We start from the raw sequence: 57671 nt of genomic DNA on the forward strand, positions 1-57671 counted from the left end.
TTTTATTATCACCATATATTCCAATTCATAAAAGAATTATAAGAAATGAATATTAAAAAATTATACATTTTAGGTTTGATTTTTATTGCACAATTTACTTTCTCTCAGGAAGGAGTTGCGGTATATTCAGATTATTTATCCGACAATTATTATTTGATTCACCCATCAATGGCGGGAGCTTCAAGTTGTACCAAAATAAGATTAACAGCACGTAAACAATGGTTTGAACAGCAGGACGCACCGCAATTGCAAACATTGAGTATAAATGGTCGTTTAGATGAAAAATCAGGTGTTGGGATGATAATTTTTAATGATGTTAACGGATATCATTCTCAAAAAGGATTGAAATTAACTTACGCACACCACTTGATGTTTTCAAGAGATGAGTCCGATTTAAATCAATTGTCATTTGGTATAAGCGGTGTTCTTATTCAAAGTCAATTGGATGAAACACAATTTAGAAATTCTGGAAACTATGATCCAATTGTTGATGGTACTATAGTTCAAAAAGAGTCTTACATGAATTTTGACATTGGAGCATCTTATAATTATTTAGAATTTTTCTCTCATTTAACCATTAAAAATGCTGTTGAAACAAGAAGAAATATTTACACTGAATTTGAAAGTGACAACCTTAGAAAAGTAATTTTAAGTGCTGGATATACTTTTGGGGATGCTGATGTTGTTCTTTGGGAACCTTCAATTATGTTTCAATCAGTTGAAAAAACGAAAGAAAGTTCAATGGATTTTAACTTAAAAGCGTACAAAAATTTTGAGGATGGTAAAATATGGGGGGCACTTTCTTACAGAAGAAGCTTCGATGGTGCTCAATACTCTAGAAATAATGGACTTGCGGAACAAAAGTTACAATTCTTTTCACCAATTTTAGGTGTTAACTATAAGAATTTCATGTTTGCTTATACCTATTCTCAAGTTATTGGTGACATTAAATTTGACAACCCAGGCTACCATCAAATTACAATTGGTTTAAATTTATTCTGTGAGCCAGAAAGATACCACTGTAATTGTCCTGCAAATAATTAAAATAATTTTAAACATACAGTCCCGATTCCTCGGGACTATTTTTTTAAACTATGTTGATAAAAGCTGTAAACGGGAAATCTCCTTCTATACCTGAAGACTGTTATGTTGCTGAAAATGCTACAATTGTTGGCGATGTTACTTTTGGAAAATCTTGCAGTGTTTGGTTTAATGCCGTTATTCGAGGTGATGTCAATTTCATTACAATAGGTAATAAAGTTAATATACAAGATGGGGCAGTAGTCCACTGTACCTATCAAAAGCATCCTACAATTATCGGTAACAATGTTTCAATAGGGCATAATGCCATTGTTCACGGCTGTACAATTCATGATAATGTGCTAATAGGAATGGGTGCCATTGTGATGGATAATTGTATTATTGAAAGTAATTCAATTGTTGCTGCAGGTGCTGTAATTACTCAAAATACCGTTGTTCCTTCAGGAACTATCTGGGCTGGGGTTCCAGCTAAGATGGTAAAAGATATTGATCAATCGGATTTTGCAGGTGAAATTGAAAGAATATCCAATAATTATATAATGTATTCTAGTTGGTTTAAAGAAGACAATTAAAAGTCTCTTTTTGAAACGGGATATTTATTTTCCAGAATATCGTTAAGTACTTTCTGATCAATATTAGAATAAAATTCACATTTTCCTTTTTCTAAATTACTAATCCCAGTTTGATTTTGTAGAACGGTTTGAGTTTGTTTAGCAACCGCTTCCCCTGAATCTATTATTTGAATTGACTTTGGTAAAATTTCCTTAATTTTTGGAATTAAATAGGGGTAATGGCTACATCCTAAAACCAAATAATCTATGTTTTTTTCGATCATTGGATTTAAATAGGATTGTAATAGTTCTTCCATTTTAGGAGAATTGATTTCACCATTTTCGATTAATTCAACTAATCCAAAACCTATTTGCTCAACAATATTTACATCTTGGTAAAGCGAAACTGCTTTGTTAAATAGCTCGCTGCTTAAGGTTCCTTTTGTAGCTAAAATACCAATAGTTTGTGTTTTAGAATGGGTTGCAGCCGGCTTAATCGCTGGTTCAATTCCTATAAATGGGACATCGTAGGTCGCTCTTAGTTCTTTTATTGCATTTGTGGTAGCCGTATTACAAGCCACAACAATTATTTTGCAATTATTTTCTAATAATAATTCAGTATTTTTTTTACTGAGTGCAATAATCTCTTCTTTGGATTTAACTCCGTAGGGTGCATTTTTGCTATCGGCTAGGTAAATAGTGTTTTCATTCGGCATTAACTGATGGATAGCTTTCCAAATGGAAGTGCCTCCAATTCCTGAGTCAAACAAACCGATGGGATTATTATTAATCATAGAAGCAAATGTAAAAAAAAACTGCTCACATTAGGAGCAGTTTTATATTTTTTATTTTGAATGTAATTAGAAGCCTAGTTCTTTCTTAACGTCAGCAGTTAAGTTTGGACCGTCAGCTAATAATAAACTTTCAGAGTTCAAAATGTATTGAAAACCTTTCGCTTTTCCTACTTTTTGAATTGCAGCTTTAATTTTTTCTTGAATAGGTTTCATCAATTCAGCTTCTTTAGACTGTAATTCTTTTTGAGCAGTTTGACCGTATTCTTGGATTCTTTTTTCCATATCTTGAACTTCTTTTTGACGCTCGATATTCATTTTTTCAGATACAGTAGAAACTTCTCCTTCGTATTTTTTAATTTTTGCTTGGTATTCTTCACCCATTGTTTTGTAAACTGCTTGGTATTCAACACCTAGTTTTTCCAACTGTTTTTGAGCCTCCATAATAGCTGGCATTTTAGACATTATTTCATTTACTTCTACATGAGCAGTTTTCGATTGTGCAAAAATTGTGTTAGCACCTAGGAAAAAAATGGTAGCTATTAGTAAACATTTTAATTGTTTCATCATTTTAAGTATTAATTATTAATTTATTGGTTTTTCTTTTATTTAACTTCTTTTGCTTTTTTAGCGGCTTCTTTCTCTTCTAGAAGTTTCTTATTTCGTTCTTCTTGTTCTTTTCTTCTATCTTCAATTGCCTTTGCTCTAGCTTGAATTGCTGCTTCATTTAGTGCTTTTTGAGCGGCAGCTTTTTCTTCTAATTCTTTCTTCTTATCTTCAATTGCTTTAGCTCTAGCTTGAGCTGCAGCTTCATTTGCTAATTTTATTTTTGCAGCTTTCTCTTCAAGTTCTTTCTTTTTAGCTTCAGCTAAAGCTTCATTTTGTGCTTTTAGGGCTGCTGCTTTTTCTTCTTGTTCTTTCTTTTTTTCTTCAATTGCTTTGGCTCTAGCCTGAACGGCAGCTTCATTTTGTGCTTTTAGGGCTGCTGCTTTTTCTTCTTGTTCTTTCTTTTTTTCTTCAATTGCTTTGGCCCTAGCTTGAGCGGCAGCTTCATTTTGTGCTTTTAGGGCAGCTGCTTTTTCTTCTATTTCTTTCTTTTTAGCTTCATCTGCAAGTTTTCTTTTTTCTGCAGCTTCAGCTTTTTTATCGGCAATTGCTTTTTCTCTTGCTAATTTTTTATCTTCAAGAATTTTTTGCCTTTCTAGCATTTCAGGATTCTCTTTTATGAAATCCTCTCGTGCGTCTTTTTCTTCTTGAAGTTTAAGTTGCTTTTTTGTTAATTGCTCTTTTTGTTCAGCTCTAATTAAAGTTCTTAATACTTGATCGCTAATGTCATATCTTTTAGCTGCAAAAAGCATTGTTAAATCTGATGATTTGTCAAAAATAAAATCGTATTTTTTTGAATCAGCAAGATCTTGAACTATTGTAAAAATTTGATCTTGAATAGGCTTTACTAAAATTGATTTTTGATTTAATAAATCTCCATTTGGGCCAAATCTTTTTTGATTGTAATCTAACAATTCTTTTTCCTGAAAATTAATTTCCTCTTGTTTTTCAGCAATCAATTCTTTAGTTAACAAAACTTGCTCGGTTTTTAACGCCTCTTTTAGTTTTGTTATTTCATTATTTCTAACCTCAATTTCTTGTTTCCACTTTTGCGCTTTTAACTCTAATTGGTTTTTTGCTTCAGTATAGCTAGGAACATTTTGTAAAATGTACTCCATATCTATATAACCAATTTTCACTCCTTTGGTTTGACCAAAAGTAAAGGCAGAAAATAGAATTGTCAAAAATAGTAAAAATTGTTTTCTCATAACTTAATTTTATTAGAAAATTAATACTTTCATTAAAATTGTTGACCAATAATAAAGTGAGTTTCCCAGCCATTTGGTTGAGTTAAACCTTGTATTGGAAGTGCATCAAAACCGTACCCAAAATCAATACCCAATAAACCAAAAGCTGGCATAAATACTCTTAGTCCAAATCCTGCCGAACGCTGAAGAATAAATGGATTATAATTTCTAAATGAATCATAAGCAGCACCTCCTTCAGCAAATGTTAATGCATAAATTGATGCAGATGATTTTAAGGTTAGCGGATATCTTAATTCTAATGAAAATTTGTTATATACCGTTGCTCCATTTTGTGCGCCACGGCTATCAGAAGGAGTTAATGACTGGTTTGGGTAACCTCTTAAACCAATAATTTCTCGACCATCTAATGCAAAGTTTGCCAAACCATCACCTCCAACAAAAAATCTCTCAAATGGAATCATTCCTCGATCTTGATTATATGAACCTAGGAATCCAAATTCGCCTAATGAACGAAGTACTAATTTATCGTAGATTTTTGTAAACCAGTCGGCTTTAAATTTTATTTTGTAGTATTCTAACCATTCAAATTTTTTCTGGTCTACTTTCCCTTGATCTGTATCTGCATTAACATAGCTATCCGCTTTTACCTGATAATTAGTTCCATTTATTTCTTGTGTAGCAATATAATCTCCAGGTGCTACCCATGTGTTATTTACATCAAAATATCCAGCACCAGAATTGGTTAATTTGTATTCAGCTAGCTTGCCAAGATTTGCATAGTCTATTTTACTAAACATTGAGAATGGAGGAGTAAATTTTGCAGAAACACTAAATTCAGATCCATATGTTGGGAATATTGGATTAACCCCTTTGTTATTTCTGCTTAATCCAATAGTGTAAGCAAAATTTCTTGAGGCACCATTTCCAAATGTAAATAATCCTGTATTATAATTATTTAAATCATAATATTGAAAACTAATTGAATTTGAAAGCACGAAAGAATCATCAGGTACAGTAAGTCTTTTTGCTAATCCAATTGAAGCGGTTAAAATGTTGAAACTTTTACTTCTATCTACTTGACCAGTTGCAAAGTCATTCAAAAACTGCTTACTATAGGATAATGAAGTGCTAAATTGTACTGGTTTTTTTCCACCTAACCAAGGCTCAGAAAACGACATACTGTAGGTTTGAAAAAAGGTACTACCCTGTAACCTTAGAGATACTTTTTGACCATCCCCCATAGGTAAAGGTCTGTAAGCCTCTTTATTAAAGACATTTCGTAAAGAGAAATTATTAAATGACAACCCTAAAGTTCCAATAAAACCTCCACCGCCATAACCACCTTGAAGTTCAATTTGGCTAGAACCTTTCTCAACTAAATTATATTCTATATCAACGGTACCAGCTGAGGAATCTACATTTTTAAATTTTGGATCAATCGCTTCAGGATCAAAAAAGCCCAATTGACCAATTTCTCTGATGGTTCTAACTAGATCGTCTTTACTGTATTTTTCACCTGGTTTAGTTCTAAGTTCACGATAAATAACTTCATCATGAGTTTTGTCATTACCGACAACAGTTATTTTATTAAAATAGGCGATTGGGCCTTCAACAACTCTAACTTCAAAATCGATGGTGTCATTTGCTGTTTTAACCTCTACAGCATTGATATTTGAAAACAAATATCCATTATTTTGGTATAAATTAGTGATGTCTTCTCCGTCAGGTTTTGTTTTATCTGAAATTCTTTTTTCAAGAAGAACCCCATTATAAATATCGCCTTTTTTTATCCCAAGAATACTTCTTAATCCTTGATCTGAATAAACGGTATTTCCTAAAAATTTTATATTTCCAAAGTAATATCTATTACCTTCTTCAACATTTATATTTATGGCAAGTTTATTTTTCTCCTTATCAAAATAAACACTGTCAGAAACTATTCTTGCATCGCGAAATCCTTTTTCTTTGTATTTATCTATGATTTTTGCAAGATCGGCTTTGTATTTATCTTTTATAAATTTTGAAGCTTTAAAAATTCTTAGAGGATTTTTAACTTTGGTATCGGACATTGCACTACGAAGTTTTTTATCCGAAAACTTAGAATTTCCATTGAATGTAATATCCCCAATTTTTACTTTTTCACCTTTATCAATCCCAATTACAAGTTTCACACGATTATTTTCTGTAGTATCGTTAACTACATTAATATTGACTTTAGCGTTGTAAAATCCGTCTTTTTTATATTTATTTTCAATATAATTTTTTGTGGTAGTTATTAGGTTTTCATTGACTACTTTTCCAGGAGTTAAGCTATTTTCTTTTATTAAATCTTCAATTTTGTTTTTCTTAACACCATTAAATTTAACCTTAGTTAATTTTGGAAGCTCATTAATATTTAATTCTAGAAATATACTATCAGCTTTAATTTGGGTAACAAAAAAGTCAATTTCACTAAAAAGCCCCAGTTTTCCTAATTTCTTTATTGCGTTACTAATTTCTTCACCAGGTACAGTAATGTTTTGGCCTTTTTCAAGCCCTGCAAACGTTACTACTGTTTGTTTATTAAAGCTGATTTTTCCAGTAACAGCAACATCGGCAAGTATGTATTTTTTTCCTTGGTCAAAAGGGATTCTATCTTGAGCTGCTATTTGAGTAATACTTCCGAAAAATATAATCGTAAGCAATAATTGTATGCTTTTATTTAACACTAATAATTTATTTAATTTGTTCACTTGTTTTTCCGAACCTACGTTCTCTTTTTTGATAGCTAATAATTGCTTCATACAAATCAACTTCTCTAAAGTCTGGCCATAGCACATCAGTAAAATATAATTCTGAATAGGCTATTTGCCAAAGCAAAAAATTGCTAATTCGATGTTCGCCACTTGTTCTAATTAATAAATCTACTTCTGGCAAATCACGTGTGTAAAGATGCTGATTTATTATTGATTCATCTATCTTGTCTATTGAAATTATATTATTTTTAACTTTATTACTAATATTTTTAACAGCATTTATGAGTTCTTCTCTTGATCCATAGCTTAAAGCTAATGTTAAAACCATTCTCGAATTAGTTTTCGTGGTTTCAATCACTTCTTGTAATTTTTTTTGAGCTGATTTAGGTAATAAATCTAAATTTCCAATGGAATTTAACCTAATATTATTTTCCTGAAGTGTTTTTAATTCGTTTTTCAATGAATTAATTAACAATTCCATTAATAAGTCTACCTCTAATTTAGGTCTATTCCAATTTTCAGTTGAAAAGGCATATAATGTTAAATTTTCTATCCCCAATTTAGCCGAGGTTTCAACTACAGTTCGCACAGATTTAGTCCCATTTTCATGTCCAAACGCTCTAAGCAAGCCTTTTTGTTTAGCCCAACGACCATTGCCATCCATAATTATAGCTAGATGTTTTGGTAAATTATCTTTATTTATAGATTCAGCTAAACTCATTTATGTACACAATAACATGGTCGATTTCCAAATGTATACGTTAAAGTTATACCTGAAAACACATACCAATCATTACTATTTATATCTCCAAATTTCAATGGCGCTAATATTTTATTTTTTGGATTGCTCCCGTCAAGGTTATCTGTCATAGTATATCTTGCTCCTACTTCAACACCTAAAATAATACTCTCAAAAACATTTGCTTTCACTCCCAATACCATTGGAATAGCTAATTGCCCGTTTTTATAATCTGTTTTTTGTTCTCCTGCAATATAAAACAATTCATCATAACCAAAATAGCTTATTCCACTATAAATATAGGGTGTTATTTTTGGCTCAAAGTCATGCAAATTAAAGTCAAAAAAATTAAATTCAAGCCCTAAAGATACTTCTTTTATATTATTTTCAAAATATAAACCCCTTGGAGTTCTACTTGGTGAATTTGATTTTAAATCGTAAGAAGTAATTTTAGCTTGACTGTAAGAAAATCTCCAAGAATGTCTCGGACTTTTATTCCATTTATATAGCACGCCAAACGCGAATTCATCAGGCGCTATATAGGTTGTTGGTCCAACATCTCCAATATAATTACTACCTCCAAGAAATACTCCTATTTCATGAATTTGAGCATTTACATTTGTAAATCCCAACAGTAAAAATAATAAGATATAATTTCTATTCATCCTTTTTAAAAATAGCTTGCAAATATAACAATTATAGGTTCAAAATCGCCCATGATTTCTGAAATAAAAGGCAATTTTTCATATTGTAATTATAAAAAACGAAAATAGATCGGTTGTAGTATACCGAATTCAAAAAATAGTGGTTAATTTCTTTTGTCTTCTCCCCAAAGTAGTTTGTTGCGAAGTGTTTTTAAAAAGGTCTCTTCATGGATTTCGACCATTTTAATCTTAAATGGTGTTTTTCGAATCGTTAATTCCGATTCGTTTTTAACCGATGCAATCCTTGAATCTAAGGAAACTAAATATTGTTCCTCTCGACCGGTAACTTTTAATCGGATAATTGTATCGTCAGGAATTACTAGAGGTCGGGCGTTTAAATTATGAGGAGCAATAGGAGTAATTACTAAACTTGAAACGTTTGGAGTTAATATTGGTCCACCGCAACTTAAAGAATAGCCAGTGGAACCTGTAGGTGTTGAAATTATTAGCCCATCAGCCCAATACGAATTTAAAAACTCATCGTTTAGATATGTTTCAATCGTTATCATCGAAGTGGTATCTTTTCGGCTTACTGAAATTTCATTCATTGCAAAATTAATATCAGCAATTTCAGCAATTTCAGGAGTTCCCGATAAACTGATTAGGTTTCTTTCTGAAATAGTATATTTTTTCTCAATAATTAATTGTAAAAATTCAGCAATTTCATCTTTTTGAACCATCGCTAAAAAACCTAATCTTCCTGCGTTGATCCCTAAAATTGGAATTCCAGAATCACGAACTAAAGTAGCCGCTCTTAAAATAGTTCCGTCTCCACCAATGCTAATCATAATGTCAAAACTACCGTCTAATTCAGCATGAGATTGAAACGTTTTATATTCTTTTTTTACAATTTGTTTTTCATATAATAGCTTCAAAAATGCTTCTTCAATAATCATTTCGACTTGATTCTCATTGAAAAAAACAAAAATGTCTCGGATAATTGGTTCCGTACTATTTTGATAATATTGTCCGTAAATTGCTACTTTCATTTTATGATAATTAACAGAAAACTAATTACTAAATGTTTAAATATTTATCCAAATAGGCCGATCGATCTTTCAAATCATTCAGAAAAATATCTTCTTTATGTTCCGAAATAATATCGAATTCGTACCTTCTAAAAGACTGTAAAATTTCATTCATGCCTCCCAAAACAATTTTTATAGTAACTTGAACTTTGTCAGAAGTAGTATTTGAAACATACAAACCTAAGATCTTCCCACCATTACTTTCCACAATTTGAACTACTTGACTCATTGTAAAATCCAAAATAGATTTCTCTACAATAATCACTCCGCCAAAATCTTTTACGAATGGAGTGTCGTAGAAATTACGAATTACTTCCGTGATTTCATAATATCCAACATAGTTGTTTTCTTCATCTAATACAGGAATTACGGTAGTATTGTTTCTTGAAAAAACCTCTAAAACATCAATCCAAAACAAATTTGTTCGCACATAAAATCCTTTTAAAGAATAACTATAATCGGATATTTTTTTACTTGAATCATAAGTTTCAACTTCTTCAGATGAAATACAACCGATATAAACGCCCTCTTCAACCACTGGAAAATGGGAAAAGCGAGACTCTTCAAAAAAATCCATAATTGATTCAATAGAATCGGAGCTTTTTATTGCCTTAAAATCGTTGTTTATATAATCTGTAATTGCTAACATTTAAAATTGTTGTTTAACCGACTGCAAAATAATCAAAATTTAGCATAAATCAACGTGTTTTACTTTGTATTTTTGTCAAGAATTATTAAGCAAAAAGTCAATGACAAAATTAAGCGTAAATATTAATAAAATTGCCACTTTAAGAAATGCACGTGGCGGAAATGTACCCGATTTACTTAAAGTTGCTACAGATATTCAAAAATTTGGAGCGCAAGGAATTACCATTCACCCAAGGCCAGACGAGCGTCACATTCGGTATCAAGATGCGCGAGATTTGAAAAACATCGTTTACACTGAATACAATATTGAGGGAAATCCAGAATCTCAATTTGTGAATTTAGTTTTAGATGTAAAGCCTACGCAAGTAACTTTAGTTCCCGATGCTGTCGATGCAATTACCTCAAATGCAGGTTGGAATACCATAAAGCATCAAGATTTTTTAACTGAAATGGTTCAAGAATTCAAACGAAACGGCATTCGAACTTCCATATTTGTAGATCCTACTTTAGAAATGATTGAAGGTGCAGCAAAAATTGGTACCGACAGAATCGAATTGTATACCGAAAGTTTTGCCTACCAGTTTGGATTGGGAAATAAATCGGGAATTGACCCCTATGTTTCGGCGGCCAAATTAGCCAACGAATTGAATTTAGGAATCAATGCTGGGCACGATTTAAGCTTGGAAAACATACAATATTTTAATCAAAACATACCAAATTTACTCGAAGTTTCCATCGGTCATGCCTTAATTTGCGAAGCTTTATATCTCGGATTAGACAATGTGGTAAACATGTATTTGCAAAAATTAAAATAATAATTGGGGCGTGACCACAAGGGTCGGGCTGTACGTTGCAATCTTTGTTTCGCTGAGCTACACAAAGGATTTCCACTTCCATCCCTCACGCAACCCCGAACATAAATCATAATTATGCTTTATTCAAAAATTGAAGGTCAAGGAAAACCACTTTTAATTCTCCACGGATTTATGGGGATGTCAGACAATTGGAAAACACTAGGTTCTCAATATGCCCAAGATGGATTTCAAGTTCATATTCTAGATCTTCGAAATCACGGGCGTAGTTTTCATTCTGATATTTTCAATTATGAAGTAATGGTTCAAGATGTGGTTGATTATTGTGATGAAAATAATTTAACCAATATTGATTGCATCGGACATTCAATGGGTGGTAAGGTCGCCATGCTTCTGGCAACACAATTTCCTAATTTGGTTGACAAACTTATTGTTGCTGACATCGGTCCAAAGTTTTATCCCCAGCACCATCAAACCATTTTGGAAGGTCTAAATGCAGTTGATTTTTCATTGAAGCCAAGTAGGAGTGAAGTAGAAGAAACCATTTCAAAATACATTCCCGATATTGGCACACGCCAATTTTTATTAAAAAGTTTGTATTGGGTTGAACCTGGCCAATTGGCATTCCGATTTAATTTAGCAGTTTTCAATATTCAAATTGAGCAAATTGGCACCGCTCTTTATGAAAATGCACTTTTTGAAAATCCTACCTTATTCATTCGCGGAGGAAATTCCAACTATATCCTTGATTCTGATATTGATGAAATTTATAATCATTTTCCAAAGGCTGTAATCAATACTATTTCAAATGCAGGACATTGGCTTCATGCTGAAAAACCTCAAGTTTTTTTTGAACTAACCAAAAATTTCTTGAAAATGTAATTTTAGTTCAATTATTTATTAAATTTATATTCATAAAAAAATAGATATTATGAAGCTATTTATGAAAATTGTTTTTAGTTCAATATTGGTAATGTTCCTTTCAAATGTAATGAATGGAGTTCATGTTGATAATTTTACCACTTCAATTATTGTTGCAATAGTACTGGGATTGCTAAATATATTTGTAAAACCAATTCTTGTTCTATTTACTCTTCCAGTAACGGTATTTACTTTGGGATTATTTCTCCTTGTTATTAATGCATTATTAATTCTTTTATGTGCAAAAATCGTTGGTGGTTTTAGAGTAGATTCCTTCTTTGATGCATTAATTTTCAGTATAGTATTATCGCTATTACAATCAGTTATGTACGGTTTGATAAAAGATGAAAAAAAATAAAATACATGAAAAAGGGATTCAAATATCGTAAGGTATTATTTTTAGGACTATCTATATTTTTATTAATTTCATTTGTAAGTTTTACCTCTAAATCGGCAACTTTACAAGATAATAATCCATTTACTTATTTGCCAACTTCTACTACCAAGCAAGTAATTAAACACAGATATTATGCGCTTTCTTACAATGAAAAATACGAACAAGCAGAATGGGTTTCCTATTTCTTAAGAAGTCAAAATGAAGGTATTGGACATTATAAAAGACCAAGATTTATAAATGATCCAAAAGTTACTACCGAATCGGCGGATACAGACAATTATAAAAAATCAGGTTATGACAGAGGGCATTTATGTGCAGCTGCCGATATGAGATTTTCAAAAACAGCTTATGACGAAACTTTCTATACCTCAAATATTTCACCGCAAAAGCATAATTTTAATGGTGGGATTTGGAAACTATTAGAAGAAAAATCAAGATATTGGGCAACCAAATATAATGGAATTTATGTGGTAACTGGAGGAATATTACACAAAGGATTGCCAACAATTGGTTCTGAAAAAGTAGCAATTCCAAATTATTTTTATAAAATTCTTTATTGTAATTTTAAAGGGAAAGATAAAATGGTAGCTTTTTTAATGCCGAGTGTTAAAAGCAAAGATCCATTATATAAGTTTGTTGTTTCGGTTGATTCAGTTGAGAAAATGACCGGAATTGACTTTTTTCCACAATTAAATGATGCAATTGAAAAAGAGCTAGAAAGTAAAAGTGATTATAAAGCTTGGGCATTTTAATATTACCACTCATTCACTTTATTGGCATCCATTTTTAAGAAAATAAATAGTAAAATGGTAAAGCCCCAAAGTCCTGAACCTCCATAGGAAAAGAACGGAAGTGGCACCCCGATAGTTGGAAAAATCCCAGCTACCATCGCTATATTTACAAAGAAGTGAATGAATAATATTCCAGCTACACATTGTCCATAAATTCTACTGAATTTTGTTTTTTGTCTTTCAGCGAGATAAATTATCCTTAATAATAAACCAGCAAATAATCCAATAACAATTAAGGACCCGATGAATCCCCATTCTTCGCCTACTGTTGTAAAAATATAATCGGTGTGTTGCTCAGGAACAAATCCACCTTTGGTTTGGGTTCCTTCAAGAAATCCTTTTCCAAACCAACCACCAGATCCAATAGCAATTTCCGACTGATTGGTATTGTATCCAATACCTCTCATGTCTACTTCTTTACCTAATAAAATATTAAAACGGTCGCGGTGGTGTTGTTTAAAAACGTTGTCAAAAACATAATCCACTGAAAAAACATAGCCAGAAATTAATACAAATAATATAGAACTTGCTATAATATTTCTGTTTCCAATTCTACTTTTTAAATAATAAAAAACAATAACAATTAAAGCCATAATTGCTACTGCCCAAGGTTCAAATAATAAGGAGAAAACAAATAATACAATTGCTGCAAAACCAGCCCATAAATACCATGAAGGCAATCCTTCTCTGTAAAGTACTAATAAGAAAACTGTAAAAATTAAAGCACTTCCTGGATCAGGTTGTGGTAAAATCAATAGTATTGGTAAAAAAATGATTAAGAGAGTTTTAATTTGTTTATCTATATCTTTTAAATTCACTTGAACATCACTTAAATATTTGGCTAAAGCCAATGCCGTAGCTGCTTTTGCAAACTCGGAGGGTTGTATTGTAAAACTTCCAATTGCATACCAACAACGTTGACCTGCAATAGTTTTTCCCGCTACAAATAATCCCGCTAATAAAACCAATGCAACACCAAAAATGACACTAGAATACTTTTCATAAAATTTTCCTTCTATTGCCAATATCATAAAAACCATTGGAATTGTGAAAAAAATGAATAGCATTTGCTTACCGTAAATTTGAGTAAAATCAAATATAGATGCATCCTCAACTGACGACGATAATGATGAGGAATAGATGTTTAACCAACCTAATATTACTAAAATAATATAGATAGCTACACTAATCCAATCTATGTTACTCGTTACGCTTTGGTTTTTCATTTCGATTAATTCTCAGGATTTTCTTCCATTTTTGGTATCAATAAAGAGTCTACTTTAGTTTTAAAATACTTATTATATTCACTTTGTAAACTTACTTCAAACATTCTTTTTTCCAAATCTGTTCTCGAAATCTTCCCTTTCAGATATTTTTCAATCATTAATACGGCAATTGGCCCAGCATTTCTAGCTCCATAATATCCGTTTTCTACAAGTACAGCTATTGCAATTTTAGGGCGATCCTTTGGTGCGAATGCAACAAATATCGAGTGATCTTGAAGTTTAGTTCTCTTACCGTTAATTTTTGCGAAATTTTCAGCTGTTCCTGTTTTTCCACAAATATCTATTCCTTCAACTTGAAGAGCATTTCCAGTTCCTCCTGGATAATTGAATACCCCAAATAAACCTTCAACAACGGGTTCAAAATATTTTCTATCAATTGTAGTTTGATGTTTTACTCTAAATTTTGGGTCAATTTGTTCACCTTTAATTTTTTTAATAATGTGAGGGGTGTAATAATAACCTCTATTGGCAACAGCCGCCATCATATTGGCTAATTGAATCGGAGTCATTAATACTTCACCCTGACCAATTGCATTAGAAACAATCGTTTTACTATCCCAATGCCAACCTGGATACATTCTATTATAGGTTTTACCTGTTGGAACTTTCCCCTTTTTACCAGTCGGTAAATCGTAGCCCATAAATTGGCCTAATCCAAAGCTTTTTACATGATTACTCCAAATATTTACTGCCGATTCTGGTCTCAAATATTTATTAATAATTTTCATGTATACATTTCCGAAATAAGAATTACAAGACAAAGCGATTCCATTATGCAATTGATGAGGTCCTGATCCGTGACATTTCATAAATCTTCCACGTGCATAACTAAATCCATGGTTACACATGAAAGTAGTTTGCTCATTAATTACTTTTTCCTGCAAACCTATCAATCCTGTCAAAATTTTAAATGGAGAACCGGGAGGATATTCAGCTAATAATCCACGGTCGTATAGCGGTTTTGAAATAGAATCGTTATATAATTTGGTGTAATTTTTTGAACGCTGACGACCTACAAGAATTGCAGGATCGTACGATGGAGCTGTAACTAAAGCTAATATTTCACCTGATGAAGGTTCAATTGCTACAATTCCACCACGTTTATTTATCATTAATTGTTCACCATATTTTTGCAATTCTGCTGAAATAGATAGATTTATATCCTCACCTTGAACGGCAATTGTATCGTATTTCCCTTCTTTGTAGGAACCTATTTCTCTATTAAATTTGTCCTTTTGAATGTATTTTACACCCTTTATTCCACGCAGAATTTTTTCGTAACTTTCTTCTACCCCTTGTTTTCCAATTAAATCCCCGCTATTGTAATATGGGTTTTTGGCAATTTCACGTTCGCTAACTTGCGTAATAAATCCGAAAACGTTAGCTCCGGCAGTTATCTGATAATCCCTTAAGGAACGCTTTTGAATATAGAAACCTTCAAATTTTCTAATTTTTTCCTGAAAAGCAGCATATTCTAATTTATTTAATTGCGGTAAAAAAACAGATGGAAGTCGTGGGCTATAGATTTTTGCTTTTGCCATTCTTTCATCAAAGAATTCTTTTGTGATGTTTAATAATAGACAAAATTCAGCAGTATCAATTTTTTTAAGTTCACGAGGAATCACCATGATATCATAAGAGGGCTGATTGGCAACTAATAATTTGCCATATCTGTCATAAATATAACCTCTTTCAGGATAGTCATATTTTATTTTAATTGCGTTATTTTCCGATTGTAATTTAAAAGTATCATTAACTACTTGAAGATAAAAAATTCTAATTAATAGCAATGAAGTTGCAATAATAATAATTAGAGGAAGTAGTGCTTTTCTCATCGTTTACTTGGCTTAAATATATATATTAAAATTATGCATACAAGTAATGTAAATAATGTTCCAATGATTGTTCTAAATAGGATATCAAAAAGGGAACTCAACTGAAACACCTCCAAAATAAAAAGGGTAAAATGATGAATTACTACCGAAAGCAATAAGAAAGAAAATCTTTCAGGAGATAATGAATCATTAATTTTTATGGTTTGGTATTCGTAACTTAATCCAAATGAAAATTTGAAAATATAGGGTCTAGCGTAGGCTAAAATCAAACATGAAGCTGCATGAACTCCGCCTGAGTTACTAAATATATCCATTATTATTCCTAATAAAAAACTCGTAACAATCAATAATTGTTTATTTCCGTTAACTGGGAATAATATGATAAATAAAATATAGGGAAACGGATTTATATAGCCGAACAAATCAATATTATTGAATATAATTATCTGTGCAGCAAGCAACAAGAAAAAACGGACGAAGCTCATAATTACTGTGCTATTCACTTTTTGTCTGTTTTTCTAGGTTGATAATTTCTTCGCGGTCTTTACTCTTAATGATATAAACATGACCTAAATTCGTCATATCGTTAAATAATTTTACATTAAGTGTATAGTAATTGGTTTGATCGTCAATGTATATTTTATCGATTGTTCCAATATTAATATTTTCAGGAAAAATTACCGATTGGCCACCAGTAACAATAGTATCCCCTTTTCTAATTGCAGCCAATCTCGGTACGTCAATTAATTGAACAAAACCGGTATTTTTCCCATCCCAAATTAGAGATCCGAAATGATTAGTTTTTTTAATTTTAGCATTTATTTGTGATTTTCTATTTAAAATGCTCACCACAGTAGCGTACTTTTCTGATGTGTTATCTACAATTCCGATAATCCCTAAACTGTTAATTACACCCATGTCTGGTTTAATTCCAACTTTTTCTCCACCTTTAATAGTGATATAATTTTCATATACATTATAAGAATTGTGAATTACTTTAGATACAATCAAATTCACTTTGTCTACACCTTTAATGCTGTCAATACTAGGAACTAAAGTTGAATCTTTTATGTTGAATAATTGGCTTTTCAAACGAGCATTCTCATTTGCAAGAATTTCATTTTGTTTTTGTAAAGTTAAATATTCACTAAATCCATTAATACTTTCGTAAACACCACCGCTTAAAAAATTAGCAGACGAAATCACCTTGCTTCTATGAAAAGAGTGGGATTGAATAGTCAAGACTAATGAGATCAGTAAAAGCAGCAAAAACAGCAATCGATGGCTGTTTTTAAAAATAAAATTGAATATTTGCTGCATCTATTATGCCTATTATTTTATTAAAATACTTCTAAATCTTGGAATTTCTTTTAATGCCATTCCTGTTCCACGAACTACTGCTCTTAATGGATCTTCAGCAATGTAAACTGGTAAATCTGTTTTTTGAGAAATTCTCTTATCCAAACCTCTTAACATCGATCCACCACCGGCTAAATATATACCAGTGTTGTAAATATCGGCAGCTAACTCAGGAGGAGTTTGAGATAAAGTTTCCATTACAGCATCTTCAATTCTCTGAATAGATTTGTCTAATGCTTTTGCAATTTCTCTGTAAGAAACCACTACTTGTTTTGGTTTTCCAGTTAATAAATCACGACCTTGAACAGAATAATCGTCTGGTGGAGTTTCTAAATCTTCAATTGCCGCTCCAATTTCTATTTTAATTTTTTCAGCGGTACTTTCACCAACAAATAAGTTGTGTTGGGTACGCATGTAATAAATAATATCATTGGTAAAAACATCTCCTGCAATTTTTACTGATTTATCGCATACTATTCCGCCAAGTGCTATAACTGCAATTTCGGTTGTACCACCCCCAATATCTACAATCATGTTTCCTTTAGGTTGCATAATATCAATTCCAATACCAATTGCCGCAGCCATAGGTTCGTGAATTAAGTAAACTTCTTTTCCATTTACTCTTTCACAAGATTCTTTTACAGCACGCATTTCCACTTCTGTAATTCCAGATGGAATACAAACAACCATGCGAAGAGCAGGCGTGAACATTCTTTTTTTCAATGCAGGAATACTTTTGATAAACATGCTGATCATTTTCTCAGATGCATCAAAATCTGCAATAACCCCATCCTTTAACGGTCGAATAGTTTTAATGTTTTCATGGGTTTTACCTTGCATCAAATTTGCCTCTTTACCAACGGCAATAATTTTACCCGTAATTCTATCACGAGCAACAATAGATGGCGAATCAATTACAACTTTTCCATTGTGAATGATTAATGTGTTTGCGGTACCAAGGTCGATTGCGATATCCTCGGTCATGAAATCAAAAAATCCCATAAGTCAGTTAAGGGTTAGTTAAGTTTAAAATAAATTATTTACAAAGTTAAACAAATTAATGTTTAAAATGACGTGTTCCTGTAAATACCATTGCAATTTTATTTTCATTGCAATAATCGATACTTAAATCATCTTTTATTGAACCTCCAGGCTGAATTACTGCTTTGATTCCAGCTTGATTTGCAATTTCTACACAATCAGGAAATGGAAAGAAAGCATCACTTGCCATTACCGCTCCGTGTAAATCAAATCCAAAAGTAGCTGCTTTTTCAATTGCTTGTTTTAAAGCGTCCACTCTTGAGGTTTGTCCAGTTCCAGATGAAATTAAAGTTCCATTTTTTGCAAAAACAATCGTATTTGATTTTGTGTTTTTACAAATTTTTGATGCAAAAATCAAATCATCAATTTCTTGTGATGTTGGTTCAGTAATTGTTACTGTTTTTAAATCTGATTTTGAATCGGTGATGTTATTTTTATCTTGTACTAGAAGTCCGTTCAAACAAGTTCTAACTTGTGTTTTTGGCAATTCAACATCGTTTTGTACTAAAATTATTCTGTTTTTCTTTTGTTCTAAAATAGTGATTGCTTCTTCGTCATAACTTGGGGCGATTACAACTTCACAAAATAACGAATTAATTTCATTTGCAGTAGCGACATCAATTTTTCCATTGGCAATTAATACTCCCCCAAAAGCAGATGTTGGATCGCAAGCCAAAGCAGTTAAATAAGCGTCTTTCATCGACTTTCTTGTTGCTAAACCACAAGCATTATTGTGTTTTAATATAGCAAATGTCGGATCTTCATTTTTAAATTCTAATATTAAATTTACAGCAGCATCAACATCTAATAAATTATTATACGATAATTCTTTACCGTGTAATTTAGTGAACATCGCATCAAAATCGCCGAAGAAGTACCCTTTTTGATGAGGGTTTTCACCGTATCTTAAAATTTGTCCGTTGGCAATACTTTGTTTGTAATACGTTTCGTCAGTATTGAAATAATTAAAAATGGCAGTATCATAATTCGAAGAAACATGGAATGCTTTAGTAGCAAATAATTTTCTATCTTCTAATGTTGTTGCGCCATCTTGAGTTGTAATTGTATCTAAAAGTGAGCTGTATTCATTTACAGAAGCCACGATTACGGTGTCTTTGAAATTTTTTGCAGCAGCACGAATTAACGAAATCCCACCAATATCAATTTTTTCAATACTGTCTGCTTCTGAAGCTCCTGAAGCAACTGTTTTTTCAAATGGATATAAATCTACAATCACTAAATCAATTTGAGGAATTTCAAATTCTTGCATTTGTTGAACATCACTTTCGTTGTCTTGGCGATTTAAAATACCACCAAATATTTTTGGGTGTAATGTTTTCACTCGGCCACCTAAAATTGAAGGATATGATGTGACATCTTCAACAGGAACAACAGGAATTCCAAGGTTTTTAATAAAATCTTCAGTTCCTCCAGTGGAGTAAAACGTAACATTTTGTTCGTGTAATTTTCTAACAATTGGTTCTAATCCGTCTTTTGAAAAAACTGAAATTAAAGCTGATTGGATTTTTTTTGTAGTGTTCATTGTTGTAGTTAGATTTAAAAGTGCAAAAATAGTTATTTTATTAGGTTTTTCATAAAATAATAGTGAATTTTACACTACTAAATTAAAGCCATGATTGTTTATTTTCGATTGTTAAAAGAGAGTTTCAGTTTTGCAATGAATGCACTGCGAAACAATAAATTGCGAACTTTACTTTCATTATTAGGAGTTACAATTGGAATTTTTTCCATTATTGCAGTTCTCGCTGCTGTAGACTCATTGGATAGAAAAATCAAAAAAGATTTAAGTACTTTGGATAAAAACACCATTTACTTGATGCGTTTTTCATTCGGACCTTCAGAAATTCCACAATGGAAAAGAGAGCAGTTTCCAAATGTAAAGTACGATGAATACGAGTATTTAAAATCTTCGATGAATAATACTAAGGAAATGTGTTATCAAATGTTTACCGCAAGTCAATCCTTAAAATATGAGGCAAATATTGTAAGTGATGTTAATGTTTTTCCAGTTTCTCATGAAATAATTGACATTCAAGGTTTAGAATTTCAAGAGGGCCGATTTTATAATGAAGCAGAAGCCAATTCGGGAGCTGCGCTAATTGTATTGGGAAATGAAGTCGCTAAAGGTCTTTTTGAAGGCACTGATCCTATTGGGAAAAATATTAGAATGTACGGACAAAAATTTACAGTTGTAGGTGTATTGAAAAAACAAGGGGAAGGAATTTTTGGAGAAAGTGACGACACTTCGGTATATATTCCTGTAAATTTTCTTAGAAGATTATACGGTGATAACAACGATTCAATGACTCCAGTTATCGTAATTAAACCTGAAAAAGGGATCGATATGGAAGCTTATAAAGCGGAATTAACTCAGAAATTAAGAAATTATCGTGGAATGAAAACGGGTGAAATAGATAACTTTTTCATCAACGTGCTGTCCGGTTTTACTGATTTATTGGACGGCATTATTTCTAAAATGAATATTGTAGGTTGGATTATCAGTTGTTTCTCTTTATTAGTTGGTGGTTTTGGAATTGCCAATATTATGTTTGTTTCTGTAAAAGAACGAACCAATTTAATTGGAATTCAGAAATCATTAGGAGCAAAAAACCGTTTTATTTTATTTCAATTTTTATTTGAAGCCGTTATTCTTTCAGTTATTGGTGGTTTAATCGGATTAATTTTAGTTTGGATTATTTCTATTATTTTGACCAATGCCTTGGATTTTGAATTTGTTTTAGGAGTTGGTAATATAATTTTAGGAACAGGATTAGCGGCTGTAATCGGTTTGATTTCAGGAATTTTACCAGCCATTTCAGCTTCTAAATTAGATCCTGTTGAAGCCATTCGAACAGGGATGTAAATAGCGAATATAAAAAAACTCAAAGATAACTTTGAGTTTTTTTATGTCTATATGATAATAAATTATCTTACTTCTTGATTTAAAATCAAATCTATATATAAATTAATTTTATCTTTTAATTCTTTTCTTGGAACTATAAAATCTAAGAAACCATGTTCCAATAAGAATTCTGCAGTTTGAAATCCTTCAGGCAAATCTTTACCTGTTGTATCTCTCACTACTCTAGGTCCAGCAAATCCAATTAAAGCACCTGGCTCAGAAATATTAATGTCACCTAGCATGGCATAAGAAGCAGTTGTTCCTCCAGTAGTTGGATCGGTGCACAATGAAATATAAGGTATTCCAGCTTCAGCTAATTGCGCTAATTTTGCAGATGTTTTTGCCAATTGCATCAAAGAATAAGCTGCTTCCATCATTCTAGCTCCTCCAGATTTTGAAATCATTACAAAAGGAATTTTATTTTTGATAGAATAATCTATTCCACGTGCAATTTTTTCTCCAACAACAGCTCCCATAGAACCTCCAATAAAAGCAAAATCCATACAGCAAACCACTAAGTTATTTCCTTTAGATTTTCCAACACCTGTTCGAACTGCATCTTTTAATTTGGTTTTTTCCATTGCGTCTTTTAGTCGCTCAGAATATTTTTTAGTATCCACAAAATTCAAAGGATCTTTCGATGTCATTTTAGCATCTAATTCCTTAAATTCATTATTGTCGAATAATATCTCGAAATATTCTTTACTTCCAATTCTAACATGAAATCCGTCTTCAGGGCTTACCCAAAGGTTTCTTGCTAATTCTTCAGCATCAATAATTTTTCCTGTTGGAGATTTATACCACAATCCTTTAGGAACATCTTTCTTGTCCTCTGTTGGTGTAGTAATTCCTTTTTCTGTTCTTTTAAACCAAGACATAATTTATATTTTTGTTAATGGTTAATGATTGATGGTTGTTAGTAATCGGATCGAACCGACAACTATCAACTATAAAGTATTCACGTTATTCAAATCTGCGAAAGCTTGTTCTAATCTCGCGTTGAATGTCATTTCCCCTTCACGAACCCATTTTCTAGGATCGTAATATTTTTTATTTGGTTGATCTGCCCCTTCTGGATTTCCGATTTGTGTTTTTAAGTAATCAATATTATTAACTACATAATCACGAATTCCTTCAGTGTAAGCAAATTGTAAATCGGTATCAATATTCATTTTCACAACGCCATAACCTATAGCCTCTCTGATTTCTTCTAATGTAGATCCTGAACCTCCATGAAATACAAAATCTACTGGATTATTTCCTGTATTGAATTTTTCCTGAACGTAATCTTGAGAATTTTTCAAGATTTTAGGAGTTAATTTTACATTTCCTGGTTTGTAAACACCGTGAACATTACCAAAAGAAGCTGCAATTGTAAAACGCGGACTCACTTTCAATAATTCTTCGTAAGCATACGCCACTTCTGACGGTTGTGTATATAATTTTGAACTATCAACATCAGAATTGTCAACTCCATCTTCTTCTCCACCTGTAATTCCAAGTTCAATTTCTAATGTCATCCCCATTTTGCTCATTCTAGCTAAATAAGTTTTGCAAATTTCAATATTTTCTTCAATTGGTTCTTCAGATAAATCGATCATATGAGAACTATAAAGTGGTTTTCCAGTTTCAGCAAAATGAACTTCACTTGCGTCCAACAAACCATCAATCCAAGGCAATAATTTTTTTGCACAGTGATCAGTATGAAGAATTACGGTAGCTCCGTATGCTTCTGCTAAGGTATGTACGTGTTTCGCTCCAGCAATTCCACCTAAAATAGCAGCTTTTTCATTTGCGTTAGACAACCCTTTTCCAGCATTAAAAATACATCCACCATTTGAAAATTGAATAATTACAGGTGCTTTTAATTTTGCTGCAGTTTCTAAAACTCCATTTACCGTACTTGAACCAGTTACATTTATTGCAGGAAGTGCAAATCCTTTTTCTTTTGCATAGCTAAAAATTGCTTGGACTGAATCGCCAGTTGCAACTCCAGCTTTGATGTTGTGTGACATTTATGTGTTGTTTTATTATTTATTAGCTGGCAAAATTAATAATTTATAAAATTAGAATGGATAATTAATTCCAATATTTATTACAGATTTTTCTAAATTATAATCTTTAAACCATTTTCTACCTTCTACTTCTGCAGGATTATAGGTTTTAAATCCTAAATCCATTCGCACAATAAAAAAATTAAAATCATATCGGAAACCGATTCCTGAACCAATAGCACTGTTTTTTAATGAATTTAAATTCCTAAATACATATTTTTCATCTTCAACATTGTCAAGTACATTCCAAATATTACCTGCATCCACAAATAGAGCTCCATTTAATTGTCCAAAAATGTTGAAACGAAGTTCCGCGCTTAGCGCTAATTTTAAATTGGCTTCATTAAAATCATTGATTCCTCCACTCGCCCCAGGACCTAAACCATAAGATTGCCATGCTCTATTATCGTTGGTTCCTCCAGCAAAATAACTTCGTGAAAAAGGAATGTTAGTTGAATTCCCATAAGGAATTGCAACTCCAGCAAATGATCTAATTGCCAAAATTCTCTTTCTATGCAAATCCCATAATTTTATAAATTCACCTTCTACTTTAAAATATTGAGAGTATTCTACTTCAAAAAATTTAGTTGTACTTTCTTGATTATTTAATTGCTTTGAGGCTCTTGCAAGTAATGACAATAAGTTTCCAGCAGATTCAATTTTTCCTCTAAAAATCATAAAATCGTTATCGTTTTGATCTTTTTTTGTATTCTCGGAATAATTATAACTTGTTGAAACTATCAAATCATTTTCTGTCAATCGCCTTCTTCTTTCTTCAATACTTCGAATAGTTTTGAAATCCTCAGGAGTTGGAATAACAGTTGGGTTTTGACCTAAAACATCGTTAGTAAAGCCATTTGTACCGCCTTCAATTATCAACTCTTGATTGCTATTAAAATAATTTGGGTTTACTCCATAACTTGCATTTTGAGCGATTGAATTTAGAACGAAATACGATGATTTATAGATATTAAAATAGTTACTTGTATTTACATTTTTTACAAATTGAATGTTCAACAACTCTAATCTAGCTTTTACACTTTCTCTTGGATTCCAATTATAATTTAGCGAACTTGTAAAGTTTTGTTTATCTAAACCTATATTTTCTTGTTTAATATACCCAACGGCGAGACTGGTAAATGGCAACATCGTTTTAGGAATTATTCTGTCTGTTTTAATTGGAAAAAAAACACTTGGCAGATGTAGTTTGATATCAAAACCATACTCTGAAACATTGAAAAAACTATTATTTATTTTTGCTACTTCTTTTGAGGAACCTATATTTCCTCTTGCAGATATTTCTAATGTTTCGGCACCTCGAAAAATATTTCTAATTGAAACCGCTGTACTTGCTGTTATCCCGATATCTTGAATTGTTGAATGGGTAAAGTCAAAATCGTAACCAAAACTTAATTTTGGTCTCGGCGATAAATAGATATTTGCAATTAATGAGTTTGCATCTTTTGGATCAACTAAGTATTGAATTAATGGATAGTTGAAAACCCTTAATCCACCTAATGATCTAGAAGTTAAAGTAGTTTTTGTATCAGAAAATGTACTTCCTTTTGAAATAAAAACGGCATCTGTAATAGCTTTTGGTCTGAATTTTAATTTAGAAACACTATATAAATTGAAATTATTAAAGGAAACACTATCTAAAATAGTGGAATTTGTTTTTGAAGTCAGGTTGTCTGTGTAAATATTAACATCACTGATTTTATACAATTTGAAAGGAATTATTTTGGTTGAATCACCAACTCTAATTGCTTGATTTTCAATATTTAGATCAATATTTGCCTTGCTACTAGAATTTAATGTATCTATTGAATAATTAATATAATTTTGTTGAAAATAGTACGCGCCATTATTTCTAAAATGAGCAGTAATCCTATTTCTTTCAGCATCAAAATCTAATTTGTTGTATTGTTTTCCCGATTTTAAAAAGGCCAACTCTTTATTTGTTTTGTATAACGAATCCAAAACAGGAGTTTTAATATTTATATTTATGGTGTCTAAAGTAAAGGGTTTCCCTTTAGTAATGTTGTATTTTACAAATGCTTTTTTATTATTAATACTATCAATTTTATATTCTCCTTTAATATTAAAATATCCTTTGTCAAAATAATAGGACTGCAATCTTGAAAGGGAGCGATCGGTACTTTTCTGATCCAAAATTACAGGCGCTTCTCCTGTTTTTTTTAGAAAACTATGTATTCCAGAATAATAAAAGGAATTGCCTAAGCGATCTACTTGTTTTTTCGAAAGCCATTTAGCCATCGCAGAATATTTTTCGGGATTTTTTATAAATTTTGCCTTATAAATGGAATCAGGATTTGGCGATGCCAAGTTAAAAATATTCAATCTTAAGCGATAACCTAGTAATGAGCTATTTGGTTTTTGATACAATTGATTGGTTACATCTTCATTGCTTTCTTTCTTCCCATCAACTAATATTTCATTCTTAGTAAGTAGTAGTTTCCCATTTGGAACTCTTCGCAAAGAATTACAAGCAGAGATAATTACTACAATTAGAATAAATAATGATATTTTTGTGGTCTGGTTTCTCAAAGGATGTGAAATATTTAATTCAAAAGTACATTATTTCTATGGTTAGTAAAAACCAAATAAAGTTTATATCGAGTTTGCATCTAAAAAAAAATAGAATTGCAAATCAATTATTCATTGCTGAAGGTGTAAAAGTAATTCAGGAATTGCTGAATTCCAACTTTATATTAGAACATTTGTATTGCACTGAACCTTTATTTGATGAGGTTAATCCAAAATTGAAATCAATTGTATCCGAAACAGATTTAAAGAAAATAAGTGCATTATCTACTCCAAATAACACTTTGGCGGTTTTTAAAATACCCCTCGCAACGCCAATAATTGAAAAAGGTATAATTTTAGCTTTAGACGATATCCGTGATCCAGGAAATTTAGGTACTATATTAAGATTGTGCGATTGGTTTGGGATTTCTCAAGTAATTTGCTCGGAGCAAACCGTAGATTTGTACAATCCAAAAGTAGTTCAAGCGACAATGGGATCTATTTCAAGAGTTAATGTTAGTTATGTGAATTTGAAATTATTTCTGCAAAATACTTCCTTGCCTATTTTTGGTACTTTTATGGATGGATCCAATGTTTATAAAGAAATTCTTCCAAAAGAGGCTATTGTAATTATGGGAAATGAAGCCAATGGAATTTCTTTAGAAATTGAAAATAGCATTAATAACAGGCTGACAATTCCTCGATTTGGAGATTTACAACTCACAGAAAGCTTAAATGTAGCTTCTGCAACTGCAATTATTTTAAGTGAATTTAGAAGGTAATTGTACTTTAGTGAAAAGTAAAATTAATAATAATTGCCCTAGTTTTCATTGATTCAATATTTGATGTCCAAGGGCTATTTGGGTCGTTGTCTCGAATTAACTCATCTTCCAATCCGAAAACTCCTCTAATTGAAGGAGAAAATTTGAAATATTCAAAATACAGATCCACTCCAAATCCTAATTCATAATTTGATGTCCAAGATTTTACTCTAAATCGCTGTTGCAAATTGTCATCCGTAGAATTGGAATTACTTCCTAAATTTAAAGTTCTAGATAACCCAGCTGTTAAATACGGACGAACATTTCCTGTTCTTAATGCTGAGAATTTTAGCAATAAAGGCAAATGAATGTAAGTTGATTTTACTTCTCTATAGGCATCCAATTGTTTAGTAAAATTAGGAAACATTAGATTTCTTTGAGTGTAATATAATCCAGGTTCAAATCGTAAATTTATATAATCATGAAGCTTAAGGTCTCCTACAAGACCAACATTAAATCCGGAGGTGTTTTCCACTTGAACATCTACCATTTGGTAACTTTTATAGTCGATTTTGAAGCCATAAGAATTAAAACCTAAAAAGTAACCCCAGTATACATTTGCTTTATCAAAATTTTCAAGGTTTAATAACGGATCATAACTGAACATTCCCTTGGTTTGGGAAAATCCAAAACTTGAAAATAGAACTAATAATAGAATTATTATTTTTTTCATTTTATGATTCCAAATTATTTTTTTGAAGCAGAATAAATGGTTGCAACTCCAAATGTTTGCGGCATAGATTTCACCTCTATAAACCCAATTTTTCTCAAAATATTGTTCAACGCTTCGCCATAAGGAAAAACGGAGGCGGATTCTGATAAATATTGATACGCAGAATTGTCTTTTGAGAATAGTTTTCCAATTAAAGGAAGAATATTTTTTGAATAAAAAGAATAGCCTTGTTTGTATGGAGTTTTATCAGGAACGGATGTTTCTAAAATTACAAATATCCCGTCAGGTTTTAAAACACGAAGGATTTCTGTTAAGCCTTTGTCAAGATTTTCGAAATTTCTAACACCAAATGCTACCGTAATTGCGTCGAAAGTATTGTCTTCAAAAGGCATATTTTCGGAATCGGCTAAAATCATTTCAATTTTATCAGATAGATTTTTTGCTTTAATTTTATTTCTTCCTACTTCTAACATTCCTGCAGAAATATCCAGACCTATAATTTTTTCAGCACTGGTATTGGTCATCAAAATTGCCAAATCTCCTGTTCCTGTTGCAATATCTAAAACAGTTTTCGGATTTTTATCAGAAACCAATTTCAATACTTTTTTACGCCATTTGATGTCAATCCCAAAAGAAATAACACGATTCAAGCCATCATAATTTCCTGAAATGGTATCAAACATATGTGCAACTTGCTCTTTTTTACCTAATTCTGAATCTTTATAAGGGGTAATATTCTTTGACATTAGTAATTATTTTGAGGCAAAGGTAAGTATTTAATTATCTTTTAAGGTAGGTTTGAAAGCTAAATTCGTGAGCATGTTTTTCATCTTTAGGATGATTTTCTTCCTTAATTAATTCCCATTTTGAAAAATCAATATCAGGTAAAAACGCATCTGCTTCAAAGTTGTCTTTAATCAATGTGAGTTCAATTTTATCAACATAAGGAAGTCCTAATTCGTAAATTTCTGCACCGCCAATTAAGAAGGAATCTTCATTTTTTGGACAAATTGAAAATGCTTCTTCGATACTATTTACTACAATACAACCTTCTGGATAGTAATTTTTTTGCCTCGTAATTACTACGTGAGTTCTATTTGGTAACGGTTTTGGGAAACTCTCAAATGTTTTTCTACCCATTATAATGTAATGCCCCGAAGTAAGTTCTTTGAAACGCTTAAAGTCATCTGGCAAATGCCAAATGATTTTATTGTCTTTTCCAAGAGCATTATTTAAAGAAGTCGCAGCAATAAGTATTTTCATTATTAAAATGTATAGAGATTGTAAAGTCTGAATAAAAAAACAAAGTTACAATTAAGCAAATTAAAATTGGGAAAATTATTAATTTTTTATGCTTGATTCTCTAGGAACTATTTGTGTTTTTAATTCGATTATTTTAGGGCTAAATGGTATATCTTCCTTTCTACATTGCATTTCTTCCATTAGTAAATTAAAAGATACAATTCCCATTTCATAACTAGGTTGGTCCACGCTGCTTAATCTTGGAGTAATAACTTTCGACATAAACCAATTGCTAAAACCAATGACTGCAATGTCTTTTGGTACATTTATTTTCTTTTCATTGAAATAAGTTAATACTCCAACAGCCACTAAATCGGTAATCACAAAAATACCATCTACATCTGGATGGTCTTCCAAAATTTTCTTTCCAAAAATTAATCCTTCCTCAAAAGTTACATTTTCGCAGGTATAAATCAAACTTGGATCAAATGGGATATCATTTTTTTCTAAAGCTCTTTTGTAACCAATAAACCGATCAATCGCATTTTGGGGATTCACCGGTCCACGAATGTGTGCTATTTTCTTACAGCCATTATCAATTAAATGTTGAACCGCTTCAGTAGCTGCATTTTGATCATTGATAATTACTTTTGAGCTTGGAATTAATTTCGAGATTTTATCAAATTGCACAAATGGTATTTTTCGTCTAATAATTTCTTTTAAATGTTCGTCATCATTGGATTCATTTGAAAGGGACATTATGATACCATCGACTCTTTTATTGATTAACAATTCAACTTGTTTTTTTTCTAATTCTAAAGATTCGTTTGATTGAAGTATAATTACTAGATAACCATTTTTTTCAGCCTCGGCAATAATTCCGTTAACCACATTAGAAAAAAAGTGATGAACTACTTCAGGAATTATCAGTCCTATTGTTTTAGACTCTTTTGTCCTTAAATTTACTGCAAAACTATTTGGAGTATATTGAAGCTCTATTGCAAGTTCATTAACTCTTTTTTTTGTGTTTGGGCTGACATCGGAATAATTCTTCAAGGCTTTCGAAACGGTGGTAATCGAAATCCCTAAAGTTTCTGCAATTTGTTTTAAAGTGGCTTCTTTCATAATTACAAATATCATAAAAAAATATTAATAATAAATCGAAAACGTTTTCGGCTAAATCGAAAACGTTTTCGATTTAAATTCATAAAAATAAGTTCAAATTAAAATTAATTTCGTAATACTATTAACAATAAATTATTAATCTTATAATTTTAAACTATGAAAAGAATTACTTTACTGAAAAGGTTTGGATTATTGTCGGCTATTATGTTCGCCAATTCAATGTTTTCACAAAATGCTAAAGTGGTTGCGGATTCTACCAAAACAAATGCTCTTGAGGAAGTTTTTGTTACGGGTGTTGTAAATCCAAAAACCAAAATTAAATCGAGTGTTTCAATCACTACTCTAGGAGTTAAACAAATTGAACAATCGGCACCTAGATCTACTGCGGAAATTTTTAGAAGTATTCCAGGTATCCGTTCAGAATCTACTGGTGGAGAAGGAAATGCTAACATTGCTGTTCGTGGTGTGCCAATTTCATCAGGTGGATCTAAATATTTACAAATTCAGGAAGACGGTCTTCCAGTACTTTTATTTGGAGATATTGCATTTGCAACAGCAGATATCTTTACGAGATTTGATGGAAATGTAGCTAAAGTTGAAGCAATTCGTGGAGGTTCAGCTTCTATTTTATCTTCTAATTCTCCTGGAGGTATAATCAACTTTATTAGTAAAACGGGAAAAGTTGAAGGCGGGTCTATGAGTACTAGCTTTGGTCTTGATTACAATAATTTTAGAACTGACATAGATTACGGAGCAAAAATTGGGGATGGATTATATTTCCATGCTGGTGGTTTCTACAGATCTGGTGAAGGAGTTAGACAAGCTGGTTTTACAGCAAACAATGGTGGTCAAGCTAAATTTAATCTTACAAAAGAGTTTGACAAAGGAAGTGTAACTGTTTATGCTAAATTTTTAGATGATAGAGCTGCAGCTTACATGCCAATGCCAGTTCAAGTATCTGGAACTAATGCTAATCCAAACTGGGGTAGTATTTCAGGGTTTAATGCTACAAAAGGAGCGTTACAAACAGTATTTTTATCACACAATGTTGGAATTGGTCCTGATGGTCAACTTAGAAGAGGTAAAGTTGCTGACGGAATGAACCCAATTTCAAAATCTATCGGAATTAATGCCGCTTTCGAGTTAGAAGATGGTTGGAAAATTACTGAAAACGGAAGATTTACAGCTAATTCAGGTGGATTTATTTCTCCGTTCCCTTCAGAAGTAGGAACAGCAGCTTCAATTGCAAGTTCATTTGGTGCAGGATCTACTTTGTCATTTGCAAATACGGGAACGGCATTTAACAATCCAAATGGTTTAGTTGCAAGGATTCACATGTTTGATACTCAATTAAATGACTTCAACAACTTTATGAATGATTTAAAAATTTCAAAAAATTTCGATAAAATTGGTTTAACTGCGGGATATTTTAAATCTATCCAAAATATTTCAATGTCTTGGATGTGGAATTCTTATTTACAAGAAGTTTCAGATAACAATGCTCGTTTAATTAATGTTAGAAACGGGGCTGGAAATTTATTATCTCAAAATGGACTTTATGCTTATGGAGTTCCTGCTTGGGGAAATTGTTGTACAAGAAACTACGATACACAATATGATGTATCTGCTCCATACTTAAATGTATCATTTGAAGCGAACGAGCAACTTTCAATTGAAGGTGGAATTCGTTACGATATGGGTAAAGTTACAGGTTCATTTGCTGGCAGCTCACAATCTGCAATAGACATTAACAACGATGGAATTATTAGCGCTCCAGAAACTAGTGTTTCTTCAATAAATACTGCAAATACTACAGCTGTAAACTACGATTATAATTATGTTTCCTATTCTGTAGGAGCAAATTATGCTTTGAATAACTCACAATCATTTTTTGCAAGATATAGTAGAGGTGCTTCTGCAAAAGCGGATCGTGTTTTGTTTGAAAGACCAGCAGCTTCTTATTTAAATGGAGATTTAATCAATTCTTTAGATTACTTAGCACAAGCGGAATTAGGTTACAAACATAAATTTTCAGGAGGATATGTTTATGGAACTTTTTTCTATGCTAAAACTGACGAACAATCAGGTTTTGAAGCTACAAACCCATCAATGGTAATTCAAAACAACTACAAATCTTTAGGTTTGGAAGTTGAATCAGCTTATAATGTAAGTAACAATGTTGATTTACGTGGAAGTTTCACTTACACTAAAGCGGAAATTACTTCAGGTTCTAATGCTGGAAATGCACCAAGAAGACAACCTAAATTTATGTATAATTTAATTCCTTCTTACAAATTCTCAAAAACTAATTCTGCTGGTTTAAGCTTCATGGGTCAAACTCAAGCATTTGCTCAAGATAGCAACCAATTAGTAATGAATGGTTTTGTATTAATTAACGGATTTGTTGAATTAGGAATTACTAAAGGTTTATCATTAAACATTTCTGGAAATAACTTACTTGATACTTTAGCAATTACTGAAGTAGAAGAAGGAAGTATTACGGAAAACACTGTAAATTATGTAAGAGCAAGACCATTCCCAGGAAGATCTATTTCTATGGCTTTGTCTTATAAATTTTAATTAAATTTCATTTTTGTTTTTGTTAGAACAATTCCTGTACTTTTATAGTATGGGAATTGTTTTTAATATATTTTAATATGAGAAAATTTTATTTTTTGTTATTATTTTTTATGGTTTTTAATCAATTTAATTTGGTTGCTCAAACGCATATAAATAATGACAAACCAAAAGAAAAAACAACGAAGGTTATCTATGTTTACGGAAGTGCCGATTGTCATTTTTGTGTTGCAACCAAGCAAAAATTGATAGAAAATAAATTAGATTTTGTTTTCTATGATATTGATACCGATAAAGCAGCACTTTCAGAAATGCTAAATAAATTGAGAAAAGCTAATATTAGCACCAATAATCTTGGAATTCCAGTTGTAGATAAATATGGAGAAATATTTACTAACAACGCCGATTTTCAAGAATTTTTAATTAAAGTAACAAAATGACAAACTTCAAAAAGGTAAAGCTCAATTTTTGGCAAATTTGGAACATGAATTTCGGATTTTTTGGAATCCAATTTAGTTTTGGTTTGCAACAAAGTAATATGAGCGCCATATATAAATATTTAGGTGCCGATGAGGCAAGTTTGCCAATGTTGTGGCTTGCTGGTCCAATAACAGGTTTGGTTATTCAACCTATTATCGGAGCAATAAGTGACGGAACATGGTCGCCAAAATTTGGAAGAAGAAAGCCATTTTTTCTTATTGGAGCCTTAATATCTAGTGTGGCATTAATTGCTATGCCTTTTTCTAGCTCCATTTTTATGGCAGCAAGTTTACTTTGGATTTTAGATGCTGCAAATAATATCGCTATGGAACCTTATAGAGCTTTTGTTGCAGATAAATTACCAAGTAAGCAATACTCAATTGGGTTTTTAATGCAAAGTTTTTTCACTGGTTTAGGAAGCACATTATCTAATTTTACACCTGCAATATTAGTGTCTTTTGGTTTTTTAGCCATTACCGATAAAATGAGTAATGGAATTCCAACCTATACTTATTGGGCTTTTTTCATTGGTTCATTTGCAGCAATAGTTTCAATATTAATTACTGTATTTTCAACTAAAGAATTTCCTCCAACCGACGAAGAACTTCAACAAATGCATATTGAAAAAGCAAAAGGCAATATTTTTCTCCGAATTTTCAATGATATCAAAACGGCTTTTATTGAAATGCCATTAACGATGAAACAATTAATTCCGGTAAAGTTTTTTACTTGGTACGCAATGTTTTGTTATTGGCAATATATTACTGGAGCGTTGTCTGTCTCACTTTTCAATACCTCAGACGCAACATCTATAGGTTATAATAAGGCGCAAATGTTAACCGGAAATTTAAATGGAACCTATAATATTATTTGTTTTTTATCTGCATTTGCATTAATCCCATTGGCAAATAAATTAGGTGCTAAAATAGTTCACTTTATTGCCTTAACCCTTGGCGGAATTGGATTGCTAGCTATTCCATATTTAAATCAAACATCAATTATTTGTATGCTTTGGAACCCATTTGGAGAACCTATTCATTTAAGTACAATTTATCTTTATTCTTTTGGATTAGGTATTGCATGGGCGTCAATGTTGGCAATGCCTTATCAATTATTAGCTGGTTCAATTCCAAAAGGTAAAATAGGTGTTTACATGGGTATCTTCAATATGTTTATTGTTATACCAATGATTATTCAAATTTTCACAATGCAATATTTTGTTTTTGATTTATTGGGTAAAAACCCAGTTAATGTAGTTTTGTTAGGCGGTTTTTTCCTAATAATTGGTGGAATTTTCACACTTTTTATTACTAATAATAAAGAAAAAGAAGAAATTGATCAATGAATAATTTGAGTTATTTAAAAGCTATTGAATTGCTTCAAGAATGTTCTTCTTCCGAAGGGTTTCTTGCTAGTAAAGAAAATACGTCCAACTATAAAAGAGTTTGGGCTAGGGATGGAGTTATATGTGGTTTAGCAGCCTTAGCTTCTGGAAATGCCGAATTAATAAATACCTTCGAAAACACCTTAAATACTTTAGCTTTAAACCAACATAAAAACGGAACTATTCCTTCAAATGTATTAGTAAATGATAACGGAAGTGAGGTAAGTTATGGGGGTTTAGCTGGTAGAGTTGATGCAGTTACATGGTTTATTATTGGTGTATGTCAATATGCATATTTTAAAAAAGACGAATCAATTTTAAAGAAATATGAGAATAAAATTCAAAAATGCCTTTCCCTTTTAGAAGCATGGGAATTTAATAATCAACATTTAATGTATGTGCCACTTTCTGGAAATTGGGCTGATGAATATATTTCAGATGGTTATGTTTTATACGATCAATTATTAAGAGTTTGGGCATTAAAATCGTATAATTATTTTCAAAAAAATCTCGAAATTGAAACTAAAATAAATAAAATTATTTCTCAAATTGAAATTAATTTTACTCCAAATAATCGCCAACCAAAATACCACGATAAAGCTTACAATGAAATGAATTTTTCAGGATACATGCCTTGTTCGTTTTCCCCATCAGGATATAAAACTCAATTTGATGCTTTCGCAAATTCTCTTGCACTTATTTTAAATCTAGGAGAAGATGATTTTCAAAATGAGATTTTAACATCTTTTGAGAAAATTGTAAACCAAACTAAGTTGCAACTTATACCTGCTTTTTGGCCACCAATTAAACCAACCGATTTGGATTGGAATTTATTAAAAAATAATTGCAAATATGAATTCCGAAATTATCCAAACGAATTTCATAATGGCGGGAGTTGGCCGATGGTAAACGGGTTTTATGGGTTGGCCTTAATTCAAAAAAACCAGATTGAAAAATCAAATCAAATTTTAAATGCAATTAATAAAGCAAATGGGATAAATAACTATAGTTTTTCTGAGAATTTTAATACAGAGACGTGCGATCCAAACGGAGTTTCATTTTGTGCTTGGAGTGCCGCAGCTTCAGTTTTTTTACATCAAAGTATACATACTAATTTTAAATTTTTAATATAATTGAATACTAATATAGATATTATATGCATTGGGGAAGTTATAGTTGATTTTATAGGAGATCAAATTACTTCTATTGAAAACAACAGTAATTTTCAACGTTTTTTAGGAGGTTCTCCAACAAATGTTGCTTTAAATACAACTCGTTTAGGACTTAATACAATACTTGTTGCTACCGGAGGAAATGACAATTTAGGACAATTTGTTCTAGATACTTTAATAGATAATAAAGTAAATACCAATTTTTATAGAAATTCAAGTTCAAATACAACTTCAGTAATTTATATTTCTAAATCTATTATAACTCCCGATTTTAAAGCTTTTAGAAACGCTGATTCTGAAATTATTGAAAGTCAATTACCTGACGAACTATTTTTAAATTCTAGGATATTTCATACCACTTGTTTTGCTTTAAGTAAGGAGCCGGCAAGAAGTACAATTTTAAAAAAAGCCATTAAAGCAAAAGAATTTGGACTTCAATTAAGTATTGATATTAATTTTTCTGAAAAAATATGGAACGATAGACAAGAAGCTCTTACTGTATTATCTGAATATTTAAGTTTAGATCCATTAGTTAAACTTAGTGATGACGATTGTTTCAGGCTATTTAATGAGTTCAAATCAGACGAATATATTTTTGACTATTTCCATAATTTAGGTGTTTCTACTATCTGTTTAACAAAGGGTAAAAACGGAGTTAAATTATCAAATGTCAATTCAGGAATACTATTTCAAGAAGCGTTAAAATTAGGCCATATTGAAGATGTAACCGGAGCAGGAGACGCTTTTTGGTCAGGATTTTTATTTGCAATATTGAATAAAATGGATTTTGATGAATGTATTACAATTGCTCAAAAATTAGCAAGTATAAAACTTCAAAATATTGGAACTTTGCCTGAGAATATTGATATTTTAAAAGAAATTACAGCAGTTTAAACCGCAACTTCTCCTCGAATTGCAGGGTGTGGGTCGTAACCTTCTAAAGTGAAGTCCTCAAATTTGAAGTCGAAAATATTTTTTATCTCAGGATTGATAATCATTTTTGGAAGTGGACGTGTATCTCTAGAAAGCTGAAGTTCTACTTGTTCAAAATGATTATTGTAAATATGTGCATCACCAAAAGTATGGATGAATTCACCAACTTTTAAATCACAAACTTGAGCAATCATCATTGTCAATAAGGCATAAGAAGCGATATTAAAAGGAACTCCTAAAAAGATATCGGCACTTCTTTGATACAATTGACATGATAATTTACCTTCAGAAACATAAAATTGAAAAAAGGCATGACACGGAGGTAAAGCAACTTTTCCATTAGCTACATTTTCCGCAAATGATTTTGTGGTATCTGGTAAAACACTAGGATTCCAAGCTGAAACTAGCATTCTGCGGCTATTTGGATTGGTTTTCAAAGCTTCAATAATTTCTGAAATTTGATCAATTTCTTCACTGTTCCAATTGCGCCATTGGTGACCATAAACAGGACCTAAATCGCCATTTTCATTTGCCCATTCATCCCAAATTTTAACGCCATTTTCTTTTAAATAGGCAATATTTGTTTCTCCTTTTAAAAACCAAAGCAACTCATAAATTATTGATTTAAGATGCAATTTTTTGGTAGTAACCATTGGAAAACCTTCACTTAAATCAAAACGCATTTGGTATCCAAAAACACTCTTTGTTCCTGTTCCTGTTCGATCCCCTTTTTGAGTTCCGTTTTCTAATACGTGTTTTACTAAGTCTAAATATTGCTTCATCAGCTTTTTTTTATTGTTTAAAATTTAGTTTAAAAAAGTGTAATAATTAGTTTTTGTAAATTAACCCATCTTTCATTACAAATATCACATTCTCTAATGTATTTATTTTAACTAGCGGATTTTCATTTACTGCAATTATATCTGCAAAAAAACCTTCTTTTATTTGCCCAACTTCATTATCAATTCCTAATAAAAAGGCATTGGTTGTTGTAGCTGCTTGTATTGCTTCAATTGGCGACATGCCACCCAAAACCATATAGCTAAATTCTTTAGCATTCGTTCCGTGGGGAAAAACACTTGCATCGGTTCCAAAGGCAATTTTCACCCCTTTTTTATAAGCTTTGGAAAAAGTAGCTTGAATTTTAGGACCAATTTCTCTTGCTTTTGGGACTACTATTTCAGGATAAAAACCAATTATTTCAGCATTTTTTTCAACCTCTTTACCAGCTGTTAATGTTGGAACTAAATAGGCATCGTATTTTTTCATTAAATCCATAGATTCTTCACTCATATAGGTTCCGTGTTCAATAGTTTTAACACCCCCTAATATCGCTCTTTGAATGCCTTCATCTCCGTGCGCATGTGCCGCTGTGAGCATATTATAATCTTTTGCAGTTGATGTAATTGCTTTAATTTCCTCTATTGTAAACTGTGGATTTTTGCTATTTTTTGCTACACTAAGTACTCCGCCGGTTGCTGTTATTTTAATTACATCTGCTCCTTCTTTGTAACGTTCTCTAACTGCTTTTACTGCATCTTCAGGTGAATTTACAACTCCTTCATGAGGTCCAGGATCGCCAACAAATTTTTTATTACTTCCATTAGTTGGGTCAGCGTGACCTCCAGTTGTAGCAATTGATTTACCAGCAGTATAAATTCTAGGTCCTTTTACAATTCCTTTATTTATGGCATTTCGTAAAGAAATATTCACTCCAGTTCCACCAAGATCTCGAACGGTTGTAAATCCAGATAGTAAAGTTATTTCTGCTGCACGAACAGATCGAAATGCAACATCCGCATCATTGTCAACATATTTTGAAATATAACTATGACTGTCATAATCACCTTCAATGTGAACATGTAAATCTATAAGCCCTGGGAGAATGTATTTGTTTTTTAGATCAACTTCAATGTCTGCTTCTTTAGCTTTTGTAATAAATCCGTCTTCAATTTTTGCGATTTTGTTTTTAGAAATAACGATTGTTTTATTCTTAAATTCCTTTCCGCTTTTTGTGTCAACTATAGTTCCACAATGCAAATAATAATTTTGAGAAAATGAAATCTGACAAAATATTACAATAAGTAAATTGAGGATATATTTTATTTTCATAATTTTTTATGTATTTAAATTTGAAAAGATACTTTTAATTTATCTCTTTGATATTTCGTCTCGAATTTTAGCGGCTTCGCGATAATCTTCTTTTTCAACGGCAATTTCTAATAATTCAGCCAATTCAGCTAAGCTATTTTTTGAATAGGCACTTCCCGTTACTGCATTGTCTTCTACTCCATAGGTGTTTGCGTTTGACAAACTTTCATCTATTTCTTTAGGACTATTTTCATCATCCATCAAATTAGTTTTCATATAAATACCTGCTTTTTCAAGTATATTTTTATAGGTAAAAATTGGAGCTTTGAAACGTAATGCTAATGCAATTGCATCAGAAGTACGTGCGTCAATTATCTCCTCGATTTTATCTCTTTCACAAATAATACTCGAATAGAAAACGCCATCTACTAATTTATGAATGATCACTTGTTTTACAACAATGTCAAAACGTTCGGCAAAATTTTTGAATAAGTCGTGTGTAAGTGGGCGAGGTGGTTTAATTTCTTTTTCTAAAGCAATTGCAATAGATTGAGCTTCGAATGCTCCAATAACAATTGGGAGTTTTCGATCACCGTCAACTTCATTCAAAATCAAAGCATAAGCTCCGTTTTGAGTTTGGCTGTATGAAATTCCTTGTATTGTAAGTTTTACTAAGCTCATAGTTGCAAAAGTACAATGAATTGAATAAAGTTACAAAGAAATTTGTTTAAAATAAAAAAGGTTGCCGGAATTATATAAACTCTGGCAACCTAATAAATAAGTTATGATATTTTTTAATTATTCGCTTTAAATGCTTTTAATTTATCGATTAATTTAGGCACAATTTCAAAAGCGTCTCCAACAATTCCATAGTCTGCAACTTTGAAAAATGGAGCTTCAGCATCAGTATTAATTACCACTTTTACTTTTGAAGAATTGATTCCCGCGATATGTTGTATGGCTCCTGAAATCCCAACAGCTATATATAAATTAGCTGCTACCGGCTTCCCTGTTTGACCTACGTGTTCCCCGTGAGGACGCCAACCTAAATCCGAAACTGGTTTTGAACATGCGGTTGCGGCACCGAGAACGGTTGCTAATTCTTCTATCATACCCCAGTTTTCAGGACCTTTTAATCCACGACCTGCAGAAACTACCACATCGGCATCGGCAATAGTTACTTTACCTGAAGCTTTTTCAACTGAAACTACTTTTACTCCAAAGTCGGCATCATCAATTGAAGGGTTAAAATCTTCTTCTGTTAAGCTAGTTTTATTTTCAAATACGCCATAAGAATTTTTAGAAATACTAAGCACTTGTATAGGTGTTGTAATTTCTGTTGTTAAAAATGCTTTATTTGAAAATCCATTTCTTTTCACTTGAAATGGTGATAAATTTTGAGGAAGCCCTACTACATTTGATGCAAATCCGGCTTCTAAAGAAATAGAAACAAGAGGTGCTAAATACAAACTATCGGTAGTTGAAGATAAAATAATCACTTGTGAATTTTCCTTTTGCGCCGCTTGCTTTATTGCATCTGCATATGCTTTAGCTGAAAATCCAGCTAATTTTGAATTATTCACTTTTAGAACTTTATCCACACCATAATTGGCTAATTCAGAAACGTCGTTTGTGTTTATGGCGATTGCAGTTACTGAAGTCCCTAATGATTCAGCAACTTTTTTAGCATAAGAAGCCAATTCAAATGCTACTTTTTTAAATTTCCCTTCTGCAGATTCTGCGTATATTAATATTGACATAATAATTGTAAATTTTAAATTTTTGAATTATGATATAATTAATGATTATTATCAGATTTATTAAGCATTTTAAATCTTAAATCTGATTTCTTAAATCTTAGATCACTTTCGCTTCGTTGTGTAATAAACTGATTAATTCATCCAAATTATCGGCGCTAACTAATTTTACAGCTGATTTTGGAGCTGGTTTTTCAAATTTAATTGTAGCTGTTTTCGAATCACTTCCAACAGGTTCTAAAATTGTTAACACTTTAGTTCGTGCAGTCATAATTCCTCTCATGTTTGGAATTCGAAGGTCTTTTTCTTCAACCAAACCTTTTTGACCGCCAATAATTAATGGCAATTGAGAATTTACAATTTCTTTTCCACCGTCAATTTCTCTTGATGCCGTAACTGAATTTCCATCAACTGTTAATGCAACACAAGAATTAATAAAGTTGAAACCTAACAAACCTGCAATCATTCCAGGGACCATTCCTCCATTATAATCTAATGATTCTTTTCCTGCAATTACCAAGTCGTAGTTTCCATTTTTTATTACTTCAGCTAATTGTTTTGCAACAAAAAAACCGTCTGTTGGGTTAGCGTTTACGCGGATGGCCTCGTTAGCACCTATTGCTAATGCTTTTCTTAATGTTGGTTCAGTTTCTGGACCTCCAACATTTACAACAGTTACATTTGCACCTTGTTGTTCTTGAAACCAAATAGCACGTGTTAATCCGAACTCATCATTTGGGTTGATTACAAATTGAACTCCATTGGTATCAAAAAGAGTATCGTTATTGGTAAAGTTAATTTTTGAAGTAGTATCAGGAACGTGGCTGATGCAAACTAATATATTCATTTATATAAAATTTTAGTGAAATAATTTGGCCACTAAATTAGTAATAAATTTAATTCAATTTACTATGCGCGCATATTATTTTTCAACAAAACGTGAATACTAAATCGATTTCGTAGCCCTGATTGAAGCGGTATCCCTCGCTTTTGGGCGAGGATAAAGAGGAAAGCAGGAAAAAGCTTCAAATAATTTTAAAGATTTTTGTGCTTAAAATGGTATAAAATATTTATTTTTGCTCAAAATTTAAGAAACACATTTTCATAAATATGAGAACTATACAATTTAGAGAAGCGATTGCTGAAGCAATGAGTGAAGAAATGCGTCGCGATGAAGCCGTATATTTAATGGGTGAGGAAGTTGCTGAATACAATGGAGCTTACAAAGCCTCAAAAGGAATGTTAGACGAATTTGGTCCAAAACGTGTAATTGATACTCCAATTGCCGAGCTAGGATTTGCCGGAATCGCAGTTGGTTCTGCTATGAACGGTTGTCGTCCAATCGTGGAATACATGACCTTCAATTTCTCATTAGTTGGTATTGATCAAATTATTAATAATGCAGCTAAGATGCGTCAAATGTCTGCTGGGCAATTTCCAATGCCAATGGTTTTTAGAGGCCCAACAGCTTCTGCAGGGCAACTAGGTGCAACTCACTCACAGGCTTTTGAAAACTGGTTTGCCAATACTCCAGGTCTAAAAGTAGTAGTTCCTTCAACTGTTTATGATGCTAAAGGTTTATTGAAAGCGGCCATTCGTGATAATGATCCTGTAATTTTCATGGAATCTGAACAAATGTATGGCGATAAAGGAGAAGTTCCTGATGGAGATTATATCATTCCACTTGGTGTTGCTGATATTAAAAGAGAAGGTACTGATGTAACGATTGTGTCTTTTGGAAAAATTATTAAAGAAGCTCATATTGCTGCCGATGAATTAGCTAAAGAAGGAATTTCATGTGAAATTATCGATTTAAGAACGGTTCGCCCAATGGATTATGAAGCTATTTTAACCTCTGTGAGAAAAACAAATAGATTGGTAGTTTTGGAAGAAGCTTGGCCTTTTGCAAGTGTTGCTTCTGAAATAACTTATATTGTTCAAGAGCGTGCATTCGACTTTTTAGATGCACCAATTCAAAGAATCACCACTGCAGATACTCCTGCGCCGTATTCTCCAACATTGTTGAAAGAATGGTTGCCTAACGCTACCGATGTTATAGCTGCTGTTAAAAAAGTTATGTACAAAAAATAATTTATTGTGAAATAAATAGGGTTTGAACAGTTTTGTAAAACTCTTTTTGAATAATAAAATTACTATATTTGAAACTTCATCAAAAAAAATGGTGAAGTTTTTTTTTCCTATGAAATTCAAATTATTTATTACCTTTTTCCTGATTTTTTCTTTTTATGCCAATGCCCAAACTAAGGTTAGTGGTATTGTTGTAGATGATAAAAACCAGCCTGTTCCGTATGCCAATATTATGTTTAAAGGAACAAACGAAGGTGTAGTATCAAATGAAGACGGTCGTTTTTATTTAGAATCTCAACTCAACTATAAAGTAATTGTAGTTTCCTTTTCTGGATTTCAAACCAAAGAAGTTACTTTGCCAAAAGCGGTAAATTATGATTTTAAAGTTAAAATTACCGATGGTGTAAAATTGAATGAAGTGGTAATTTATTCAGGAAAAACATCCAAAAAAAATAACCCAGCAATTGATATACTAAGAAAAATATGGGAGCATAGACGTAAAAATGGGTTGCGTCTGTTCAACCAATATCAAATGGAGAAGTACGAGAAGCTTGAATTTGATATGAACACCATTGATAGCGCTTTCATGAAAAGCAAGATTTTCAAAGGAATGGAGTTTATATTTAAACAGGTTGATACTTCAAAAATTACTGGAAAAACGTATTTACCAGTTTTTATTAATGAAGCCCTATCCAATGTTTATGGTGATAATGTTAGAGGCAAAGTCAAAGAAATTTTGAAAGCCAATAAAAATTCTGGGTTTAATACCAATCAGCAAATAATTGAGTTTGTAAAAGACCTTTATAATGAGAATGACATTTATAACAATTATCTAAATTTCTTTGATAAGAGTTTTACAAGTCCACTTTCTAGAACTGGAATCGATGTGTATAATTATGTGTTAAGAGACAGTTCGTACATAGGAAAAAAGTGGTGTTATAATATTGTATTTTACCCTCGAAGGAAAAGTGAACTGACATTTAAAGGTGATTTTTGGGTTGCCGACACTACCTATGCAATCAAAAACATTAATATGGCCTCAACCAAAAGTGCCAATATTAACTGGGTAAAGGATATTTATATCGAACAAGAATTTGAGGTAATGAATGATTCTGTTTTCTTGTTAACCCGAGATTACATGATGACCGATTTTGCTTTAAGCAAAAAAGAAACTTCAAGAGGGATGTACGGCAAAAGAACTACACTTTATAGAAATCATGAGTTTAATATCAAGAAACCAACGGATTTTTATAAAGAACAAACATTTGACAAAGAGGAATCTATTTTCACTAAATCAGATGAATATTGGGAAGAAAATCGATTTGAGAGCTTGAATAAAGACGAAAAGGGCATTTATAAAATGCTTGATACTTTACAAACCAATAGGAAATTCAGGCAATTATATGACATTGTAACCATTTTAGGGAGTGGTTATTACCATGATGGAATTATTGATTACGGTCCAGTTTTATCCACTGTGGGTTTTAATAATGTGGAAGGATTTCGATTACGGGTAGGAGGTAGAACGTATTTTGGTCCCAATGATTTATGGAGAATTCAGGCCTATACAGCATACGGTTTTAAGGACAACAAATTTAAATATGGTGTTTCAGGAAAGTGGCTATTAAATAGAAATAATCGCTTAATTATAGAAGGAGGAACTCGAAGAGACGTCGAACAAATAGGAGCAAGTTTAACTACATCAAATGATGTTTTGGGCAGGAGTTTTGCATCTTCCTCTTTATTTGCTGGAGGAAATAATGGTAAATTAACCAATATCAATTTTTCCTCTTTTGCAGTCGAAATGGAGCCATTAAAAAACGTAACTTTTCAAACAGGATTCTCCTATAGGACCCTGGTTTCAGCTTCTCCTGAATTTAAATTAGACTATTACATTACTAAGCCAGATGCTTTTGGTAATGGAGGAGTGATTAGAGCTGATTTAAATCAATCGGAAGTTAATTTTCAAATTGACTATACTCCAGGTAGAAAAACGGTTGGTTATGCAGTTGAACGTCAAATAGTAAGCAGTCCATACCCTCGACTATTTATCAACTATAGCATAGGAATAAAAGGGTTTTTGGATAGCGATTTTGAATATAAAAAACTACAAATTTATTATAAGCAACCTTTTATTATTGGTCCGTTCGGGGTATTAAATTCTACAATGGAATTAGGAAAAACTTTTGGCTCGGTGCCTTTAGGATTGATGAGTATTATTCCTGGGAACCAAACTTATTTCACTATTAGAAATACTTTCAACCTATTAAATTTTTATGAATTTGAAGCCGATCAATACGCAACACTTCAGCTTGAGCATAATTTTGGCGGTAGAATTTTTGCGAGAATTCCTTATTTAAGAAAATTCAATTTGAGAGAAACAATAGGAATCAGAGGTGCTTACGGATCAATTACCGATGGCAGTAGAGCTTTAAATGCTTCGGGAATTAACTATAAAGCCCCAGAAAATGTTTATTGGGAATACAATGCTGGAATTGGAAACATATATAAGGTTTTTAGAATAGAATTTAGCTGGAGAGGTTCTTATATTACTCCTCAATCCAATAATTTTGGAATTAAAGGATCATTCGGTATCTTTTTCTAATTTTATTTCTACCTATTTATAGCTTTATTCGATTTTTTATTTGAAAAATTCCGAAAAAACGCAACTAATTCTACCATTCTCCCCAAAATAAATTTAAATAAATAATAAATATTCAAAAAAGCCGACTTCAAAAGTGAATTGTGTTTTTTTATTTGTCAACGTTTTCCTACATTTGCATCCGATTATTTAATAACGAATATATAGAATATGGAATCATTAATGATTTATGTGCCAATAGTTATGGCTTTAATAGGATTGGCATTTATGGCAATCAAAAGATCTTGGGTGTTAAAACAAGATGCTGGGGATGGTAAAATGAAAGAAATTTCAGATTATATCTATGAAGGTGCCTTGGCTTTCCTTAAAGCTGAATACCGATTATTAGCAATTTTTGTAATTATTGCAAGTGTAGTTTTAGCAGGTATAACTTTTTTACCAGGTGTTAAAACACATTTATTAATAGTTGTAGCATTTATTTTTGGAGCATTTTTCTCAGCTTTAGCTGGAAATATGGGAATGAAAATCGCAACTAAAACTAACGTAAGAACAACTCAAGCGGCTAGAACTAGTTTGCCTCAAGCATTGAAAGTGTCTTTTGGTGGTGGAACAGTTATGGGACTTGGAGTTGCTGGTTTAGCAGTTTTAGGATTAACAGGATTCTTCATTTTATTATTTAGATATTTTATGCCTGGAGGTGTTTGGACAAACACTGAAGACATGACTGTTGTATTGGAAACATTAGCAGGATTCTCACTTGGTGCTGAGTCAATCGCATTGTTTGCTCGTGTTGGTGGAGGTATTTATACTAAAGCTGCTGACGTAGGAGCTGACTTAGTAGGAAAAGTAGAAGCTGGAATTCCAGAAGACGATCCTCGTAATCCTGCAACAATTGCAGATAACGTTGGAGATAACGTTGGAGATGTTGCTGGAATGGGTGCCGATTTATTTGGTTCTTATGTAGCTACTGTTCTTGCTGCTATGGTTCTTGGAAACTACGTAATTAAAGATATGGGTGGTAAAATCGATGACGCTTTCGGTGGAATTGGACCAATTTTATTACCAATGGCAATCGCTGGTTTTGGAATATTATTCTCTATCATTGGAACAATGTTAGTAAAAATATCAAGTGATGATGCTAAAGAAGCTCAAGTTCAAAAAGCTTTAAATATTGGAAACTGGGTTTCTATTGCTTTAACTGCAGCGGCTTGTTTCTTCCTAGTAAAATTCATGTTGCCAGAAACTATGAACATGTCTTTCTTCGGTGAAGGATTAAAAGATATTTCTGCAATGCGTGTCTTCTACGCTACTTTAATTGGATTATTTGTTGGAGGAGCTATTTCATCAGTAACTGAATATTACACAGGATTAGGTACAAGCCCAGTTTTGAAAATTGTACAAAAATCATCTACTGGAGCTGGAACTAACGTAATTGCTGGTCTAGCAACAGGAATGATTTCTACCTTCCCAACGGTTTTATTATTTGCTGGAGCAATCTGGTCAACTTATGCATTAGCAGGTTTCTACGGTGTAGCTTTGGCAGCTTCTGCTATGATGGCTACAACAGCAATGCAATTAGCAATTGATGCGTTCGGACCAATATCTGATAACGCTGGTGGTATTGCTGAAATGAGTGAATTACCAAAAGAAGTTCGTACAAGAACGGACATTTTAGATTCTGTAGGAAACACAACTGCAGCAACTGGAAAAGGTTTCGCAATCGCTTCTGCAGCATTAACTTCTTTAGCTTTATTTGCTGCCTATGTAACTTTTACAGGAATTGACGGTATCAATATCTTCAAAGCTCCGGTTTTAGCAATGTTATTCGTAGGAGGTATGATTCCTGTAGTTTTCTCTGCATTAGCAATGAACTCTGTTGGAAAAGCTGCAATGGATATGGTATATGAAGTTCGTCGTCAGTTTAAAGAAATTCCTGGAATTATGGAAGGAACTGGAAAACCTGAATACGGTAAATGTGTTGAAATTTCTACTAAAGCCGCATTACGCGAAATGATGTTGCCAGGAGTTTTAACTATTGGTTTCCCAATTGCAATTGTATTATTAGGTAAATTAGTTTATCCTGAAAACAACCAAATTATCGCTGAAATGTTAGGTGGATATATGGCTGGAGTTACCGTTTCTGGTGTTCTTTGGGCAGTTTTCCAAAACAATGCTGGTGGTGCTTGGGACAATGCAAAAAAGTCTTTCGAAGCTGGAGTTGAAATTAATGGTGAAATGACTTACAAAGGTTCTGAAGCTCACAAAGCAGCAGTTACCGGTGATACTGTTGGAGATCCTTTTAAAGATACTTCTGGACCTTCCATGAATATTTTAATTAAATTAACCTGCTTAATTGGTTTAGTAATCGCGCCTATTTTAGGAAACGGTTCTTCTCATGAAGCTCCAAAAGTAATGATGATTAAAATGGAATGTGCTGAAGGAAAAATGATGGGCAAATGCGATATGACTAAATGTGCAACGATGACCAAAGACGAATGTGCTGCTATGTGCGACAGTCTTAAATGTTCTCCAGAAGAAAAAGAAATGTGCTTGTCTCACTATGATAAAGACGGGAAATTTGTTGCTCCAAAAGCGGAAATGGAATGTTGTTCTAAAAAATCAGATATGAAAACGGTAAACGTTCAAATTAGTGATGAAAATGGAAAAGCAAAAGCAACTGTAATTACTAATGACAATGGAAACAAAAACGTTCAAGTTTTTGAAGGTTCTTTGGAAGAAGTAAAAGCAAAAGTTGAAAAAATGAAATAATAAAAGCATTAAATGCTGATTAATGCCTCGCAATTGCGAGGCATTTTTTTTACAACAAATATTATTTTCATTTAAATTTATAAATTCCTTTTGTTGATAACTTATCAAAATTCTTACTTCAAAAAAACTTAAATTTGAAGTTCAAATAATTTCCAAATCCAAGTAATTAAACACCACATCAGACAACAATTCACTGATTTAGTGTTCCCTTATTTGACTTTTTTAGACTTATGTACCTAATATTCGATACCGAAACCACTGGATTGCCAAAGCGATGGGACGCCCCAATTACCGATACAGGAAATTGGCCGCGTTGCGTTCAAATTGCATGGCAGTTACACGATCATATGGGTAAGCTTATCGAACATCAGGATTATTTAATTAAACCAGAAGGATTCAATATTCCGTATGATGCCGAAAATGTACACGGAATTTCTACCGAATTAGCTGAAGCTGAAGGATTACCAATGGCTGAGGTACTTGAAAAATTCAATATTGCTTTAAACAAATCCAAATTCATCGTTGGTCAAAATTTAAAATTTGACATCAATATTATGGGTTGCGAATTCCATCGATTTGGAATTGAAAGCCCAATGAGTTCAATGCCCGTTTTGGATACTTGTACCGAAGTGACCGCCTCTTTATTGCAATTGCCGGGAGGTCGTGGAGGCAAATTTAAATTACCTACACTAACGGAATTGTACAGTTATTTATTCAATATCCCATTTGCGGAAGCGCATAACGCCACTGCCGATGTGGAAGCTACTACGCGATGTTTTTTCGAATTGATTCGAACAGAAATTTTTACCGAAAAAGAACTTCAAGTTGAAGGAGATTATTTTGATAAATTTAAAATTCATAATCCTGGAACAATTCAGCTTATCGGGTTAAGTCATATTAACTTAAAAGAAGCTTCTCAAAAAATAAAACAAAAGTTTGGAGAGCGACAAGCTAATCTAGTTTCTCAAGAGGAAATTGCTGAAAACAAACAAGTTTTAATTGATGCCGATTTCGTGCATTTGCATAATCATACCCAGTTTTCGGTATTGCAATCTACAATAAGTGTGGCCAAATTGGTTAAAGCAGCATCGGAAAATAAAATGCCTGCCGTTGCAATCACCGACCATGCAAATTTGATGGGAGCCTTCCATTTTGTTAGGGATATTTTATACCATAATAAAACCGCTAAAACTAAAAATGACGAGGCTGTTGCCAATGGTGATTCGCCAAGTGAAGTGATAATCAAGCCTATTGTGGGTTGTGAATTTTATGTTTGTGAAGATCACTTGGACAAAAGCAGAAAAGACAATGGATATCAAATCGTATTCCTTGCTAAAAACAAAAATGGATATCAAAATTTAACTAAGTTAACTTCAATTGCGAATACCGATGGTTTCTATTATGTTCCTAGAATAGATAAAAATCTAATTGAAAAATACAAAGAAGACCTAATCGTTTTAACGGGAAATTTAAATGGGGAAATCCCAAATAAAATTTTAAATATTGGAGAAAACCAAGCTGAAGAAGCTCTAATTTGGTGGAAACAACAATTTGGTTGCGACCTGTACATTGAAGTGATGCGTCACAATCAGGAAGATGAAAATCGCGTAAATGCTAGTTTAATAGCATTGGCAAAAAAGAATGATATTAAAATTGTTGCCACAAATAATACCTTCTATTTAGATAAAAACGATGCCAATGCACACGATATTTTGCTTTGTGTTCGGGATGGCGAAAAACAATCTACACCAATAGGACGTGGCCGTGGCTATAGATATGGAATGCCAAATCAAGAATATTATTTTAAATCTGGTGGGGAAATGAAAATGCTTTTCACGGATTTACCTGAGGCGATCTCAAACCTTTCAGAAGTAGTTTCTAAAATTGAAATTTACGATTTAGCTCGTGAAGTACTCTTGCCAAAATTCGAAATTCCACAAGAATTTTTAGTTACTGAAGATGATATTGATGGAGGAAAAAGAGGTGAAAATTCCTATTTAAAACATTTAACTTATTTAGGCGCAAAAAGAAGATATGCTGAAATTACCGAAGAAATTCAGGAACGCATCGATTTTGAGTTGCTTACAATTCAAAATTCAGGTTATCCAGGATATTTCTTAATAGTTCAAGATTTCATCGCTGAAGCTAGAAAAATGGACGTTTCTGTTGGTCCTGGGAGAGGATCTGCAGCGGGTTCTGTTGTTGCGTATTGCTTAGGTATTACCAATATTGATCCTTTGCTGTACAACCTCCTTTTTGAGCGTTTCCTTAACCCAGATCGTGTTTCATTACCCGATATAGATATCGATTTTGATGATGAAGGCCGAAGTCGAGTTATGGATTATGTAATTAAAAAATACGGTTCTAAACAGGTGGCTCAAATTATCACCTATGGAACAATGGCCGCAAAATCGGCTATTCGAGATACAGCTCGTGTTTTGGATTTACCGCTTTTTGAAGCTGATAAAATAGCAAAATTAATTCCTAATTTAATTCCGTCAAAATGGAGTTTGGCGCGTTTCTTAAAAGAAGCGGAGCCTGAAATAAAAAAAATTCTTCGACCTGAAGATTTTGAAAAAATTAAAGATTTAATTTCTATTTCTAAAGAAAATGATCTTTCTGGCGAAACCATTCAACAAGCACAAATATTAGAAGGTAATTTAAGAAATACCGGAATTCACGCTTGCGGAGTTATAATTACGCCAAGTGATATTACCAATTTTGTGCCTATTGCTACTGCAAAAGATTCCGATTTATATGTCACTCAATTTGACAACTCGGTTGTAGAAAGTGCTGGTTTATTAAAAATGGACTTCTTAGGATTAAAAACCCTAACGTTAATTAAAGACACTGTTAAATTAGTAAAATACAGATCTGGAATAGTTCTCGATCCCGATGCTTTCCCGATAGATGATGTGAAAACTTTTGAGCTTTTTCAGCGTGGTGAAACTATTGGAATCTTTCAATATGAATCTCCGGGAATGCAAAAGTACCTGAAGGAATTGAAACCAACCGTTTTCGGCGATTTGATTGCGATGAATGCACTTTATCGTCCAGGACCTATTGCTTATATTCCAAGTTTTATCCGAAGAAAAAACGGCGAAGAAACGATAGAATACGATCTTGATGCCTGCGAAGAATTACTGAAAGATACTTACGGAATTACTGTTTATCAGGAGCAAGTGATGCTTTTGTCACAAAAACTAGCTGACTTTTCTAAAGGGGACGCCGATGTTTTGCGTAAAGCTATGGGAAAAAAGCAAAAGGACGTTTTGGATAAAATGAAACCTAAATTCATAAGCCAAGCGGTTGCAAAAGGTCATGAAGAAGAAAAATTAGAAAAAATTTGGAAGGACTGGGAAGCATTTGCAGAATACGCATTTAATAAATCGCACTCCACTTGTTATGCTTGGATTGCTTATCAAACGGCCTATTTAAAAGCGAATTATCCAGCGGAATATATGGCAGCCGTTTTATCGAATAATATGAGCGATATTAAGCAAGTTTCCTTTTTTATGGAAGAATGTAAGCGCATGGGATTGCAGGTTTTAGGGCCTGATGTAAATGAGTCATTTTATAAATTTACAGTAAATGAAAATTACGCGGTGCGTTTTGGAATTGGAGCTGTAAAAGGGGTTGGTATGGGTGCTGTTCAAACAATTGTAGAAAACAGAAAAGAAAGTAAATACAAATCAATTTTCGATTTAACAAAGCGAATTGACTTGCGTGCAGCCAATAAAAAAGCACTTGAAAACTTAATTTTAGCAGGTGGTTTTGATTCCTTTAAAGGGGTTTCAAGGGCGCAGTATTTTCATGACGATGGGGATGGAATTACCTTTTATGAAAAAGCAATACGTTACGGATTGAAGTTCCAAGAAAATGAAAACTCATCGCAAGTGAGTTTGTTTGGCGAAACTAGCGAAGTTCAAATTGCCGAACCAGTTGTTCCTCCCTGTGAAGACTGGTCAACAATGGAAAAATTAGCCAAAGAAAAGGAAGTCGTTGGAATTTATCTTTCAGGACATCCGTTGGACGATTTTAAATACGAGATGAAATATTTTTGCAATTCGAAGTTGGAATTGCTGAAAGACCTGAATAGCCAAATCAATAAAAATTTAACATTTGGAGGAATTGTTTCCAATGTAAAACACCTTGTAAATAAATCAGGAAAAGGGTTTGGTTCCTTTGTATTAGAAGGTTATGACGAAAACCATGAATTTAGAATTTACGGCGAAGAGTACATGAAATACCGTCATTATTTGACACCGAACAGTTTTACTTTTATTAAATTAACGGTAAAAGAAGGTTGGCCTGACAAAGAAACGGGTAAAAGAAGAGATCCAATAATACAATTCATCGACTTTAAAATTCTTCAAGATATATTGGAGTTGTTTACCAAAAAACTGGTGATTCATATTAATATAAATGACCTGCAATCGGAATTTATTCATCAATTGAGCACCGTTTTTCAACAAAATAAAGGGGATAAATCGGTTGTTTTTGAGGTTTTAGAATTAGAAAAAATCAAAAAACAAATTGAAATACCACCTCAGATTCTTCCTGTATCCAATGATGTTATTGACGACGAAGTTTTTGACGAAGAAAATTCTCAAGAACCCGAAGTAGAATTAGTAACCGAAATTGAGGAAATAAAAGTCATTACAAAGTTAGAAATGCCAAGCCGTAAATTGAAAATAAATATTTCAAAAGAGTTGCTTTCGGAATTGGAGAAAATGCAAGTGAACTTTAAATTAAATTAATTCCACAAAAACCTAGCCCCGATAGAAGGGAAAATCCCGGGTTGTGGAGAGGAACGAACCACAACGCGGATTGGAATGATAGCGGGATTAGCTTCAAAAAAAAAGATATAAATTATAACAATACATTCATAATCAAAAGTAATTTTGTAATAGTGTTCAAATGGTATTTAATTATTAAATTTGCAATAGAAAATAAATTAACACATAGAAAATATGGCATTAGCAATAACAGATGCTACTTTTGACGAAGTAGTTTTGAAATCAGACAAACCAGTTATGGTCGATTTTTGGGCAGCATGGTGTGGGCCTTGTAGAATGGTTGGACCAATCATTGACGAAATCAGTGAAGAATTTGCGGGAAAAGCAGTAGTTGGAAAAGTAGATGTAGATGCAAACCAAGAATTTGCTGCAAAATACGGAGTACGAAATATTCCTACGGTTTTAGTTTTTAAAAATGGGGAAGTGGTTGCAAGACAAGTGGGTGTTGCGCCAAAGCAAACTTATGCAGATAGCTTGAATACTTTATTGTAAAATATTTAAGCGATATATTTTAAGGTTTGGCGAAAGTCAAACCTTTTTTATTTAAACCGAATTTATTTCAGTTTCTAAATTTTCAATCTTTCAATCTTTTAATTTTTAAATCGTTTAATCTTTTAATACATTTGAGGGATGAAAATTGAATCACAAATAGAGAAAATTTCTAGCTTTCAGCACCTTGAATTATTAGCCAATCAAGTGGTTGAAGGGTTTATTTCGGGAATGCATAAAAGTCCGTTTCATGGATTTTCTGCCGAGTTTGCGGAACATAAAGTGTACAACCCTGGCGAAACTACAAAGCACATCGATTGGAAACTTTTTGCAAAAACCGATCGACTTTATACAAAAAGATACGAGGAGGAAACCAATTTACGATGTCATTTAATTATTGACAATTCCTCGTCAATGCATTATCCAAAGTTGAAGGACAGTCAGTTATTTTATGAAAATAAAATTGGTTTTTCTGTTTTAGCTTCAGCTGTTTTAATGAATTTATTGAAGAAACAACGCGATGCCGTTGGGCTGAGTGTTTATTCTGATAGTTACGAATATTATGCGCCCGAGAAAGGAAGCGATCGCCACCACCGAATGATTTTAAACAAATTAGAATCACTATTGGAAAACAGCAAAACACCAAAAAGCACCGATACAATTTCCTTTTTACATCAAATTGCCGAAAAAATTCATCGCCGCTCCATGATTGTTTTATTTACTGATATGTTTCAAACTGGCGATGAGGAAGCATTATTTACAGCACTACAACATTTAAAACACAACAAACACAAAATCGTTTTGTTTCATGTAATTGATCAAAAAACCGAATTGAATTTTGATTTCGATGCCGCACCAAGAAAATTCATCGACCTTGAATCGGGGGAAGAAATTAATATTTTCGCAGATAATATTAAGGAAACCTACGAAAATCAGGTTTCAGATTATTTCAAAAAGGTAGCAATTACTTGTGCCCAGAATAAAATTAAGTATGTTCCCGTTTCTGTTGGAGCTAATTTTGAGAAAATCCTCACGACATACCTAGTTGAAAAACAAACCTTTGGGTGATATTGACCCTGAATATTAAAATTTTTCTCAAAAAACACTTGCTAGAGTCGAAATAGGTTGTATATTTGCCCTCGCAAACAAAGTTCGCTTAACTCCAATGAAAATAAAAGTTTAGTGAAGAAATAAAGCGCTGGTTTGGTAGTTCAGTTGGTTAGAATACATGCCTGTCACGCATGGGGTCGCGGGTTCGAGTCCCGTCCAGACCGCTTAAAATTGGGAAAAGTCACGTGTAACAACGTGACTTTTTTGCCCAAAAAAGGTTTTTAAGATTGTTGTGTTGTTTTGCTACGGCTTTGTAACCCGTAGCCCGGTTTAGTAGTTAGACCAATGAAAAGCTTTCCATTTATTCTGATTTTTTCAGAATTTAAGGATGGCTTTTTTGATTTAAAGGCGTTTGTATAATTATTTTAATATTTTAAACTTATAAACTTGTAAAATAAAGCACAATTCACTTACTTTGCAGCGTTCTTAAATGTACTGATTGTTATCACGAAAGCCCGAGGGATTAGACCCAATGAAAGCTTAGCAACCCTTTAATACTAAAGAAGGTGCTACATTCTATCACGCCACGCGTGAACAGATAACCTGAGAATTTCTCTCCCTTTCCATAACATTTTTTATTTTTTTGAACCGAATTTTTCGGCATTCTAATAATTCGTATTCCCGTTTTCGTTGCAATCTGCGGTAAAAACCGCAGGATTTTCACTACAACCGGGAGTATAGTTTTATTTAAAGGCCTCTCTATTAATATCAGTAAAAAAATAAATGAGTTCGATTTTACAAGAAATAAACAAACGAATACTAATTCTCGATGGAGCAATGGGAACCATGCTGCAACGCTATAATTTTTCCGAAGAAGATTTCAGAGGTGAACGTTTTGCAAATTTTCCACATTCCCTGAAAGGAAACAACGATTTGTTATCACTCACCCAACCGCAAGCAATAGCATCCATTCATGCTCAATATTTTGAAGCCGGTGCCGATATCGTAGAAACCAATACTTTCTCAGGTACAACAATCGGAATGACCGATTACCATTTGGAGGATTTAGTTTACGAACTCAATTTTGAATCTGCCAAAATTGCACGTGAAGTCGCTGATGAATTTACAACAAAAAACCCTGAAAAACCAAGATTCGTTGCTGGTTCAATCGGACCAACAAACAGAACGGTAAGCATGTCGCCGGATGTAAATGATCCAGGATTCAGAGCCGTAACGTTTGATGAATTAAGAATTGCCTATAAACAACAAGTTGAAGCGCTAATTGACGGCGGAGTAGATTTGCTTTTGGTAGAAACTATTTTTGACACCCTAAATGCAAAAGCGGCACTTTTTGCAATTGAAGAAGTAAAAGAAGAACGCAAAATAGATATTCCAATAATGGTTTCCGGAACAATTACTGATGCTTCTGGAAGAACACTTTCAGGGCAAACAGTGGAAGCATTTTTAATTTCAATTTCACATATTCCATTGTTGAGCGTTGGATTTAATTGTGCTTTAGGAGCGAAACAACTAAAACCCTATTTGAAGCAATTATCTCACAATACCTCTTTTAATATTTCGGCACATCCCAATGCAGGATTGCCAAACGCTTTCGGACAATACGACGAAACACCCGCCGAAATGCAAGCACAAATTAAAGAGTATTTAGACGAAAATTTAATCAATATAATTGGAGGATGTTGTGGTACTAATCCCGATCATATTAAATTAATTGCCGAGGTGGCGAAGGAGTATAAACCGAGGAAAGTTTAACAACTATCCTGCAAGGTTTTCATAACCTTGTAGGATAAAAAAATGAAAATGAGTTCAAACCTACAAGGTTATGAAAACCTTGCAGGATTAAAAAATGAATATGTCAGAAACAAAAAAATATTTAAAACTGTCAGGTTTGGAACCACTTATAGTGACTCCCGACACTAACTTCATTAACGTTGGTGAAAGAACAAATGTAACGGGTTCACGAAAATTTCTTCGATTAATTAAAGAAGAGAAATACGAAGAAGCGCTTTCTATTGCAAAAGAGCAGGTTGAAGGTGGGGCACAAATCATCGATGTCAATATGGACGAGGGAATGCTTGATGGTGTTTACGCAATGACCAAATTTCTGAATTTAATCGCCGCCGAACCCGACATTTCCCGTGTTCCTTTGATGATTGACAGTTCAAAATGGGAAATTATAGAAGCCGGTTTGAAGGTGGCGCAAGGGAAAAGTGTGGTCAATTCAATTTCTCTCAAAGAAGGCGAAGAACGGTTTATTCATCATGCCAAATTAATTAAAAAATACGGTGCTGCAGTGATAATCATGGCCTTCGACGAAGTCGGACAAGCCGATACTTATGAAAGGCGAATCGAAATTTGTAAAAGATCTTACGATATTTTAGTTAATGAAGTTGGTTTTCCACCCCAAGACATCATATTTGATCCTAATATTTTTCCTGTTGCTACAGGAATGGACGAACACAAATTGAATGCGCTAGATTTCTTTAGAGCAACTAAATGGATTAATGAAAATTTACCTCATGCACATGTAAGTGGAGGAGTTAGTAACGTTTCATTCTCTTTCAGAGGAAACGATACCGTTCGTGAGGCCATGCATTCAGTGTTTTTATATCATGCAATTAATCATGGTATGACCATGGGAATTGTAAACCCAGAAATGCTAACTATTTATGATGAAATCCCAAAAGATTTATTAGAACATGTTGAAGATGTACTTTTAAATAGAAGAGAAGATGCCACTGAAAGATTACTGGATTTTGCCGAAAATGTAAAAGGAGATTCCAAGAATAATGAAAAAGCAGTTCAAGAATGGCGCTCGGGTTCTATTCAAGAGCGATTAACACATTCATTAGTTAAAGGGATAGATGAATTTATCGACCAAGATATTGAAGAAGCCAGACTCGCCGCTTCCAAACCAATAGATGTTATTGAAATCAATTTAATGGCTGGAATGAATGTTGTTGGGGATTTGTTCGGAAGCGGGAAAATGTTCTTGCCACAAGTTGTAAAATCAGCACGTGTAATGAAAAAAGCAGTTGCGTATTTACTTCCTTACATCGAAGCAAGCAAACAAGTTGGTGACAAGCAAGGGGCCGGCAAAATCTTAATGGCAACAGTAAAAGGCGATGTTCATGACATTGGAAAAAATATAGTTTCGGTAGTTTTAGGTTGTAATAATTATGAAATTATCGATTTAGGGGTAATGGTTGCGCCTGAAAAAATTATCGCTGCTGCAATTGAACACAACGTTGATATTATTGGGTTAAGCGGATTGATCACGCCATCATTGGATGAAATGGTTTATTTGGCTAAAGAATTGGAGAGGTTAAATGTGAAAATCCCAATTATGATTGGGGGAGCAACCACTTCACGAGCGCATACTGCTGTTAAAATTGCACCTCAATATTCAAGCACTGTGGTTCATGTTAATGATGCTTCAAGAGCGGTTACTGTGGCAGGAAATTTATTGAACGAGGATACTAATTTAAAATACACTTCTGAAATTCGCTCAGAATATGACGAACTGCGAGAAGGTTATTTGAATAGAAGTCGAGATAAAAATTTTCTAACTATCGAACAAG

General features: G+C 32.6%; 47 protein-coding genes, 1 tRNA gene and 1 riboswitch (1 of these 49 running past the window's edge). Of the genes, 22 read left to right on the plus strand and 26 right to left on the minus strand.

Features of this window, described 5'->3' with window-relative positions; all coding sequences use genetic code 11:
- Window positions 1–45: 45 nt before the first annotated feature.
- Together AC9UFV_RS01055 and AC9UFV_RS01060 are read left to right on the plus strand one after the other, a co-directional pair.
- Complete coding sequence (locus AC9UFV_RS01055) at window positions 46–1044, plus strand: PorP/SprF family type IX secretion system membrane protein (protein ID WP_509571887.1); 999 nt, start codon at window positions 46–48, stop codon at window positions 1042–1044.
- A gap of 50 nt (window positions 1045–1094) precedes the next feature.
- Entirely contained in the window at window positions 1095–1613 is a 519-nt protein-coding gene (locus AC9UFV_RS01060) for a gamma carbonic anhydrase family protein (protein WP_509571889.1), read from the plus strand.
- On the opposite strand, the gene murI is transcribed toward AC9UFV_RS01060, so the two are convergent.
- From murI to AC9UFV_RS01100, 8 genes are all read right to left on the minus strand, one after another.
- Window positions 1610–2386 carry a glutamate racemase gene (gene murI, locus AC9UFV_RS01065; RefSeq protein WP_509571891.1) on the minus strand — a complete coding sequence of 259 codons (777 nt, stop codon included), beginning with the start codon at window positions 2384–2386 and terminating at the stop codon, window positions 1610–1612. The genes AC9UFV_RS01060 and murI overlap by 4 nt on opposite strands.
- A gap of 66 nt (window positions 2387–2452) precedes the next feature.
- Window positions 2453–2950 (minus strand): OmpH/Skp family outer membrane protein, encoded by a 498-nt coding sequence (locus tag AC9UFV_RS01070; protein ID WP_509572023.1) that lies wholly within the window; start codon window positions 2948–2950, stop codon window positions 2453–2455.
- Window positions 2951–2988: 38 nt separating this feature from the next.
- Window positions 2989–4197, minus strand: coding sequence for an OmpH/Skp family outer membrane protein (locus tag AC9UFV_RS01075; RefSeq protein WP_509571893.1), 1209 nt, complete (start codon window positions 4195–4197; stop codon window positions 2989–2991).
- Window positions 4198–4229: 32 nt separating this feature from the next.
- Entirely contained in the window at window positions 4230–6980 is a 2751-nt protein-coding gene (bamA, locus tag AC9UFV_RS01080; RefSeq protein ID WP_509571895.1) for an outer membrane protein assembly factor BamA, read from the minus strand.
- Complete coding sequence (gene uppS / locus AC9UFV_RS01085) at window positions 6913–7653, minus strand: undecaprenyl pyrophosphate synthase (RefSeq protein WP_509571897.1); 741 nt, start codon at window positions 7651–7653, stop codon at window positions 6913–6915. The genes bamA and uppS overlap by 68 nt, the downstream gene beginning before the upstream one ends.
- The gene (gene porG / locus AC9UFV_RS01090; protein WP_509571899.1) at window positions 7650–8336 is read right to left on the minus strand and encodes a type IX secretion system protein PorG; all 687 of its coding nucleotides are present in this window, start codon (window positions 8334–8336) and stop codon (window positions 7650–7652) included. The genes uppS and porG overlap by 4 nt, the downstream gene beginning before the upstream one ends.
- Before the next feature lie 143 nt (window positions 8337–8479).
- A complete protein-coding gene (locus AC9UFV_RS01095) occupies window positions 8480–9364 on the minus strand; it encodes an NAD kinase (RefSeq protein ID WP_509571901.1) in 885 nt (294 codons plus the stop codon).
- A gap of 28 nt (window positions 9365–9392) precedes the next feature.
- Window positions 9393–10052, minus strand: coding sequence for a CBS domain-containing protein (locus AC9UFV_RS01100; protein ID WP_509571903.1), 660 nt, complete (start codon window positions 10050–10052; stop codon window positions 9393–9395).
- Between the two features lie 100 nt (window positions 10053–10152).
- Between AC9UFV_RS01100 and AC9UFV_RS01105 the strand changes: the two genes are divergently transcribed.
- The 4 genes from AC9UFV_RS01105 to AC9UFV_RS01120 all read left to right on the plus strand — a co-directional run bounded on the left by AC9UFV_RS01105 (window position 10153) and on the right by AC9UFV_RS01120 (window position 12933).
- Window positions 10153–10866 carry a pyridoxine 5'-phosphate synthase gene (locus tag AC9UFV_RS01105; RefSeq protein WP_509571905.1) on the plus strand — a complete coding sequence of 238 codons (714 nt, stop codon included), beginning with the start codon at window positions 10153–10155 and terminating at the stop codon, window positions 10864–10866.
- 114 nt (window positions 10867–10980) lie between these two features.
- Window positions 10981–11745: an alpha/beta fold hydrolase gene (locus AC9UFV_RS01110; RefSeq protein WP_509571907.1), complete on the plus strand. Its 765-nt coding sequence runs from the start codon at window positions 10981–10983 to the stop codon at window positions 11743–11745.
- Window positions 11746–11794: 49 nt separating this feature from the next.
- Complete coding sequence (locus AC9UFV_RS01115; protein ID WP_509571909.1) at window positions 11795–12142, plus strand: phage holin family protein; 348 nt, start codon at window positions 11795–11797, stop codon at window positions 12140–12142.
- A gap of 5 nt (window positions 12143–12147) precedes the next feature.
- Entirely contained in the window at window positions 12148–12933 is a 786-nt protein-coding gene (locus AC9UFV_RS01120) for a DNA/RNA non-specific endonuclease (RefSeq protein ID WP_509571911.1), read from the plus strand.
- 2 nt (window positions 12934–12935) lie between these two features.
- Here the strand turns inward: AC9UFV_RS01120 and rodA are convergent, their stop codons facing one another.
- From rodA to purH, 6 genes are read right to left on the minus strand one after another with little or no spacing between them, the layout of a single operon-like run.
- Complete coding sequence (gene rodA, locus AC9UFV_RS01125; RefSeq protein WP_509571913.1) at window positions 12936–14198, minus strand: rod shape-determining protein RodA; 1263 nt, start codon at window positions 14196–14198, stop codon at window positions 12936–12938.
- A gap of 5 nt (window positions 14199–14203) precedes the next feature.
- Complete coding sequence (locus tag AC9UFV_RS01130) at window positions 14204–16093, minus strand: peptidoglycan D,D-transpeptidase FtsI family protein (protein ID WP_509571915.1); 1890 nt, start codon at window positions 16091–16093, stop codon at window positions 14204–14206.
- Window positions 16090–16596: a rod shape-determining protein MreD gene (mreD, locus tag AC9UFV_RS01135; RefSeq protein WP_509571917.1), complete on the minus strand. Its 507-nt coding sequence runs from the start codon at window positions 16594–16596 to the stop codon at window positions 16090–16092. The genes AC9UFV_RS01130 and mreD overlap by 4 nt, the downstream gene beginning before the upstream one ends.
- Window positions 16589–17413, minus strand: coding sequence for a rod shape-determining protein MreC (gene mreC, locus AC9UFV_RS01140; RefSeq protein WP_509571919.1), 825 nt, complete (start codon window positions 17411–17413; stop codon window positions 16589–16591). The genes mreD and mreC overlap by 8 nt, the downstream gene beginning before the upstream one ends.
- A 12-nt stretch (window positions 17414–17425) precedes the next feature.
- A complete protein-coding gene (locus tag AC9UFV_RS01145) occupies window positions 17426–18454 on the minus strand; it encodes a rod shape-determining protein (protein ID WP_509522130.1) in 1029 nt (342 codons plus the stop codon).
- Between the two features lie 55 nt (window positions 18455–18509).
- A complete protein-coding gene (purH, locus tag AC9UFV_RS01150; protein WP_509571921.1) occupies window positions 18510–20036 on the minus strand; it encodes a bifunctional phosphoribosylaminoimidazolecarboxamide formyltransferase/IMP cyclohydrolase in 1527 nt (508 codons plus the stop codon).
- A gap of 90 nt (window positions 20037–20126) precedes the next feature.
- Between purH and AC9UFV_RS01155 the strand changes: the two genes are divergently transcribed.
- Window positions 20127–21377 (plus strand): ABC transporter permease, encoded by a 1251-nt coding sequence (locus tag AC9UFV_RS01155; RefSeq protein WP_509571923.1) that lies wholly within the window; start codon window positions 20127–20129, stop codon window positions 21375–21377.
- A gap of 62 nt (window positions 21378–21439) precedes the next feature.
- Here AC9UFV_RS01155 and accD read toward each other — a convergent pair whose 3' ends face one another.
- From accD to tamL, 3 genes are all read right to left on the minus strand, one after another.
- The gene (accD, locus tag AC9UFV_RS01160; RefSeq protein WP_509571925.1) at window positions 21440–22294 is read right to left on the minus strand and encodes an acetyl-CoA carboxylase, carboxyltransferase subunit beta; all 855 of its coding nucleotides are present in this window, start codon (window positions 22292–22294) and stop codon (window positions 21440–21442) included.
- Window positions 22295–22363: 69 nt separating this feature from the next.
- Complete coding sequence (gene fbaA, locus AC9UFV_RS01165; RefSeq protein ID WP_509571927.1) at window positions 22364–23431, minus strand: class II fructose-bisphosphate aldolase; 1068 nt, start codon at window positions 23429–23431, stop codon at window positions 22364–22366.
- A 51-nt stretch (window positions 23432–23482) separates the two neighbouring features.
- Window positions 23483–26038, minus strand: a complete 2556-nt coding sequence (gene tamL / locus AC9UFV_RS01170) for a translocation and assembly module lipoprotein TamL (protein ID WP_509571929.1) — start codon at window positions 26036–26038, stop codon at window positions 23483–23485.
- Window positions 26039–26076: 38 nt separating this feature from the next.
- Between tamL and AC9UFV_RS01175 the strand changes: the two genes are divergently transcribed.
- Window positions 26077–26799 (plus strand): TrmH family RNA methyltransferase, encoded by a 723-nt coding sequence (locus tag AC9UFV_RS01175; RefSeq protein ID WP_509572025.1) that lies wholly within the window; start codon window positions 26077–26079, stop codon window positions 26797–26799.
- A gap of 7 nt (window positions 26800–26806) precedes the next feature.
- On the opposite strand, the gene porT is transcribed toward AC9UFV_RS01175, so the two are convergent.
- The 4 genes from porT to AC9UFV_RS01195 form a co-directional block, all read right to left on the minus strand.
- Window positions 26807–27511: a type IX secretion/gliding motility protein PorT/SprT gene (porT, locus tag AC9UFV_RS01180; protein WP_509571931.1), complete on the minus strand. Its 705-nt coding sequence runs from the start codon at window positions 27509–27511 to the stop codon at window positions 26807–26809.
- A 14-nt stretch (window positions 27512–27525) separates the two neighbouring features.
- Window positions 27526–28257: a bifunctional demethylmenaquinone methyltransferase/2-methoxy-6-polyprenyl-1,4-benzoquinol methylase UbiE gene (gene ubiE / locus AC9UFV_RS01185; protein ID WP_509571933.1), complete on the minus strand. Its 732-nt coding sequence runs from the start codon at window positions 28255–28257 to the stop codon at window positions 27526–27528.
- 34 nt (window positions 28258–28291) lie between these two features.
- Window positions 28292–28774, minus strand: coding sequence for a dihydrofolate reductase (locus AC9UFV_RS01190; protein ID WP_509571935.1), 483 nt, complete (start codon window positions 28772–28774; stop codon window positions 28292–28294).
- Window positions 28775–28852: 78 nt separating this feature from the next.
- On the minus strand, window positions 28853–29878 hold the full coding sequence (locus tag AC9UFV_RS01195; protein WP_509572027.1) for a LacI family DNA-binding transcriptional regulator: 1026 nt from the start codon (window positions 29876–29878) through the stop codon (window positions 28853–28855).
- Between the two features lie 156 nt (window positions 29879–30034).
- Between AC9UFV_RS01195 and AC9UFV_RS01200 the strand changes: the two genes are divergently transcribed.
- The 5 genes from AC9UFV_RS01200 to AC9UFV_RS01220 all read left to right on the plus strand — a co-directional run bounded on the left by AC9UFV_RS01200 (window position 30035) and on the right by AC9UFV_RS01220 (window position 36385).
- On the plus strand, window positions 30035–32458 hold the full coding sequence (locus AC9UFV_RS01200; RefSeq protein WP_509571937.1) for a TonB-dependent receptor: 2424 nt from the start codon (window positions 30035–30037) through the stop codon (window positions 32456–32458).
- Window positions 32459–32535: 77 nt separating this feature from the next.
- Window positions 32536–32895 (plus strand): glutaredoxin family protein, encoded by a 360-nt coding sequence (locus AC9UFV_RS01205; RefSeq protein ID WP_509571939.1) that lies wholly within the window; start codon window positions 32536–32538, stop codon window positions 32893–32895.
- Entirely contained in the window at window positions 32892–34280 is a 1389-nt protein-coding gene (locus AC9UFV_RS01210; RefSeq protein ID WP_509571941.1) for an MFS transporter, read from the plus strand. Before AC9UFV_RS01205 ends, AC9UFV_RS01210 begins: the two co-directional genes overlap by 4 nt.
- Window positions 34277–35452, plus strand: a complete 1176-nt coding sequence (locus AC9UFV_RS01215) for a glycoside hydrolase 100 family protein (RefSeq protein WP_509571943.1) — start codon at window positions 34277–34279, stop codon at window positions 35450–35452. Before AC9UFV_RS01210 ends, AC9UFV_RS01215 begins: the two co-directional genes overlap by 4 nt.
- On the plus strand, window positions 35453–36385 hold the full coding sequence (locus AC9UFV_RS01220; protein WP_509571945.1) for a carbohydrate kinase family protein: 933 nt from the start codon (window positions 35453–35455) through the stop codon (window positions 36383–36385). It begins immediately after the preceding gene.
- On the opposite strand, the gene AC9UFV_RS01225 is transcribed toward AC9UFV_RS01220, so the two are convergent.
- The 5 genes from AC9UFV_RS01225 to AC9UFV_RS01245 form a co-directional block, all read right to left on the minus strand.
- On the minus strand, window positions 36382–37206 hold the full coding sequence (locus AC9UFV_RS01225) for a thymidylate synthase (RefSeq protein WP_509571947.1): 825 nt from the start codon (window positions 37204–37206) through the stop codon (window positions 36382–36384). The genes AC9UFV_RS01220 and AC9UFV_RS01225 overlap by 4 nt on opposite strands.
- 46 nt (window positions 37207–37252) lie before the next feature.
- Entirely contained in the window at window positions 37253–38530 is a 1278-nt protein-coding gene (locus AC9UFV_RS01230; protein ID WP_509572029.1) for a metal-dependent hydrolase family protein, read from the minus strand.
- A 45-nt stretch (window positions 38531–38575) separates the two neighbouring features.
- Window positions 38576–39196 carry a bifunctional nuclease family protein gene (locus AC9UFV_RS01235; RefSeq protein ID WP_509571949.1) on the minus strand — a complete coding sequence of 207 codons (621 nt, stop codon included), beginning with the start codon at window positions 39194–39196 and terminating at the stop codon, window positions 38576–38578.
- Window positions 39197–39309: 113 nt separating this feature from the next.
- Entirely contained in the window at window positions 39310–40275 is a 966-nt protein-coding gene (locus tag AC9UFV_RS01240; protein ID WP_509571951.1) for an electron transfer flavoprotein subunit alpha/FixB family protein, read from the minus strand.
- Between the two features lie 97 nt (window positions 40276–40372).
- Window positions 40373–41119 (minus strand): electron transfer flavoprotein subunit beta/FixA family protein, encoded by a 747-nt coding sequence (locus tag AC9UFV_RS01245; protein WP_509571953.1) that lies wholly within the window; start codon window positions 41117–41119, stop codon window positions 40373–40375.
- Window positions 41120–41382: 263 nt separating this feature from the next.
- Here AC9UFV_RS01245 and AC9UFV_RS01250 point away from each other — a divergent pair, with 263 nt between their 5' ends.
- From AC9UFV_RS01250 to metH, 9 genes are all read left to right on the plus strand, one after another.
- Window positions 41383–42363: a pyruvate dehydrogenase complex E1 component subunit beta gene (locus tag AC9UFV_RS01250; protein ID WP_509571955.1), complete on the plus strand. Its 981-nt coding sequence runs from the start codon at window positions 41383–41385 to the stop codon at window positions 42361–42363.
- Between the two features lie 109 nt (window positions 42364–42472).
- A complete protein-coding gene (locus tag AC9UFV_RS01255; protein WP_509572031.1) occupies window positions 42473–44965 on the plus strand; it encodes a DUF5686 and carboxypeptidase-like regulatory domain-containing protein in 2493 nt (830 codons plus the stop codon).
- Window positions 44966–45172: 207 nt separating this feature from the next.
- On the plus strand, window positions 45173–47731 hold the full coding sequence (locus tag AC9UFV_RS01260; RefSeq protein ID WP_509571957.1) for a sodium-translocating pyrophosphatase: 2559 nt from the start codon (window positions 45173–45175) through the stop codon (window positions 47729–47731).
- 230 nt (window positions 47732–47961) lie between these two features.
- The gene (gene dnaE, locus AC9UFV_RS01265; protein WP_509571959.1) at window positions 47962–52491 is read left to right on the plus strand and encodes a DNA polymerase III subunit alpha; all 4530 of its coding nucleotides are present in this window, start codon (window positions 47962–47964) and stop codon (window positions 52489–52491) included.
- 213 nt (window positions 52492–52704) lie between these two features.
- The gene (trxA, locus tag AC9UFV_RS01270) at window positions 52705–53022 is read left to right on the plus strand and encodes a thioredoxin (RefSeq protein ID WP_509521249.1); all 318 of its coding nucleotides are present in this window, start codon (window positions 52705–52707) and stop codon (window positions 53020–53022) included.
- A gap of 138 nt (window positions 53023–53160) precedes the next feature.
- Window positions 53161–54087, plus strand: a complete 927-nt coding sequence (locus AC9UFV_RS01275) for a DUF58 domain-containing protein (protein ID WP_509571961.1) — start codon at window positions 53161–53163, stop codon at window positions 54085–54087.
- A gap of 132 nt (window positions 54088–54219) precedes the next feature.
- A tRNA-Asp gene (locus tag AC9UFV_RS01280) sits at window positions 54220–54293 on the plus strand.
- Window positions 54294–54568: 275 nt separating this feature from the next.
- Window positions 54569–54674: riboswitch (SAM riboswitch) on the plus strand.
- Between the two features lie 178 nt (window positions 54675–54852).
- Complete coding sequence (locus tag AC9UFV_RS01285; RefSeq protein ID WP_509571963.1) at window positions 54853–55842, plus strand: homocysteine S-methyltransferase family protein; 990 nt, start codon at window positions 54853–54855, stop codon at window positions 55840–55842.
- 94 nt (window positions 55843–55936) lie between these two features.
- On the plus strand, window positions 55937–57671 hold the 5' portion of the coding sequence (gene metH, locus AC9UFV_RS01290) for a methionine synthase (protein ID WP_509571965.1). 953 nt of this gene lie beyond the right edge of the window; 1735 of the gene's 2688 nt are visible here — the first part of the coding sequence; the start codon lies at window positions 55937–55939; its stop codon lies off the right edge, out of view.

The sequence above is a fragment of the Flavobacterium sp. genome (assembly GCF_044349645.1).
Lineage (GTDB): Bacteria > Bacteroidota > Bacteroidia > Flavobacteriales > Flavobacteriaceae > Flavobacterium.

Coding starts and splice junctions, on each gene's coding strand:
- AC9UFV_RS01055 (WP_509571887.1), top strand. CDS start 46: ATGAATATTAAAAAATTATACATTTTAGGTTTGATTTTTATTGCACAA.
- AC9UFV_RS01060 (WP_509571889.1), top strand. CDS start 1,095: ATGTTGATAAAAGCTGTAAACGGGAAATCTCCTTCTATACCTGAAGAC.
- murI (WP_509571891.1), bottom strand. CDS start 2,386: ATGATTAATAATAATCCCATCGGTTTGTTTGACTCAGGAATTGGAGGC.
- AC9UFV_RS01070 (WP_509572023.1), bottom strand. CDS start 2,950: ATGAAACAATTAAAATGTTTACTAATAGCTACCATTTTTTTCCTAGGT.
- AC9UFV_RS01075 (WP_509571893.1), bottom strand. CDS start 4,197: ATGAGAAAACAATTTTTACTATTTTTGACAATTCTATTTTCTGCCTTT.
- bamA (WP_509571895.1), bottom strand. CDS start 6,980: ATGAAGCAATTATTAGCTATCAAAAAAGAGAACGTAGGTTCGGAAAAA.
- uppS (WP_509571897.1), bottom strand. CDS start 7,653: ATGAGTTTAGCTGAATCTATAAATAAAGATAATTTACCAAAACATCTA.
- porG (WP_509571899.1), bottom strand. CDS start 8,336: ATGAATAGAAATTATATCTTATTATTTTTACTGTTGGGATTTACAAAT.
- AC9UFV_RS01095 (WP_509571901.1), bottom strand. CDS start 9,364: ATGAAAGTAGCAATTTACGGACAATATTATCAAAATAGTACGGAACCA.
- AC9UFV_RS01100 (WP_509571903.1), bottom strand. CDS start 10,052: ATGTTAGCAATTACAGATTATATAAACAACGATTTTAAGGCAATAAAA.
- AC9UFV_RS01105 (WP_509571905.1), top strand. CDS start 10,153: ATGACAAAATTAAGCGTAAATATTAATAAAATTGCCACTTTAAGAAAT.
- AC9UFV_RS01110 (WP_509571907.1), top strand. CDS start 10,981: ATGCTTTATTCAAAAATTGAAGGTCAAGGAAAACCACTTTTAATTCTC.
- AC9UFV_RS01115 (WP_509571909.1), top strand. CDS start 11,795: ATGAAGCTATTTATGAAAATTGTTTTTAGTTCAATATTGGTAATGTTC.
- AC9UFV_RS01120 (WP_509571911.1), top strand. CDS start 12,148: ATGAAAAAGGGATTCAAATATCGTAAGGTATTATTTTTAGGACTATCT.
- rodA (WP_509571913.1), bottom strand. CDS start 14,198: ATGAAAAACCAAAGCGTAACGAGTAACATAGATTGGATTAGTGTAGCT.
- AC9UFV_RS01130 (WP_509571915.1), bottom strand. CDS start 16,093: ATGAGAAAAGCACTACTTCCTCTAATTATTATTATTGCAACTTCATTG.
- mreC (WP_509571919.1), bottom strand. CDS start 17,413: ATGCAGCAAATATTCAATTTTATTTTTAAAAACAGCCATCGATTGCTG.
- AC9UFV_RS01145 (WP_509522130.1), bottom strand. CDS start 18,454: ATGGGATTTTTTGATTTCATGACCGAGGATATCGCAATCGACCTTGGT.
- purH (WP_509571921.1), bottom strand. CDS start 20,036: ATGAACACTACAAAAAAAATCCAATCAGCTTTAATTTCAGTTTTTTCA.
- AC9UFV_RS01155 (WP_509571923.1), top strand. CDS start 20,127: ATGATTGTTTATTTTCGATTGTTAAAAGAGAGTTTCAGTTTTGCAATG.
- accD (WP_509571925.1), bottom strand. CDS start 22,294: ATGTCTTGGTTTAAAAGAACAGAAAAAGGAATTACTACACCAACAGAG.
- fbaA (WP_509571927.1), bottom strand. CDS start 23,431: ATGTCACACAACATCAAAGCTGGAGTTGCAACTGGCGATTCAGTCCAA.
- AC9UFV_RS01175 (WP_509572025.1), top strand. CDS start 26,077: ATGGTTAGTAAAAACCAAATAAAGTTTATATCGAGTTTGCATCTAAAA.
- porT (WP_509571931.1), bottom strand. CDS start 27,511: ATGAAAAAAATAATAATTCTATTATTAGTTCTATTTTCAAGTTTTGGA.
- ubiE (WP_509571933.1), bottom strand. CDS start 28,257: ATGTCAAAGAATATTACCCCTTATAAAGATTCAGAATTAGGTAAAAAA.
- AC9UFV_RS01190 (WP_509571935.1), bottom strand. CDS start 28,774: ATGAAAATACTTATTGCTGCGACTTCTTTAAATAATGCTCTTGGAAAA.
- AC9UFV_RS01195 (WP_509572027.1), bottom strand. CDS start 29,878: ATGAAAGAAGCCACTTTAAAACAAATTGCAGAAACTTTAGGGATTTCG.
- AC9UFV_RS01200 (WP_509571937.1), top strand. CDS start 30,035: ATGAAAAGAATTACTTTACTGAAAAGGTTTGGATTATTGTCGGCTATT.
- AC9UFV_RS01205 (WP_509571939.1), top strand. CDS start 32,536: ATGAGAAAATTTTATTTTTTGTTATTATTTTTTATGGTTTTTAATCAA.
- AC9UFV_RS01210 (WP_509571941.1), top strand. CDS start 32,892: ATGACAAACTTCAAAAAGGTAAAGCTCAATTTTTGGCAAATTTGGAAC.
- AC9UFV_RS01215 (WP_509571943.1), top strand. CDS start 34,277: ATGAATAATTTGAGTTATTTAAAAGCTATTGAATTGCTTCAAGAATGT.
- AC9UFV_RS01225 (WP_509571947.1), bottom strand. CDS start 37,206: ATGAAGCAATATTTAGACTTAGTAAAACACGTATTAGAAAACGGAACT.
- AC9UFV_RS01235 (WP_509571949.1), bottom strand. CDS start 39,196: ATGAGCTTAGTAAAACTTACAATACAAGGAATTTCATACAGCCAAACT.
- AC9UFV_RS01240 (WP_509571951.1), bottom strand. CDS start 40,275: ATGTCAATATTAATATACGCAGAATCTGCAGAAGGGAAATTTAAAAAA.
- AC9UFV_RS01245 (WP_509571953.1), bottom strand. CDS start 41,119: ATGAATATATTAGTTTGCATCAGCCACGTTCCTGATACTACTTCAAAA.
- AC9UFV_RS01250 (WP_509571955.1), top strand. CDS start 41,383: ATGAGAACTATACAATTTAGAGAAGCGATTGCTGAAGCAATGAGTGAA.
- AC9UFV_RS01255 (WP_509572031.1), top strand. CDS start 42,473: ATGAAATTCAAATTATTTATTACCTTTTTCCTGATTTTTTCTTTTTAT.
- AC9UFV_RS01260 (WP_509571957.1), top strand. CDS start 45,173: ATGGAATCATTAATGATTTATGTGCCAATAGTTATGGCTTTAATAGGA.
- dnaE (WP_509571959.1), top strand. CDS start 47,962: ATGTACCTAATATTCGATACCGAAACCACTGGATTGCCAAAGCGATGG.
- trxA (WP_509521249.1), top strand. CDS start 52,705: ATGGCATTAGCAATAACAGATGCTACTTTTGACGAAGTAGTTTTGAAA.
- AC9UFV_RS01275 (WP_509571961.1), top strand. CDS start 53,161: ATGAAAATTGAATCACAAATAGAGAAAATTTCTAGCTTTCAGCACCTT.
- AC9UFV_RS01285 (WP_509571963.1), top strand. CDS start 54,853: ATGAGTTCGATTTTACAAGAAATAAACAAACGAATACTAATTCTCGAT.